The organism is Streptomyces sp. YIM 121038 (assembly GCF_006088715.1).
Lineage (GTDB): Bacteria > Actinomycetota > Actinomycetes > Streptomycetales > Streptomycetaceae > Streptomyces.
In genome coordinates, this window is sequence record NZ_CP030771.1 from 6,880,001 (window position 1) to 6,937,671 (window position 57,671).

At 71.6% G+C, this 57,671-nt stretch carries 45 protein-coding genes, 1 tRNA gene and 2 rRNA genes (2 of these 48 running past the window's edge); 31 read left to right on the forward strand and 17 right to left on the reverse strand.

Going from position 1 to position 57,671, the window contains the following annotated elements:
• From C9F11_RS29730 to C9F11_RS29745, 4 genes are all read left to right on the forward strand, one after another.
• Positions 1-1,751, forward strand: a 23S ribosomal RNA gene (locus tag C9F11_RS29730) (it extends 1,373 nt beyond the left edge of the window).
• Positions 1,752-1,837: 86 nt separating this feature from the next.
• Positions 1,838-1,954 (forward strand): 5S ribosomal RNA (gene rrf, locus C9F11_RS29735).
• 115 nt (positions 1,955-2,069) lie between these two features.
• Positions 2,070-2,732, forward strand: a complete 663-nt coding sequence (locus C9F11_RS29740) for a DegT/DnrJ/EryC1/StrS family aminotransferase (RefSeq protein WP_138967132.1) — start codon at positions 2,070-2,072, stop codon at positions 2,730-2,732.
• A gap of 87 nt (positions 2,733-2,819) precedes the next feature.
• Positions 2,820-2,895 (forward strand) — tRNA-Thr (locus C9F11_RS29745).
• A gap of 93 nt (positions 2,896-2,988) precedes the next feature.
• Here the strand turns inward: C9F11_RS29745 and C9F11_RS29750 are convergent.
• Complete coding sequence (locus C9F11_RS29750) at positions 2,989-5,649, reverse strand: SpoIIE family protein phosphatase (RefSeq protein WP_249401928.1); 2,661 nt, start codon at positions 5,647-5,649, stop codon at positions 2,989-2,991.
• A gap of 256 nt (positions 5,650-5,905) precedes the next feature.
• Here C9F11_RS29750 and C9F11_RS29760 point away from each other — a divergent pair, with 256 nt between their 5' ends.
• The 10 genes from C9F11_RS29760 (at position 5,906) to C9F11_RS48830 (ending at position 21,490) form a co-directional block, all read left to right on the forward strand.
• On the forward strand, positions 5,906-11,419 hold the full coding sequence (locus C9F11_RS29760) for a HAMP domain-containing protein (RefSeq protein ID WP_138962149.1): 5,514 nt from the start codon (positions 5,906-5,908) through the stop codon (positions 11,417-11,419).
• Between the two features lie 301 nt (positions 11,420-11,720).
• Positions 11,721-12,404, forward strand: a complete 684-nt coding sequence (locus C9F11_RS29765; protein ID WP_138962150.1) for a response regulator — start codon at positions 11,721-11,723, stop codon at positions 12,402-12,404.
• A 334-nt stretch (positions 12,405-12,738) separates the two neighbouring features.
• Positions 12,739-15,516 (forward strand): DNA translocase FtsK, encoded by a 2,778-nt coding sequence (locus C9F11_RS29770; protein ID WP_138962151.1) that lies wholly within the window; start codon positions 12,739-12,741, stop codon positions 15,514-15,516.
• Positions 15,517-15,808: 292 nt separating this feature from the next.
• Positions 15,809-16,705 (forward strand): helix-turn-helix domain-containing protein, encoded by an 897-nt coding sequence (locus tag C9F11_RS29775; protein ID WP_138962152.1) that lies wholly within the window; start codon positions 15,809-15,811, stop codon positions 16,703-16,705.
• A 94-nt stretch (positions 16,706-16,799) separates the two neighbouring features.
• The gene (gene rimO / locus C9F11_RS29780; RefSeq protein ID WP_138962153.1) at positions 16,800-18,299 is read left to right on the forward strand and encodes a 30S ribosomal protein S12 methylthiotransferase RimO; all 1,500 of its coding nucleotides are present in this window, start codon (positions 16,800-16,802) and stop codon (positions 18,297-18,299) included.
• Positions 18,296-19,114 (forward strand): CDP-diacylglycerol--glycerol-3-phosphate 3-phosphatidyltransferase, encoded by an 819-nt coding sequence (gene pgsA, locus C9F11_RS29785; protein ID WP_138962154.1) that lies wholly within the window; start codon positions 18,296-18,298, stop codon positions 19,112-19,114. Before rimO ends, pgsA begins: the two co-directional genes overlap by 4 nt.
• A 95-nt stretch (positions 19,115-19,209) precedes the next feature.
• Positions 19,210-19,776: a CinA family protein gene (locus C9F11_RS29790; protein ID WP_171075870.1), complete on the forward strand. Its 567-nt coding sequence runs from the start codon at positions 19,210-19,212 to the stop codon at positions 19,774-19,776.
• Between the two features lie 109 nt (positions 19,777-19,885).
• On the forward strand, positions 19,886-20,260 hold the full coding sequence (locus tag C9F11_RS29795) for a helix-turn-helix transcriptional regulator (RefSeq protein WP_030688912.1): 375 nt from the start codon (positions 19,886-19,888) through the stop codon (positions 20,258-20,260).
• Between the two features lie 267 nt (positions 20,261-20,527).
• Positions 20,528-20,998, forward strand: a complete 471-nt coding sequence (locus tag C9F11_RS29800) for a DNA starvation/stationary phase protection protein (protein ID WP_138962156.1) — start codon at positions 20,528-20,530, stop codon at positions 20,996-20,998.
• 135 nt (positions 20,999-21,133) lie between these two features.
• Positions 21,134-21,490, forward strand: a complete 357-nt coding sequence (locus C9F11_RS48830) for a hypothetical protein (protein WP_138962157.1) — start codon at positions 21,134-21,136, stop codon at positions 21,488-21,490.
• On the opposite strand, the gene C9F11_RS29810 is transcribed toward C9F11_RS48830, so the two are convergent.
• The 3 genes from C9F11_RS29810 to C9F11_RS29820 all read right to left on the reverse strand — a co-directional run bounded on the left by C9F11_RS29810 (position 21,438) and on the right by C9F11_RS29820 (position 28,076).
• On the reverse strand, positions 21,438-22,214 hold the full coding sequence (locus C9F11_RS29810; protein WP_138962158.1) for an SDR family NAD(P)-dependent oxidoreductase: 777 nt from the start codon (positions 22,212-22,214) through the stop codon (positions 21,438-21,440). The genes C9F11_RS48830 and C9F11_RS29810 overlap by 53 nt on opposite strands.
• A 31-nt stretch (positions 22,215-22,245) precedes the next feature.
• A complete protein-coding gene (locus C9F11_RS29815; protein ID WP_138962159.1) occupies positions 22,246-23,076 on the reverse strand; it encodes a DNA-formamidopyrimidine glycosylase family protein in 831 nt (276 codons plus the stop codon).
• Between the two features lie 320 nt (positions 23,077-23,396).
• Positions 23,397-28,076, reverse strand: a complete 4,680-nt coding sequence (locus C9F11_RS29820) for an ATP-dependent helicase (protein WP_138962160.1) — start codon at positions 28,074-28,076, stop codon at positions 23,397-23,399.
• 172 nt (positions 28,077-28,248) lie between these two features.
• Here C9F11_RS29820 and C9F11_RS29825 point away from each other — a divergent pair, with 172 nt between their 5' ends.
• Genes C9F11_RS29825 through C9F11_RS29835 form a run of 3 tightly spaced genes read left to right on the forward strand, consistent with a single transcriptional unit; the run spans position 28,249 to position 30,258 of the window.
• Complete coding sequence (locus C9F11_RS29825; RefSeq protein WP_138962161.1) at positions 28,249-29,157, forward strand: AraC family transcriptional regulator; 909 nt, start codon at positions 28,249-28,251, stop codon at positions 29,155-29,157.
• Positions 29,112-29,924, forward strand: coding sequence for an AzlC family ABC transporter permease (locus C9F11_RS29830; protein ID WP_171075871.1), 813 nt, complete (start codon positions 29,112-29,114; stop codon positions 29,922-29,924). The genes C9F11_RS29825 and C9F11_RS29830 overlap by 46 nt, the downstream gene beginning before the upstream one ends.
• Before the next feature lie 25 nt (positions 29,925-29,949).
• Positions 29,950-30,258 (forward strand): AzlD domain-containing protein, encoded by a 309-nt coding sequence (locus tag C9F11_RS29835; RefSeq protein ID WP_138962162.1) that lies wholly within the window; start codon positions 29,950-29,952, stop codon positions 30,256-30,258.
• Positions 30,259-30,286: 28 nt separating this feature from the next.
• On the opposite strand, the gene C9F11_RS29840 is transcribed toward C9F11_RS29835, so the two are convergent.
• Positions 30,287-31,243 carry a hypothetical protein gene (locus C9F11_RS29840; RefSeq protein WP_138962163.1) on the reverse strand — a complete coding sequence of 319 codons (957 nt, stop codon included), beginning with the start codon at positions 31,241-31,243 and terminating at the stop codon, positions 30,287-30,289.
• Between the two features lie 79 nt (positions 31,244-31,322).
• Between C9F11_RS29840 and C9F11_RS29845 the strand changes: the two genes are divergently transcribed.
• The 6 genes from C9F11_RS29845 to C9F11_RS29870 all read left to right on the forward strand — a co-directional run bounded on the left by C9F11_RS29845 (position 31,323) and on the right by C9F11_RS29870 (position 38,646).
• Positions 31,323-31,517 (forward strand): DUF3046 domain-containing protein, encoded by a 195-nt coding sequence (locus tag C9F11_RS29845; RefSeq protein ID WP_138962164.1) that lies wholly within the window; start codon positions 31,323-31,325, stop codon positions 31,515-31,517.
• Positions 31,518-31,800: 283 nt separating this feature from the next.
• Positions 31,801-32,922, forward strand: a complete 1,122-nt coding sequence (locus tag C9F11_RS29850; RefSeq protein ID WP_249402238.1) for an AI-2E family transporter — start codon at positions 31,801-31,803, stop codon at positions 32,920-32,922.
• A 306-nt stretch (positions 32,923-33,228) separates the two neighbouring features.
• On the forward strand, positions 33,229-34,353 hold the full coding sequence (gene recA / locus C9F11_RS29855) for a recombinase RecA (RefSeq protein ID WP_138962166.1): 1,125 nt from the start codon (positions 33,229-33,231) through the stop codon (positions 34,351-34,353).
• A gap of 3 nt (positions 34,354-34,356) precedes the next feature.
• The gene (gene recX, locus C9F11_RS29860) at positions 34,357-35,076 is read left to right on the forward strand and encodes a recombination regulator RecX (protein WP_138962167.1); all 720 of its coding nucleotides are present in this window, start codon (positions 34,357-34,359) and stop codon (positions 35,074-35,076) included.
• Between the two features lie 229 nt (positions 35,077-35,305).
• The gene (locus tag C9F11_RS29865) at positions 35,306-36,103 is read left to right on the forward strand and encodes a helix-turn-helix domain-containing protein (protein WP_138962168.1); all 798 of its coding nucleotides are present in this window, start codon (positions 35,306-35,308) and stop codon (positions 36,101-36,103) included.
• Positions 36,100-38,646, forward strand: coding sequence for an FtsX-like permease family protein (locus C9F11_RS29870; protein ID WP_138962169.1), 2,547 nt, complete (start codon positions 36,100-36,102; stop codon positions 38,644-38,646). The genes C9F11_RS29865 and C9F11_RS29870 overlap by 4 nt, the downstream gene beginning before the upstream one ends.
• A 144-nt stretch (positions 38,647-38,790) precedes the next feature.
• Here the strand turns inward: C9F11_RS29870 and C9F11_RS29875 are convergent, their stop codons facing one another.
• From C9F11_RS29875 to C9F11_RS29905, 7 genes are all read right to left on the reverse strand, one after another.
• Positions 38,791-39,216: a rhodanese-like domain-containing protein gene (locus C9F11_RS29875; RefSeq protein WP_138967136.1), complete on the reverse strand. Its 426-nt coding sequence runs from the start codon at positions 39,214-39,216 to the stop codon at positions 38,791-38,793.
• Between the two features lie 23 nt (positions 39,217-39,239).
• Positions 39,240-39,791 (reverse strand): cysteine dioxygenase, encoded by a 552-nt coding sequence (locus C9F11_RS29880; RefSeq protein WP_138962170.1) that lies wholly within the window; start codon positions 39,789-39,791, stop codon positions 39,240-39,242.
• A gap of 298 nt (positions 39,792-40,089) precedes the next feature.
• Complete coding sequence (locus tag C9F11_RS29885; RefSeq protein WP_138962171.1) at positions 40,090-41,874, reverse strand: FAD-dependent monooxygenase; 1,785 nt, start codon at positions 41,872-41,874, stop codon at positions 40,090-40,092.
• Positions 41,875-42,095: 221 nt separating this feature from the next.
• Complete coding sequence (locus tag C9F11_RS29890) at positions 42,096-43,007, reverse strand: amino acid ABC transporter permease (protein WP_138962172.1); 912 nt, start codon at positions 43,005-43,007, stop codon at positions 42,096-42,098.
• Complete coding sequence (locus C9F11_RS29895) at positions 43,004-43,669, reverse strand: ABC transporter permease subunit (protein WP_138962173.1); 666 nt, start codon at positions 43,667-43,669, stop codon at positions 43,004-43,006. Before C9F11_RS29895 ends, C9F11_RS29890 begins: the two co-directional genes overlap by 4 nt.
• Positions 43,670-43,761: 92 nt before the next feature.
• A complete protein-coding gene (locus tag C9F11_RS29900; RefSeq protein ID WP_138962174.1) occupies positions 43,762-44,601 on the reverse strand; it encodes a glutamate ABC transporter substrate-binding protein in 840 nt (279 codons plus the stop codon).
• A gap of 96 nt (positions 44,602-44,697) precedes the next feature.
• The gene (locus C9F11_RS29905; protein WP_030680539.1) at positions 44,698-45,474 is read right to left on the reverse strand and encodes an amino acid ABC transporter ATP-binding protein; all 777 of its coding nucleotides are present in this window, start codon (positions 45,472-45,474) and stop codon (positions 44,698-44,700) included.
• A gap of 382 nt (positions 45,475-45,856) precedes the next feature.
• On the opposite strand from C9F11_RS29905, the gene C9F11_RS29910 reads away from it, so the two are divergent.
• A complete protein-coding gene (locus C9F11_RS29910) occupies positions 45,857-46,549 on the forward strand; it encodes a response regulator transcription factor (RefSeq protein WP_138962175.1) in 693 nt (230 codons plus the stop codon).
• Between the two features lie 9 nt (positions 46,550-46,558).
• Positions 46,559-47,989, forward strand: a complete 1,431-nt coding sequence (locus C9F11_RS29915) for a HAMP domain-containing sensor histidine kinase (protein WP_138962176.1) — start codon at positions 46,559-46,561, stop codon at positions 47,987-47,989.
• Here the strand turns inward: C9F11_RS29915 and C9F11_RS29920 are convergent.
• Together C9F11_RS29920 and C9F11_RS29925 are read right to left on the reverse strand one after the other, a co-directional pair.
• Positions 47,979-48,974 (reverse strand): TAXI family TRAP transporter solute-binding subunit, encoded by a 996-nt coding sequence (locus tag C9F11_RS29920; protein WP_138962177.1) that lies wholly within the window; start codon positions 48,972-48,974, stop codon positions 47,979-47,981. The genes C9F11_RS29915 and C9F11_RS29920 overlap by 11 nt on opposite strands.
• An 85-nt stretch (positions 48,975-49,059) precedes the next feature.
• Complete coding sequence (locus C9F11_RS29925; RefSeq protein ID WP_138962178.1) at positions 49,060-49,557, reverse strand: MarR family transcriptional regulator; 498 nt, start codon at positions 49,555-49,557, stop codon at positions 49,060-49,062.
• A 128-nt stretch (positions 49,558-49,685) separates the two neighbouring features.
• Here C9F11_RS29925 and C9F11_RS29930 point away from each other — a divergent pair, with 128 nt between their 5' ends.
• Positions 49,686-50,624 (forward strand): MBL fold metallo-hydrolase, encoded by a 939-nt coding sequence (locus C9F11_RS29930; RefSeq protein WP_138962179.1) that lies wholly within the window; start codon positions 49,686-49,688, stop codon positions 50,622-50,624.
• 31 nt (positions 50,625-50,655) lie between these two features.
• Here the strand turns inward: C9F11_RS29930 and C9F11_RS29935 are convergent, their stop codons facing one another.
• Positions 50,656-51,441, reverse strand: a complete 786-nt coding sequence (locus tag C9F11_RS29935) for an SAM-dependent methyltransferase (RefSeq protein WP_138967138.1) — start codon at positions 51,439-51,441, stop codon at positions 50,656-50,658.
• Positions 51,442-51,760: 319 nt separating this feature from the next.
• Here C9F11_RS29935 and miaB point away from each other — a divergent pair, with 319 nt between their 5' ends.
• Positions 51,761-53,254, forward strand: a complete 1,494-nt coding sequence (miaB, locus tag C9F11_RS29940; RefSeq protein WP_138967140.1) for a tRNA (N6-isopentenyl adenosine(37)-C2)-methylthiotransferase MiaB — start codon at positions 51,761-51,763, stop codon at positions 53,252-53,254.
• Positions 53,255-53,445: 191 nt separating this feature from the next.
• Entirely contained in the window at positions 53,446-54,171 is a 726-nt protein-coding gene (locus C9F11_RS29945; RefSeq protein ID WP_138962180.1) for a class III extradiol dioxygenase subunit B-like domain-containing protein, read from the forward strand.
• Positions 54,172-54,640: 469 nt separating this feature from the next.
• On the opposite strand, the gene C9F11_RS29950 is transcribed toward C9F11_RS29945, so the two are convergent.
• Both C9F11_RS29950 and C9F11_RS29955 read right to left on the reverse strand, forming a co-directional pair.
• The gene (locus C9F11_RS29950) at positions 54,641-54,916 is read right to left on the reverse strand and encodes an antitoxin (RefSeq protein WP_138962181.1); all 276 of its coding nucleotides are present in this window, start codon (positions 54,914-54,916) and stop codon (positions 54,641-54,643) included.
• 24 nt (positions 54,917-54,940) lie between these two features.
• The gene (locus C9F11_RS29955) at positions 54,941-55,252 is read right to left on the reverse strand and encodes a hypothetical protein (RefSeq protein WP_138962182.1); all 312 of its coding nucleotides are present in this window, start codon (positions 55,250-55,252) and stop codon (positions 54,941-54,943) included.
• Positions 55,253-55,434: 182 nt separating this feature from the next.
• Between C9F11_RS29955 and miaA the strand changes: the two genes are divergently transcribed.
• The 3 genes from miaA to dapF all read left to right on the forward strand — a co-directional run.
• Positions 55,435-56,373, forward strand: coding sequence for a tRNA (adenosine(37)-N6)-dimethylallyltransferase MiaA (gene miaA, locus C9F11_RS29960; protein ID WP_138962183.1), 939 nt, complete (start codon positions 55,435-55,437; stop codon positions 56,371-56,373).
• A 107-nt stretch (positions 56,374-56,480) separates the two neighbouring features.
• Complete coding sequence (locus C9F11_RS29965; protein ID WP_138967142.1) at positions 56,481-56,972, forward strand: hypothetical protein; 492 nt, start codon at positions 56,481-56,483, stop codon at positions 56,970-56,972.
• An 82-nt stretch (positions 56,973-57,054) separates the two neighbouring features.
• Positions 57,055-57,671, forward strand: partial view of a diaminopimelate epimerase gene (gene dapF / locus C9F11_RS29970; RefSeq protein ID WP_138962184.1) — the 5' portion only. Its footprint extends 280 nt past the window's final position; 617 of the gene's 897 nt are visible here — the first part of the coding sequence; its start codon is at positions 57,055-57,057; its stop codon lies off the right edge, out of view.

The window sequence follows — 57,671 nt, forward strand, 5'->3', positions numbered from 1 at the left end:
GCAGGCATGAGTAGCGATACATACGTGAGAAACGTGTGCGCCGATTGACTAAGGGTTCCTGGGTCAAGCTGATCTGCCCAGGGTAAGTCGGGACCTAAGGCGAGGCCGACAGGCGTAGTCGATGGATAACCGGTTGATATTCCGGTACCCGCTTTGAAACGCCCAATATCGAGCCCATTAATGCTAAGGCCGTGAAGCCGCCCTGGAGCCTTCGGGCAAAGGGGAGTGGTGGAGCCGCCGATCCAAGGTGGTAGTAGGTAAGCGATGGGGTGACGCAGGAAGGTAGTCCAGCCCGGGCGGTGGTTGTCCCGGGGTAAGGGTGTAGGCCGTGTGATAGGCAAATCCGTCACACATTAAGGCTGAGACCTGATGCCGAGCCGATTGTGGTGAAGTGGATGATCCTATGCTGTCGAGAAAAGCCTCTAGCGAGTTTCATGGCGGCCCGTACCCTAAACCGACTCAGGTGGTCAGGTAGAGAATACCGAGGCGTTCGGGTGAACTATGGTTAAGGAACTCGGCAAAATGCCCCCGTAACTTCGGGAGAAGGGGGGCCACGCCTGGTGATGGGTTTTACATCCTGAGCTGGGGGTGGCCGCAGAGACCAGCGAGAAGCGACTGTTTACTAAAAACACAGGTCCGTGCGAAGCCGTAAGGCGATGTATACGGACTGACGCCTGCCCGGTGCTGGAACGTTAAGGGGACCGGTTAGTCACTCTTCGGGGTGGCGAAGCTGAGAACTTAAGCGCCAGTAAACGGCGGTGGTAACTATAACCATCCTAAGGTAGCGAAATTCCTTGTCGGGTAAGTTCCGACCTGCACGAATGGCGTAACGACTTCTCGACTGTCTCAACCATAGGCCCGGTGAAATTGCACTACGAGTAAAGATGCTCGTTTCGCGCAGCAGGACGGAAAGACCCCGGGACCTTTACTACAGTTTGATATTGGTGTTCGGTTCGGCTTGTGTAGGATAGGTGGGAGACTGTGAACCCGGTACGCCAGTATCGGGGGAGTCGCCGTTGAAATACCACTCTGGTCGTGCTGGATGTCTAACCTGGGTCCGTGATCCGGATCAGGGACAGTGTCTGATGGGTAGTTTAACTGGGGCGGTTGCCTCCCAAAGGGTAACGGAGGCGCCCAAAGGTTCCCTCAGCCTGGTTGGTAATCAGGTGTTGAGTGTAAGTGCACAAGGGAGCTTGACTGTGAGACTGACGGGTCGAGCAGGGACGAAAGTCGGGACTAGTGATCCGGCGGTGGCTTGTGGAAGCGCCGTCGCTCAACGGATAAAAGGTACCCCGGGGATAACAGGCTGATCTTCCCCAAGAGTCCATATCGACGGGATGGTTTGGCACCTCGATGTCGGCTCGTCGCATCCTGGGGCTGGAGTCGGTCCCAAGGGTTGGGCTGTTCGCCCATTAAAGCGGTACGCGAGCTGGGTTTAGAACGTCGTGAGACAGTTCGGTCCCTATCCGCTGTGCGCGTAGGAATATTGAGAAGGGCTGTCCCTAGTACGAGAGGACCGGGACGGACGAACCTCTGGTGTGCCAGTTGTTCTGCCAAGGGCATGGCTGGTTGGCTACGTTCGGGAGGGATAACCGCTGAAAGCATCTAAGCGGGAAGCCTGCTTCGAGATGAGTATTCCCACCTCCTTGAGAGGGTAAGGCTCCCAGTAGACGACTGGGTTGATAGGCCAGATATGGAAGCCTGGTAACGGGTGGAGTTGACTGGTACTAATAGGCCGAGGGCTTGTCCTCAGTTGCTCGCGTTCACTGTGTTGGTTCTGAAACCACGAACAACCCCATACTTCGGTGTGGTGCGGTAGTTCACAGTTTCATAGTGTTTCGGTGGTCATAGCGTGAGGGAAACGCCCGGTTACATTCCGAACCCGGAAGCTAAGCCTTACAGCGCCGATGGTACTGCAGGGGGGACCCTGTGGGAGAGTAGGACGCCGCCGAACAAAATTTGATAAGAGCTGGTCCCTGAACTTCGGTTCAGGGACCAGCTCTTTTTTGTTTTGCGTTACTTCCCGTTCACGTTGCGCGATCAGCATCCGTCACATGGGGACAGAAGCGTTGCTCAGAGCGGCAGGCGTAGGCAGCGGCGACGAGGTCGTCGTACCCGCGTACGGGAGTTCCTCGGTCGCCGAAGCCGTGATCTCCGCGGGAGCCATGCCGGTGTTCGCGGACATCGAACCGGCCACGTACTGCCTCGACGCCGACGCGGTCGACGCCGTCCGCACCGAGCGCACGGCGGCCGTCGTCGTCGTACGGCGCTTCGGGGGCCGGGCCGACATGCCGCGGATGCACGCGCTCGGACAGCGGCACGGGATGCTGGTGCTCGAAGAAGGTGAGCAGGGCGCGACGTACGACGACGTCGCACGGCGACGGACGCACGCCGCGTACCTCACCGCCCGCCTCAAGGGCGTGCACACCCCCGCCGGCGGCGAGAGCCACAGCTACCAGCAGTACGTCGTCCGCGTGCCCGGCAACGGGCGGCCGGACCGGGACGCCTTCGCGCGGGTGCTGCGGGCCAAGGGAGTCGACTGCCGGGTGCCCGTGAAGACGCCGCTGCACCGGACGCCGCAGTTCTGGCGGGACGTGGAGCTGCCGCAGACGGAGCGGGCCGCGGACGAGACGCTGGCGCTGCCCGTCGACGCCTGGCTGTCCCGGCGCGACCTCCAGCGGATCGTATCGGCGTGCAACGCGCTCGGGGGATTGCTCCAGCCGGCGTTTTAGCCACCGGAGCAGGGTGGTTCGAGACCACCGGATGTTCGGGTATGATTTATTTCGTTGCCGCGCGGAAAACCGCGAAAGGCGCAACTGGCCCCTATAGCTCAGTCGGTAGAGCGTCTCCATGGTAAGGAGAAGGTCAGCGGTTCGATTCCGCTTGGGGGCTCCATTCGAAAAGGCCACCGCCTCACAGGCGGTGGCCTTCTTCGTTTCCCGGGCCGGCCTCCGTGCCCTTTCACGGCACGGCGACCAGCCTGTGAGTTCAGCTGTGGAGTTCCGGGACGCGCATCGCCAGGATCGCCATGTCGTCCGACGGCGCGTCCGTGGCGAAGCGCTCCACCGCGCGCATGATGCGCGCCGCCACCGCGCCCGCCGTGAGCCCCGTGCAGGTCGTGAGGACGTCCGCGAGACCGTCGTCGCCCAGCATGCGGGTGCCCTCGCGGCGCTCGGTGACGCCGTCGGTGACGCAGAGCAGGACGTCGCCCGGGTCGAGCGTCATCGTCTGCTCGTACAGATCGAGGTCCTCCATGACGCCGAGGAGCGGCTGCGGCTCCGCGTACGGCTCGACCGTGCCGTCCTGGCGCAGGCGCAGCGGCAGTGGATGGCCCGCACAGACGATCTTCAGGACCGCGGAGCCGTCCTCCTGGGGCCGCAACTCGCCGTACAGGAGGGTGAGGAAGCGGCTGCGGGCGCCCTCGTCGAGGATCGCCGCGTTCAGGCGCTCCAGGACCGCGGGGCCGCCGAAGCCCTCGCGGGCGAGGAGGCGCAGCGCGTGCCGGGCCAGGCCCGTCACGGCGGCCGCCTCGGGGCCGGTGCCGCACACGTCGCCGATGGCGAAGCCGTAGGCGCCGTCGCTGATGGGGAACAGGTCGTAGAAGTCGCCGCCGACCTCGTTGCCCTCGCCCGCCGCGCGGTAGATGACGTCGACCTCCACGCCGGGGACCTGGGGCAGGCCGGGCGGGAGCAGGCTGCGCTGGAGGGACTGGCTGATGGCCGTGCGCTCCGAGTACAGGCGGGCGTTGTCCAGGGCCAGGGCGGCCCGGCGGGACAGGTCCTCGGCGAGTTCCAGGATCTCCTGGCGGAAGTGCTCGTCGGCGGGCTTGCCGAGCGTGAGCATGCCGATGACGCGGTTGCGGGCGACCAGGGGCAGGACGACCGTCTCGCCGCCCACCGCGGACGCCGTGGACAGCGAGGTGCCGATGCCGCCCATGGTGGACACGGGCTCGCCGAGGCCGAGGTTGCGCATGGAGTTGCGCAGCGCCGACTGGTGGGCGGCCTCGGACGGGGCCTTCCAGATGCGGGCGCCCGGGGTGGGCACCGGTTCCGGCGGGTCGACCTTCTTGAGGAGCGCTTTCAAGCCGTCGATGCGCTCCTCGTCCTCGTGCAGGACGTACGAGAGGTACGGCTCCGAGGCCTGGTCGGCGATCGTGTAGACGGCGCACCAGGTGGCGAGCGTGGGGACCGTCATCTGTGCCATGAGCGCGAGGGTCTGGTCCCGGTCGAGCGTACCCGCGAGCAGGTCGGAGGCCTCGACGAGGAAGGAGAGGGAGCCGCGGCGCAGCCGCTGCAGATCGCCGAGCCGGGCCGACTCGATGCCGAGGGCGATGCGGTCGGCGGCGAACTGCAGGCGCAGGGCCTCCTCGTTCGAGTACCGGTTCGGCGCCTCGGCGGCGACGCCGAGGGAGCCCGTGAGGCGGCCCTCGACCTTCAGGGGGACCGTGACGACCGAGCGCATGCCCGTGCTCTTCAGGAGGGGCACCGCGTCCGGGACGACCGTGAGGTCCTCGTGGACGGCGGGCATGCGGGCGGAGCCGTAGCGTCCGGTGCCCGCCTCCACGGGGACGCGGGCGAAGCGCTGGCGGGCGGAGGGCAGGCCGGTGGAGGCGCGTACTTCCAGTTCCGTCTCGTCGTCCGTGGCCAGGAGCAGGAAGGCCGCGTCGCCGTCGAGCATGTCGCGGGCGCGCTCGACGGTGCGCTGGAGCAGGCCGTCCAGGTCCTCGGGCGTGGGGGTGCCGATGAAGACCTCGAAGGGGTCGGCGGCGTGCGGCTCGCTCAGGGCGCCGGACTCCGGCGACGGGCCGCGCAGCGGGGTCTGCAGGACGGCGCGCTCGTCGTCGCGTACGAGCAGACAGACCGTGGATGGCTCGCCGTCCGTATCGCGGACGCGCAGGTGGGAGGCGTAGACGGGGGTGACGCGGCCGTCGGCGTCGCGGATGCCGTAGCTGCCCTCCCAGCGCGAGAGCTGGAGGGCGTCGGCGATGCCGGTGCTGGTGCCCGGGGTGTGCGGCCAGGCGGCGAAGTCCGTGAGGGGCTTGCCCGTGACCTGCTCGGCGACGTACCCGAAGAGTTCCTCCGCGTCCTCGTTCCAGGCGGAGATGGCGCCCGCGCGGTCGATCTGGACGACGGCGACGCGGACCCGGCCGTCGGTGATCGGGAGCAGGTCGGGCGGCAGCGTGGGGCCGGCGGCGCGGGTGCCCACGGGGCGGTCGGGCAGGTCGAGTTGGAACCAGACCTGCTTGTGCGTGGGGGTGTAGTCAACGCCCCAGCGGGTGGCGAGCGCGGCGCAGAGCTGGAGGCCGCGGCCGCCCTCGCGGTCGGGGCTGCCCATGGTCGCGGGGGAGTTCTGGAGGGGGATCTCGCGCTCGGGATAGCGGTCGGAGACCTCGATGCGGACGGTGTCGTCGGTGCGCAGGCACTGGACGTCGGCGGCGGTGCCCGCGTGGACGACGGCGTTCGTGACCAGCTCGCTGGTCAGCACGACCGCGTCGTCGACGATGTCCGAAAACCCCCACCCCTGAAGGGTGTCCCTGACGAACGAGCGGGCCGTCGCGACGGAACGCCCGACGGGTTCGAAAGTCGCAGCCGCGCGCGCGGTGATCACAGAGCTCCTCGTCCGTTGTCCCCCGGGAATCTGCAGTCCCATGGTGCGGCCGCCCCTCCGATGCCCGCTGAATATGTGTGCCACCGCCCTGGCCGGGCAGGACCGGGGTGGTTGGACAGCCGGATGCCAGGTTACTTACCTTCGCCGTCCATGCTGATGCCGGTCGCCAGTGTTTCCGCCCGGAGGGTGTGCGGACGGTGTGCGAAGCTGCCGAACTGTTATGGCCTGGTTCGGCCGTGGTGAAACACTGGGCAGGCTTGAGACGAGCAGTACGGTCGACCCTTGCGGGAGGGACACAGTGGAGTCTGGCGCTGCGACGCGGGGCAGTAAGACGCGCGCGAAAGACGGACGGTCCCTGAACGGTCAGCGCAAGCCGCGGAACGGGACGACGGTCACGGTGGAGGCGGCGGCCCTGAACAGGCTGCTGACCGCGCTCGTGGCCATGCGGGACGGGAATTTCCGCAAACGGCTCACGGTCACGGGCGACGACGCGATGTCGGAGATCGCCGCCGTTTTCAATGAGGTCGCGGACCGTAATCTGCACCTCACCGGAGAGCTGTCGCGGGTGCGGCGCACGGTGGGCCGTGAGGGCAAGCTCACAGAGCGGCTCGAGGCCGGGGCGATGGAGGGCTCCTGGGCGTCCGCGATCGACGCGGCGAACGACCTGGTCGACGATCTCGTACGACCGGTCTCCGAGGTCGGCCGGGTGCTCTCCGCGGTCGCCGACGGCGATCTGGAGCAGCGCATGGAGCTGCGCGCGCACGTGGCGGACGGCAACGGCCATCCGCTGCGCGGCGAGTTCCTGAAGGTCGGGCGCACGGTCAACAACCTGGTGGACCAGCTGTCCACGTTCACCGACGAGGTCACGCGCGTGGCCAGCGAGGTGGGCACGGAGGGCAAGCTGGGCGGGCAGGCCCGGGTGCGCGGCATGTCCGGTTCGTGGAAGGACCTCACGGACTCGGTCAACACGATGGCGTACCGCCTGACGGCGCAGGTGCGGGACATCGCGCTGGTGACGACCGCCGTGGCGAAGGGGGATCTGTCCCGGAAGGTCACGGTTCACGTGGCCGGCGAGATGCTGGAGCTGAAGAACACCGTCAACACGATGGTGGACCAGCTGTCCTCGTTCTCCTCGGAGGTCACGCGCGTCGCGCGCGAGGTCGGTACGGAGGGCGAGCTCGGCGGGCAGGCGCAGGTGCCGGGCGTCGCGGGCGTGTGGAAGGACCTCACGGATTCGGTCAATCTGATGGCCGGGAACCTGACGGCGCAGGTGCGCGGCATCGCCCAGGTCACGACGGCGGTCGCCAACGGCGATCTGTCGCAGAAGGTACGGGTGAGCGCGCGCGGCGAGGTGGCGCAGCTCGCCGGGACCATCAACCAGATGACCGAGACGCTGCGGACGTTCGCCGACGAGGTCACACGCGTGGCCAACGAGGTCGGCGCGGAGGGACAGCTCGGCGGTCAGGCCAACGTGCCGGGCGCGGCCGGCACCTGGAAGGACCTCACCGACTCCGTCAACACGGTCTTCCGGAATCTGACGACGCAGGTCCGTGACATCGCCACGGTGACGACGGCGGTGGCGAACGGCGACCTGTCGCAGAAGGTCACGGTCGACGTCGCGGGCGAGATGCTCGAACTCAAGAACACCGTGAACACGATGGTGGACCAGCTGTCGTCCTTCGGCGACGAGGTGACCCGGGTGGCGCGCGAGGTCGGCGCCGAGGGCCAGCTCGGCGGCCAGGCGCAGGTGCCGGGCGCCGCGGGCACCTGGAAGGACCTCACCGACTCGGTGAACACCGCCTTCCGCAACCTCACGGGCCAGGTCCGCAATATCGCGCAGGTGACGACGGCGGTGGCCAACGGCGACCTGTCGCAGAAGGTCACCGTGGACGTCTCCGGCGAGATGCTCCAGCTGAAGAACACCGTGAACACGATGGTGGACCAGCTGTCCTCGATGGCCGACCAGGTCACGCGGATGGCCCGGGACGTGGGCACCGAGGGCCGGCTGGGCGGTCAGGCGCGCGTGGACGGCGTGAGCGGCACCTGGAAGGAGCTGACGGACTCCGTCAACTTCATGGCGGGCAATCTGACCTCCCAGGTCCGCCAGATCGCCCAGGTGACGACGGCGGTGGCGCGCGGCGACCTCTCCCAGAAGATCGACGTGGATGCCCGCGGCGAGATCCTGGAGCTCAAGAACACCATCAACACCATGGTCGACCAGCTCTCCGCCTTCGCCGACCAGGTGACGCGTGTCGCCCGCGAAGTGGGCACGGAGGGCAGGCTCGGCGGCCAGGCGCAGGTCCCCGGCGTCGCGGGCGTGTGGCGCGACCTCACGGACTCCGTGAACGGCATGGCGGGCAACCTCACCGCGCAGGTCCGCAACATCGCGCAGGTCGCCACGGCGGTGGCGCGCGGCGACCTGTCGCAGAAGATCGACGTGGACGCGCGCGGCGAGATCCAGGAGCTGAAGAACACCCTCAACACGATGGTGGACCAGCTCTCGGCCTTCGCGGAGCAGGTGACGCGCGTCGCCCGCGAGGTGGGTACGGACGGCATCCTGGGCGGTCAGGCCGAGGTGCAGGGCGTGTCGGGCACCTGGAAGGACCTGACACAGTCCGTGAACGGCATGGCCAACAACCTGACGCTCCAGGTCCGCAACATCGCGGAGGTCACGACCGCCGTCGCCCGCGGCGATCTGTCCAAGAAGATCACCGTCGACGCCAAGGGCGAGATCCTCGAACTCGTCACGACCGTGAACACGATGGTGGACCAGCTGTCGTCGTTCGCCGAGCAGGTCACGCGGGTCGCCCGCGAGGTGGGCACCGAGGGCAAGCTGGGCGGCCAGTCCCGCGTCCCGGGCGTCACCGGCATCTGGAAGGACCTCAGCGACAACGTCAACCTGATGGCCAACAACCTGACCATGCAGGTGCGCAACATCTCCCAGGTCGCCGCGGCCGTCGCCAACGGCGATCTGACGAAGACGGTGACGATCGAGGCGCGCGGCGAGGTCGCGCAGCTCGCCGACACCTTCAACACCATGGTGAAGACGCTGAGTTCGTTCGCCGACCAGGTCACCAAGGTGGCGCGCGAGGTGGGCACGGACGGCATCCTCGGCGGCCAGGCCCGCGTCCCGGGCGTCTCGGGCACGTGGAAGGACCTCACCGAGTCCGTCAACGGCATGGCGTCCAACCTGACCGGCCAGGTGCGCAACATCGCGATGGTCACGACGGCCATCGCCAAGGGCGACCTCACCAAGAAGATCGACATCGACGCGCGCGGTGAGATCCTGGAGCTCAAGACGACCATCAACACGATGGTCGACCAGCTGTCGTCCTTCGCCGAGGAGGTCACCCGCGTCGCCCGCGAGGTGGGCACGGAAGGCCAGCTCGGCGGCCAGGCGCGCGTACGGGACATCGACGGCACCTGGCGCGACCTCACGGAGTCCGTGAACGAGATGGCCGGGAACCTCACCCGGCAGGTGCGCGCGATCGCGGCCGTGGCCACCGCGGTGACCCGCGGCGATCTCAATCTGAAGATCGACGTGGACGCGGCGGGCGAGATCCAGGTCCTCCAGGACAACATCAACACGATGATCGCGAACCTCCGCGACACCACGCTCGCCAACAAGGAGCAGGACTGGCTCAAGGGCAACCTGGCCCGCATCTCCGGTCTGATGCAGGGCCGCCGTGACCTGGAGGACGTCGCCTCGCTGATCATGAGCGAGCTGACGCCGGTGGTCTCGGCGCAGCACGGCGCGTTCTTCCTGGCGATGGCCACCGACGACGCGAACGACCCGGGGCGCGACGAGGACGCGTACGAACTGCGGATGCTGGGCAGCTACGGCTACTCGATGGGGTCGATGCCCACGTCGTTCCGGCCCGGTGAGACGCTGATCGGCACGGCCGCCAAGGAGCGCCGCACGATCCTCGTGGAGAACACGCCCTCGGGCTATCTGCGCATCGCCTCCGGACTCGGCGAGGCGCCCCCGGCGCAGGTCATCGTGTTGCCGGTGCTCTTCGAGGGCAAGGTGCTCGGGGTGATCGAGCTGGCGTCGTTCCAGCCGTTCACGCAGATCCAGAAGGACTTCCTGAGCCAGATCGCCGAGATGATCGCAACGAGCGTCAACACCATCAGCGTCAATACGAAGACGGAGATGCTGCTCAAGCAGTCGCAGGAGCTCACCGAGCAACTGCGCGACCGCTCCGAGGAGTTGGAGAACCGGCAGAAGGCGCTCCAGGACTCCAACGCCGAGCTGGAGGAGAAGGCCGCGCTGCTCGCCCAGCAGAACCGCGACATCGAGGTGAAGAACACCGAGATCGAGGAGGCCCGGCAGGTCCTCGAGGAGCGTGCCGAGCAGCTCGCGGTGTCGATGCGCTACAAGTCCGAGTTCCTGGCGAACATGTCGCACGAGCTGCGGACGCCGCTCAACTCGCTGCTGATCCTCGCCAAGCTGCTCGCGGACAACGCCGACGCGAACCTCACCCCCAAGCAGGTGGAGTTCGCCGAAACGATCCACGGGGCGGGTTCGGACCTGCTCCAGCTGATCAACGACATCCTGGACCTGTCGAAGGTCGAGGCGGGCAAGATGGACGTCAGCCCGACGCGCATCGCGCTCGTCCAACTCGTGGACTACGTAGAGGCCACTTTCCGTCCACTGACCGCCGAGAAGGGGCTCGACTTCTCCGTACGCGTATCGCCGGAGCTGCCCGCGACGCTGCACACGGACGAACAACGTCTCCTTCAGGTACTGCGCAACCTGCTGGCCAACGCGGTCAAGTTCACCGACACCGGTGCGGTGGAGCTCGTCATCCGGCTTGCCAGCAACGACGTGCCGAACGCGATCCGGGAGCAGCTCCTTGAGGCCGGTTCGCTGCGCGACCCGGACGCCGATCTGATCGCCTTCTCCGTGGCGGACACCGGCATCGGCATCGCGGCCAGCAAGATGCGGGTGATCTTCGAGGCGTTCAAGCAGGCGGACGGGACGACCAGCCGCAAGTACGGCGGCACTGGTCTGGGCCTGTCCATCAGCCGGGAGATCGCCCGGCTGCTCGGCGGCGAGATCCACGCGGCCAGCGAACCGGGCCGAGGTTCCACCTTCACGCTGTATTTGCCCCTGCACCCGAGCGAACTGCCGCCGCAGGGGTACGCCCAGCTCGCGTCGCCCGCCGCCCCCGCGCTGCCCGCCCTGGAGAGCCTGACCGAGGCCGCGGGGAACGCGGCCGAGGACACCACGGCTCCCGGGACGGCGCGCTCGGAGGTCGTGGAGCGACACGCAGGGCCCGCCGCCCTGTTCCGGCGCCGCCGCCGGGCCGCGCTGCCCGCGGAGCCCGCCGGCGGGGTTCCGCAGCCCGGCCCCAGGGCCGGCGGGGGAGCCCAGGAGCAGTGGCAGGAGGGCGCCGCGCAGGACGAGACAGCCACGCGCGCGGGGTTCCAGTTCGACGGCGAGAAGGTCCTCATCGTCGACGACGACATCCGTAACGTGTTCGCGCTCACCAGTGTCCTGGAGCAGCACGGCCTGTCCGTGCTGTACGCCGAGAACGGCCGCGAGGGCATCGAGGTCCTGGAGCAGCACGACGACGTGACGGTCGTTCTGATGGACATCATGATGCCGGAGATGGACGGCTACGCGACGACGACGGCGATCCGCAGGATGCCTCAGTTCGCCGGGCTGCCGATCATCGCGCTCACCGCGAAGGCGATGAAGGGCGACCGGGAGAAGGCCATCGACTCCGGAGCCTCCGACTACGTGACGAAGCCGGTCGATCCCGATCACCTGTTGTCGGTGATGGAGCAGTGGATGCGGACGGAGTGACGGAGCGTGGCCGCCGCCCCGTCCGCGGCCGCTCCCGTGGACCATCGGTGAGGCGTCCGGAGGAGCCGCACCGCTACGCGGAGTTGCTGACAGAGTGTGGCCGACGCCGTGTAGAACCGCGGTATTCGGGGAACCTTCTGGTCCGCCACTGCGTTTCTGCTACGTGCACAGTGACATCGCGGTGACAGGGTGTGGCGACGGGCGGGGTGCGGCTACCATGACCGGCACAAGGACGGACGACGCAAGAAAGTCGTCCTCTGGGGCGGCGCCCGGTGTACCGCCGGGGCGAGGAGGGCGGGCCATGGTGCAGAAGGCCAAGATCCTCCTGGTCGATGACCGGCCGGAGAATCTGCTGGCGCTGGAGGCCATCCTCTCTGCGCTCGATCAGACGCTGGTGCGGGCATCGTCCGGGGAGGAAGCGCTCAAAGCGCTGCTGACGGACGACTTCGCGGTCATTCTCCTGGACGTCCAGATGCCAGGCATGGACGGCTTCGAGACCGCGGCGCACATCAAGCGGCGGGAGCGGACCCGGGACATCCCGATCATCTTCCTCACGGCGATCAACCACGGCCCGCACCACACGTTCCGGGGGTACGCGGCCGGCGCCGTGGACTACATCTCCAAGCCCTTCGACCCGTGGGTCCTGCGCGCGAAGGTCTCGGTGTTCGTCGAGCTGTACATGAAGAACTGCCAACTGCGCGAGCAGGCGGCCCTGCTGCGCCTCCAGCTGGAGGGCGGTGGCAAGGCGGCGGCCGAGGACGCCAAGGAGCCCGCCAACCTCCTGGCCGAACTGTCCGCGCGGCTCGCCGCCGTTGAGGAGCAGGCCGAGGCCCTGTCCAAACAGCTCGACGACGACTCCGCCGACGCGGCGGCCGTCGCCACGGCAGCCCATCTCGAACGCAAACTCACCGGTTTGCGCAGGGCTCTTGACGCCCTGGAACCGGGCACCGGCAGCGGCGCGCCGTCGGTGCCCTCACAGAACTGACGGCGGCCCTTGGGCGGCCGTCCGCGTGGTGCCCACGGCGGCCCGCGCGGGGCCCACGGCCGCCTGCGCGATGCCCATGGCTGTCGCGTCACGGTGACCGCGACTGTCGCGTCCCGGTGCCCGGCGTCGCCGCACCACCGTGCTGGGCACTGCCGCACAGGCGACGGAAGCGATGGTTCCGTACGATGCGTCGGTGGCTCCCGGCATCTGCCGTGAGCCTTCGTCAGCCGTCCTGTGAAGCCTCGTCAGTTCGCCGCCCGTGCCAGGGCGACACAAACGGGTGAAGCAGTAGGCACACGTGTCCACCGTCGCCTCCCCCGGTAATCTCACACCCATGGCCTCACGTCAGCCCGCAGCCAAGAAGACGCCCGCGAAGAAGGCGGCCGCGCCGACCAAGGCTCCGGCGAAGAAGGCCGCCGCCAAGAAGCCGCCGGCCAAGAAGGCCGCGGCGAAGAAGGCGCCCGCCAAGAAGGCCGCGGCGCCCAAGAAGCCCGCCCCGAAGCCGACGCCGGGCCCCACCAACGGCCTCTACCGCCTGGTTCGCGCCATCTGGCTCGGCATCGCGCACGCCGTGGGCGCGATGTTCCGCGGCGTGGGCCGCGGCGCCAGAGGACTGGACCCCGCGCACCGCAAGGACGGCCTCGCGCTGCTCCTCCTCGGCATCGCCCTGATCGTCGCGGCGGGCACCTGGTCCAATTTGCGCGGCCCCGTCGGCGACCTCGTCGAGATACTGGTGACCGGCGCCTTCGGACGGCTCGACCTGCTCGTGCCGCTCCTTGTCGCGGGCATGGCCATGCGCCTCATCCGCCACCCCGAGAAGGTCGACGCCAACGGCCGCATCGTCATCGGCCTGTCCGCGCTGGTCCTCGGCGTGCTCGGGCAGGTGCACATCGCCTGTGGCTCGCCCGCGCGCGGGGACGGCATGCAGGCCATAAGGGACGCGGGCGGCCTCGTCGGCTGGGGCGCGTCGACGCCCCTGACCAAGGCCATGGGCGAGGTCCTCGCCGTGCCGATGCTGGTCCTGCTGACGATCTTCGGCCTGCTGGTCGTCACCGCGACCCCGGTCAACGCCATCCCGCAGCGCCTGCGTGCGCTCGGCGTGCGCCTCGGCGTCATCGAGGAGCCCGCCACGTCGGAGGAGTACACGGAGTACGCCGAGTACAGCGAGGACGACGAGCGGTACGACGACCAGTGGCGCGAGGCGCTGCCCGCGCGCCCCCGCTCCCGGGGCCGCAGGCGGCCCGCTGACGGCCTCCAGGAGCCCTCCCCGGACCAGGCCGAGGAAGAGGCCCTCTCCAAGCGCCGCAGGCCCCGCCGGGCCTCCGTGCAGCCCCCCGCGGACCGCCCCATGGACGCGGTGGACGTGGCCGCCGCCGCGGCCGCCGCGCTCGACGGGGCCGTGATGCACGGCATGCCGCCGTCGCCGCTGGTCGCGGACCTCACGCAGGGCGTCTCCGTGGAGCGCGCCCCGCAGGACCCGTCCGGGCCCGTGCCTCCCGCGCGGGGGGCGGACGTCGTGCCGGGCCGCAAGACCGGGGCCGAGGAGCCCGCGCGCACCGGCGTCCCCGACCTGACCAAGGCCGCGCCGGACGAGCCGCGCGACCTGCCCCCGCGCGCGGAGCAGCTCCAGCTCTCCGGGGACATCACGTACTCGCTGCCGTCGCTCGACCTCCTGGAGCGCGGCGGCCCCGGCAAGTCCCGCAGCGCCGCCAACGACGCGGTCGTGGACTCGCTGTCGAACGTCTTCACGGAGTTCAAGGTCGACGCCGTCGTCACGGGCTTCACGCGCGGCCCGACGGTCACGCGCTACGAGATCGAGCTCGGCCCCGCCGTGAAGGTCGAGAAGATCACGGCGCTCGCCAAGAACATCGCGTACGCCGTCGCGTCGCCGGACGTCCGGATCATCTCGCCGATCCCCGGCAAGTCCGCGGTCGGCATCGAGATCCCGAACACCGACCGCGAGATGGTCAACGTCGGCGACGTGCTGCGCCTCGCGGACGCGGCCGAGGACGACCACCCCATGCTCGTCGCGCTCGGCAAGGACGTCGAGGGCGGCTACGTCATGGCCAACATGGCGAAGATGCCGCACATCCTGGTGGCCGGAGCCACCGGTTCCGGCAAGTCGTCCTGCATCAACTGCCTGATCACTTCGATCATGATAAGAGCGACGCCCGAGGACGTCCGGATGGTCCTCGTCGACCCCAAGCGGGTCGAGCTCACCGCGTACGAGGGCATCCCGCACCTGATCACGCCGATCATCACCAACCCCAAGCGGGCCGCCGAGGCGCTCCAGTGGGTCGTGCGCGAGATGGACCTGCGCTACGACGACCTCGCGGCGTTCGGCTACCGCCACATCGACGACTTCAACCAGGCCATCCGCGAGGGCAAGCTCAAGACGCCCGAGGGCAGCGAGCGCGAGCTGAAGACCTATCCGTACCTGCTGGTGATCGTCGACGAGCTCGCCGACCTGATGATGGTCGCGCCGCGCGACGTCGAGGACTCGATCGTGCGCATCACCCAGCTCGCGCGCGCGGCCGGCATCCACCTGGTGCTCGCCACCCAGCGGCCCTCCGTGGACGTCGTGACCGGTCTGATCAAGGCGAACGTGCCCTCCCGGCTCGCCTTCGCCACCTCCTCGCTCGCCGACAGCCGCGTCATCCTCGACCAGCCCGGCGCGGAGAAGCTCATCGGCAAGGGTGACGGGCTCTTCCTGCCGATGGGGGCGAACAAGCCGGTCCGCATGCAGGGCGCCTTCGTGACCGAGGACGAGGTCGCGGCGGTCGTACAGCACTGCAAGGACCAGATGGCGCCGGTCTTCCGCGACGACGTCACGGTGGGCACCAAGCAGAAGAAGGAGATCGACGAGGACATCGGCGACGACCTCGACCTGCTGTGCCAGGCGGCGGAGCTGGTCGTCTCCACCCAGTTCGGGTCCACGTCGATGCTCCAGCGCAAACTGCGCGTCGGCTTCGCCAAGGCCGGCCGCCTCATGGACCTCATGGAGTCGCGCAACATCGTGGGTCCGAGCGAGGGGTCGAAGGCTCGTGATGTTCTCGTGAAACCTGATGAGCTGGATGGAGTGCTCGCCGTACTCCGCGGGGAGGCTTCTTAGAGGTCCGGAAACACCGCACAAGCACAGGGTCTGACCTCGTACGACGGCCGGGAGCGCCGGGTACGGGGGCCGTCTGGCCCGTACGGGGGCCGAGCTCACCCGTACGGGAACGCAGGCAACCGTTTCCCCTCGGCGTACGTCAAGTTGAGGGAAGCGCAAGACCGTGTCCCCCCGTCAGGATGTCCGGCCATTCTGATGGCGTACAAAGTCCGTCCGCCCGGTTGCCCCACCCTTTCTCAGCCCCCCTAGACTGAATGTCCGGCAGGTGGCTACACGCTCGAAAGGCGCACCCGTGTCCATCGGCAACTCCCCTGAAGACGACCGCCCTTCAGACGACCGCCCCGCAGACGACCGCGCCGTCGCGGACGGGCCCGCGGAAAGCCCTGCCCAGGAGCGTCCCGCGGAGGACCGTCCCCCGATCGGCCGTGTGCTCCGGCAGGCGCGCATCGACGCGGGCCTGACCGTCGACGAGGTCAGTACGACCACCCGGGTGCGCATCCCGATCGTGCACGCGATCGAACAGGACGACTTCTCCCGCTGCGGCGGCGACGTCTACGCGCGCGGGCACATCCGTACGCTCGCCCGCGCCGTCCGCATCGACCCCGCCCCGCTGCTCGCCCAGTACGACGAGGGGCGCGGCGGACGGCCCCCGGCGCCGACCCCGGCCGCGCCGCTGTTCGAGGCCGAGCGGATCCGCTCCGAGCCGCGCCGGCCGAACTGGACGGCGGCCATGGTCGCCGCCATCGTCGCCGTGATCGGCTTCGTCGCGTACACCGCGTTCAGCGGCGGGGACGACGACGGCTCGTCGCAGCAGGTCGCCGAGGGCTCCACGCCCACCAGCAGCAAGCCCGCCGAGAAGCCGAGCCCCTCCAAGCCCGCCGACCCCAAGCCGGACCCCTCGGACAGCGCCATCGCCGGTGTGCCCCGGGACAAGGTGACCGTCAAGGTCGACGCCTCCGACGGGCGCAGCTGGATCTCGGCCAAGGACCACAACGGCCGGCTGCTCTTCGACGGCCTGCTCAAGCAGGGCGAGTCCAAGACCTTCCAGGACAAGCAGAAGATCCACCTCGTGCTCGGCGACGCCGGTGCGATCAGCCTCTTCGTGAACGGCAAGCAGGTCGAGAACGAGTTCGAGCCGGGCCAGGTGGAGCGCCTCACGTACACGAAGGGCGACCCGGAGGTCGGCTGACCAGCGGCGTCCCAGGACCCTTGACCAGCGCCCGTCGCGAGCCCAGGAACCCTGGCGGCGGGCGCCGACGCATGGACGAAGTAGTCTTGAGACCATGCCCGAACGCCGCACTGTCGCCCTTGTCACGCTCGGCTGCGCCCGTAACGAGGTGGACTCGGAGGAGCTCGCAGGCCGCTTGGAGGCGGACGGCTGGGCCCTCGTGGAGGACGCCGAGGAAGCGGATGTCGCCGTCGTCAACACCTGCGGCTTCGTCGAAGCCGCCAAGAAGGACTCCGTCGACGCCCTGCTCGAAGCCAATGACCTGAAGGGCCACGGCCGCACCCAGGCCGTCGTGGCCGTCGGCTGCATGGCCGAGCGCTACGGCAAGGAGCTGGCCGAAGCGCTGCCCGAAGCCGACGGCGTCCTCGGCTTCGACGACTACGCCGACATCTCCAACCGCCTCCAGGTCATCCTCGGCGGCGGCAGTGTCGAGGCGCACACTCCGCGTGACCGCCGCAAGCTCCTGCCGATCAGCCCGGCCGAGCGCCAGGAGGCCGGCGCGGAGGTCGCCCTGCCCGGGCACGCCCCGGTCGACCTGCCGGACGGCCTCGCGCCCGCGTCCGGGCCGCGCGCGCCGCTGCGCCGCCGCCTCGGCACGAGCCCCGTGGCCTCCGTGAAGCTGGCCTCCGGCTGCGACCGCAGATGCTCGTTCTGCGCCATCCCGTCCTTCCGCGGCTCGTTCATCTCGCGCCGCCCCTCGGACGTGCTCGGCGAGACGCGCTGGCTCGCCGAGCAGGGCGTGAAGGAGATCATGCTGGTCTCCGAGAACAACACCTCGTACGGCAAGGACCTCGGCGACATCCGCCTCCTGGAGACGCTGCTGCCCGAGCTCGCGGCCGTCGACGGCATCGAGCGGGTGCGGGTGAGCTACCTCCAACCCGCCGAGATGCGCCCCGGCCTGATCGACGTCCTGACGTCGACGGAGAAGGTCGTGCCGTACTTCGACCTGTCCTTCCAGCACTCCGCGCCCGGCGTCCTGCGGGCCATGCGGCGCTTCGGCGACACCGACCGCTTCCTGGAGCTGCTCGACACGATCCGGAGCAAGGCGCCGCAGGCCGGTGTGCGCTCCAACTTCATCGTGGGTTTCCCCGGCGAGTCCGAGGCCGACGTGGCGGAGCTCGAGCGCTTCCTCACCGGCGCCCGCCTGGACGCCATCGGCGTCTTCGGCTACTCCGACGAGGAGGGCACCGAGGCGGCGACCTACGAGCACAAGCTCGACCAGGACGTCGTCGACGAGCGGCTCGCGCGCGTGGCGCGCCTCGCCGAGGAGCTGACGTCCCAGCGCGCGGAGGAGCGCGTCGGCGAGCGCGTCGAGGTCCTCATCGAGGCCGTCGACGACGAGGAGGGCGCCATCGGCCGGGCCGCGCACCAGGCCCCCGAGACCGACGGACAGATCCGTTTCGTGGACTCCGCCCCTGGGGACGGCCTGGAGATCGGCCGTATGGTCGTGGCAAAGGTCGTCGGCACGGAGGGCGTGGATCTGTTGGCTGAGCGGTGCGAGGTCCTGGAGGCTTCCGACCGACCCCATGGAGCCGGTGAAGGGACGGGCAGATGACCCAGGTCCCGGCATCCGCGGCGGGCGGCTCCGGCGCGCCCGGCGCGAAGCCGGTGCGCGGCGGGAAGCTCGGCGCCGCCGCGATGGACCAGGCCAGTCTGTGGAACGTCGCGAACCTGCTGACCATGATCCGGCTGCTGCTCGTGCCCGGATTCGTGATGCTGCTGCTCGCCAACGGCGGATACGACCCGGCGTGGCGCTCCTTCGCCTGGGCCGCCTTCGCCATCGCCATGATCACGGACCTGTTCGACGGGCATCTGGCGCGTACGTACAACCTGGTCACGGACTTCGGCAAGATCGCCGACCCCATCGCGGACAAGGCGATCATGGGCGCCGCCCTGATCTGTCTGTCCTGGCTCGGGGACCTGCCGTGGTGGGTGACCCTCGTGATCCTCGGACGCGAGCTGGGGATCACGCTGCTGCGGTTCTGGGTGATCCGCTACGGCGTCATTCCGGCCAGCCGCGGCGGCAAGATGAAGACGCTGGCCCAGGGCACGGCCGTCGGGATGTACGTCCTGGCGCTGACCGGGCCGCTGGCCACGCTGCGGTTCTGGGTGATGGCGGTGGCCGTCGTGCTGACCGTGGTGACCGGGCTCGACTATGTGAAACAGGCCGTGGTGCTGCGGCGGCGGGGCATGGCCGAGGCTGCTGTCGCGCCTGGGACTGCTGGGACGTCTGAGGCTGTTGTGGCAGCTGAGGCTTACGAGGTCTCCGAGGTCGCTGCGGCCCCCCAGGGCGCCGCGGCCCCTCAGGGCTCCGACGGCTCTGATGTCGCCGAGACCTCCGAGGCAGGGGAGCCGGGGGCGGCCAAGTGACGTCCCCGGGGCCCTCTGGAAAGGCGGCGGCCGTGGCGGCTGCCGGGCCGGGAGACGCTGCCGTCGCGGAGGCGGCGGCAGGGGCCGCGGCCGAGGTGCTGCGGCTGCTCGGCGAGCGGGGTGAGACCCTGGGTGTCGCCGAGTCGCTGACCGGGGGCCTCGTGGCCGCCGAGGTGACGGCCGTACCGGGGGCCTCACGGGTCTTCCGGGGGTCCGTGACCGCGTACGCGACGGAGCTCAAGCGGGAGGTCCTCGGGGTCGACGGCGACCTGCTCGCCGCCCGCGGGGCCGTGGACGCCGAGGTCGCCCTCCAGATGGCGGCCGGGGTGCGGCGGCTCCTCGGGACGGACTGGGGGATCGCGACGACGGGCGTCGCCGGGCCCGAGGCACAGGACGGGCAGCCGGTGGGGACGGTTCACGTGGCGGTTTCCGCAGGTGCGGGAGGCGCGGCCGGTTCTGCCGAGGTCGTTCCCGGCGTTGCGGATGCTGGTTCCCCGCTTCGCTCTGAGGGGAAAGTAGCGACTCTGCGGTTGAACGGAAACCGTACGGAAATCCGTATGGAGAGCGTCCGCGGCGTGCTATGCCTGCTCCTAGAGCAGCTCTCCGGCGAACGCGCCGGGAACGAGCGCGCACAGGATACGGAACAGAACGGGGGGACTTGATGTTTGCAGCCCTGAGTGAACACGACATCGCTCCCCGCACGGCCGCCGCGCGAGGCGGTACGGTGGGGCGTGAAGGATGCGGCTACGCGGTCCGAGGAGGGAGCCACCGATGATTCTGCTCCGTCGCCTGCTGGGTGACGTGCTGCGTCGGCAGCGCCAGCGCCAGGGCCGTACTCTGCGCGAAGTCTCCTCGTCCGCCCGAGTCTCACTCGGCTATCTCTCCGAGGTGGAGCGGGGGCAGAAGGAGGCTTCCTCCGAGCTGCTTTCCGCGATCTGCGACGCGCTTGACGTACGGATGTCCGAGCTCATGCGAGAAGTGAGCGACGAGCTCTCGCTCGCCGAGCTGGCCGAGTCGGCAGCGGCCACGGAACCGGTGCGGGCACCGGTCCGCCCGATGCTCAATTCCGTCTCGGTGACCGGCGTGCCACCGGAACGGGTCACGATCAAGGCACCCGCGGAGGCGGTCGACGTCGTCGCGGCGTGACCTGCGGGTGACCAGACGTGCTGAAGGCCCTGGCCGGGTGTTCCGGCCGGGGCCTTCGCTGTCCCCGCGACGGTACGCGGCGCCCTGAGCGGGCGGCGGTACGCGGCGCCCCGGGCGCCGGTGCCCATGGCGGGGGCACACGAGCGCCTGCTTTCCGAAGTGGCCGTAGTAGTGCCGGTGCGCGATGGTTGATGGGTGTTCGGCCCGGATGCGGGTAACCGCGTGGTCGAACACGCCTGGATGACCCCGTGTAGCCGGAGGTGACCGATGTACGTCGTCAAGAGTCCGCTGCCCGACGCAGATCTGAAGACGGTGTCCGAGGCCCTGCAGGGCGCGCTCGTCGACCTCGTCGACCTGTCCCTGATCGCCAAGCAGATCCACTGGAACGTGGTGGGGCCGCGCTTCCGCTCCATCCACCTCCAGCTCGACGAGGTCGTCGACACCGCACGGCTGCACTCCGACACGGTCGCGGAGCGGGCCTCGACGCTCGGCGTCTCGCCCGACGGCCGCGCGGCCACCGTGGCGGGCAGCAGCGGCATCGGCGCCGTCCCCGAAGGCTGGGTCAAGGACACGGACGCGGTGGGCACGCTCGTGGCCGCCCTCGGCGCGGTGATCACGCGGATGCGCGAGCGGGTGAACGCCACCGGCGACGCCGACCCGGTGAGCCAGGACATCTTCATCGGCATCACGGCCGACCTGGAGAAGCACCACTGGATGTTCCAGGCCGAGAACGGATAGCGGCTCCGCACCGGTGGGGCGCCCGTCCGTGGGGACGGGCCGGTCGACGGCGCTCGCGCACCCTCGGTGCGCCCGGTGCGCCCTGCCGCCGGGGGACGGGCCGGGTCTAGCGTCGTCTGGCGGGAGGTGACAGCCGTGGCGGGGCGCGTCCTGCGGTGGACCTCGGCTCTCGGGCTCGCCGCGCTGTGGTGGTGGGCGGTGCTGCGGCTCGCGGTGACGCCCGACGCGGGGGCCCTGGAGGGCACGATCGCCGCCGGGGGCTGGGGGCTGAGCCTGCTGCCCGTGCACTGTGTGCCCAAGGAGCGGGCGCTGGGGGTGGCGCGGCCGCGTCGGCGCGGGACCGGGTCACGGCGCGAGGTGGTGGGGACGGAGCATGCTGGGGCGCGGGGGCGCGCGACTGCCCGGGCGTGGGGGCGTGACCGGCCGGGGCGCGGCTCCGCTACCAAGGCATCGCCACGCCGCCGTTGGGGCGGAGGATCTGGCCGGTCGTGAACGCCGCCGCGTCCGAGGCCAGGTACAGCACGGCATGGGCGACGTCCTCCGGCTCGCCGACGCGGCCGAGCGGCGACCTCCGGGCCATGAGGCCCTCGGTGTGGGCCCGCGCCGCGGCGTCGTGGCGGTCGGTCATCGGCGTACGGATCCAGCCCGGTGCCACGGCGTTGACGCGGATGCCGTGCGGTCCGACCTCGGTGGCCAGCGTCTTCGTCAGCTGCACCACCGCGGCCTTCGAAGCGCCGTAGCAGAGCAGGCCGGGGCCTCCCGTGTCCACGGCGCCCGACGCCATCGTGACGATGCTGCCGCCCGAGCCCGCCTCGATCATCACGCGGGCCGCCGCCCGGCAGGCGTACAGGACTCCCTTGAAGTTCACGCCCAGGACCCGGTCGAGGTCCTCCTCGCGGGTCGCCAGGACCGTACTGCTGTGCATGATCCCGGCGATGGCGGCCAGGACGTCGACGCGGCCCGTCGCCGCGGCCGCGTCCGCCACGGCCTGCGCCACCTGCGCCCGGTCGGTGACGTCCAGGAGGCGCGGGTGGGCGGTGCCGCCGGTCTCCTTGATGAGGGCGGCCGTCTCGTGCAGGCCCGGCGCGTCCCGGTCGGCGCAGTGCACCGCGGCTCCCGCCCGCGCGAGCAGGACGGCACTGGCGCGGCCGATGCCGCTCGCCGCGCCGGTGACGAACGCGGTGCGGCCGGTGAGGTCGTACGCCGTGAGGGGCATGACGGGACCGTAGGAGAGAGCTGACGGACCGTCAATTGGTGGGGGTGGGGCGGTTTCCGGGCCGGGGCGCCGGTCCTCGCTGGCAGGTCGGGCACCAGTACGTCGGGCGCTGGCGGGAGCCGTCGCCCTGGTCCGCCGTCCGTACGGGGGTGCCGCAGCGCAGACAGGGGCGCGGTGCCCGGCCGTACACGTACAGCCGTCGGCCGGGGCGGGGGACGCCCGTGGTCGTGCGGTCGGGGCGGTCGCGATTGGCTTCCAGCAGCTTCTTGGCGAGGGCGGGCAGCCGGTCCGCCGTGTCGGCGGGGAGTTCGCCGATCGGCAGCCAGGGGGTGACGCCGAGCAGGAAGCACAGCTCGCTCTTGTAGATGTTGCCGATGCCCGCGAGGTTGCGCTGGTCGAGCAGGGCCTCGCCGAGGGCGCGCTCGGGGGCCGTGAGGAGGTTGCGCAGGGCCTGGCCGGGGTCCCAGTCGGGGCCGAGGAGGTCGGGGCCCAGGTGGCCGACGGCGCGCTGTTCGTCGGCGGTGCGGAGCAGTTCGAGGACGGGCAGGCGGTAGCCGACGGCCGTGCGGTCGGCGGTGGCGAGGATGGCCCGGATCTGGTGGGCGGGTCCGCCGCGCCAGCGTTCGTCCGGGGCGTAGACCTTCCACGAGCCGTCCATGCGCAGGTGCGAGTGGAGGGTGAGGCCGCCCTCCACGCGGGTGAGCAGGTGCTTGCCGCGAGGGGTGACGTCCAGGACGGTGCGGCCGGTCAGGTCGGCCGTGGCCAGCTTGGGAACGCGGAGGTCGGAGCGCGTGAGGGTGTGACCGGCCAGGGCCCGGTGGAGGCGGCGGGCCGTCTGGTGGACTGTGTCTCCTTCGGGCATGGGGACAGGGTGTCACTTGGGGGTGGAGACAGGGTGCCACTTGGGGGTGGGGTGGGGGGTTGGTCCGGTGCTGGACCACGGCCTTCCTGGTGATGGGCTGGTAGGCCGCCATGGGCCGCCACGGGCCAGCACCGTCTAGCACCGGCCGGATCGACGGCTGCCGCGGGCCGCCACCGGCTAGCACCGGCAGGATCGGACGGGCGCTGCGGGCCTCGGGCTGGCAGGTCGCTCCAGGGCCCTGGGCGCAAGGCCGCCCCGGACCCGGGCCGCAAGGTCGCCCCAGGGCCGGGCCGGGACCGCCGCCCCGGTGTCCACCGGGGTCAGGCGCGCACGCGGAGGCCTCTCGGGGTGGCGTGGAAGCCGGTGTGCTCCAGGAGGGGGGCCAGGGGGGAGGTCAGGGCGGGGGCGCCGTTGATGCGCTCCACGGTGACCGTGCCGAGCGCGCCCGCCTTGGCGGCCGAGGCCAGCGATGTCGCGGCCGCGAGGAGCCTGGGGTCCTGGTCGGCCTCGGACGACGCCCAGGCCAGGACGGTCTTGCCGCCGCGCTCCACGTACAGCGTCAGCTCGCCGTCGACCAGGACGACCAGGGAGCCCGCCTTGCGGCCCGGCTTGTGACCGGCTTCGGCCGGGGGGTCGGGCCAGGGCAGCGCGGCCCCGTACGCGTTCGCCGGGTCGGCGGCCGCCAGGACGACCGCCTGGGGGTCGGTGGTGTGCCCGGCGCCCGCGCGCTCCCGCGCGGTGGCCGTGGCGCGCAGCCGGTCCACGGCGCCGTCCATGGCGAACTGGGCCGCGCCGAGCCCCTCCACCACGTACCCGCGACGGGCCTGGCCGTTGTCCTCGAAGGCCGACAGGATCCGGTACGTCGCCGAGAAGCCGCCCTCGACGCCCTCGGCGGCGACCGCGCCCCGGGTCACCACGCCGTGCCGGTCGAGCAGCGTGCGGGCCAGGGCGTGGGCGCGCAGGGTCGGGTCGGGCTCACGGGCGGGCAGCAGCGACCAGCGGCCCGCGACGGTCGGCGGGCCCGTGCGGGAGGCGGGGCGGGCGGCGGCGGTCAGGCTGCCGTAGCGCCCGCGCGGGACGGCGCGTTTCGCACGGTGGGCCGTGGACCCCGCCGTACGGCCCGAGCCCAGGAGGGAGCGCATGGGGGCGAGCGTGTCGTTCGTGAGCCGGCCCGACCAGGCCAGGTCCCACACCACGTCGGCCAGCTGGGGGTCGGTGGCCTCGGGGTGCGTGGTGGCGCGGACCTGGTCGGCGATCTGCCGGAAGAACAGGCCGTACCCCCCGGAGAGCGCGTCCAGGACGGATTGGTGGAGCGCGGTGAGCTCCAGGGGGTGCGCGGGCGGCAGGAGGAGGGGAGCGGCGTCGGCCAGATAGAGCGAGACCCAGCCGTCCTTGCCCGGAAGGGACCCCGCTCCGGCCCACAGCACCTCTCCGGCGGCGGTGAGTTCGTCGAGCAGCGCCGGGGCGTATCCCGCCACTCGGGAGGGCAGGACGAGCTTCTCCAGGGCCGAAGCGGGCACGGACGCGCCCTGGAGCTGCTCGATCGCGCGGACGAGGCCGTCGACGCCCCGCAGGCCGTGGCTGCTCAGGTGCTGCCACTGCGGCAGGAACTGGGCGAGCGCGGCCGGAGGCACCGGCTCCAGCTCCTGGCGGAGCGCGGCGAGGGAGCGGCGGCGCAGCCGGCGCAGCACGGCCGCGTCGCACCACTCCTGGCCGATGCCCGCCGGGTGGAACTCGCCCTGGACGACGCGGCCGTTCGCCGCGAGGCGGTGCAGCGCGCCCTCCGTGACGGCGGCGCCGAGGCCGAAGCGAGCGGCGGCCCCGGCGGAGGTGAACGGGCCGTGGGTGCGGGCATAGCGCCCGAGGAGGTCGCCGAGGGGGTCCTTCACGGGCTCGGTGAAAGCCTCGGGGACGCCGACCGGCAAGGCCGTGCCCAGGGCGTCGCGCAGGCGGCCCGCGTCCTCGATGGCCGCCCAGTGGTCGGCCCCGGCGATCCGGACCCGGATGGCGCGGCGGGCCGCAGCGAGGTCCTCCGCCCAGGCGGGCTCCGCACCCCGCTCGGCCAGCTCGGCGTCCGTGAGCGGGCCGAGCAGGCGCAGCAGGTCGGCGACGCCCTCGGCGTCCTTGACGCGGCGGTCCTCCGTGCGCCACTGGAGCTCGCGCTCCAGCTCGGTGAGCACGTCCGCGTCGAGCAGTTCGCGCAGCTCGGCCTGGCCCAGGAGCTCGGCGAGGAGACGGGAGTCGAGGGACAGGGCGGCCGCGCGGCGCTCGGCGAGGGGCGAGTCGCCCTCGTACAGGAACTGGGCGACGTACCCGAACAGCAGGGAGCGGGCGAACGGGGACGGCTCCGGGGTGGTGACCTCCACGAGCCGGACGCGGCGGGACTCGATGTCGCCCATCAGCTCCGTGAGGCCCGGGACGTCGAAGACGTCCTGGAGGCACTCCCTGACGGCCTCCAGGATGATCGGGAAGGAGCCGAACTCGCTGGTGACCTCCAGGAGCTGGGCGGCGCGCTGCCGCTGCTGCCACAGGGGGGTGCGCTTGCCGGGGTTGCGGCGCGGCAGCAGCAGCGCGCGGGCGGCGCACTCGCGGAAGCGCGCCGCGAACAGCGCCGAGCCGCCCACCTGATCGGTGACGACCTGGCTGACCTCGCCCTTGTCGAAGGTGACGTCCGCCGCGCCGACCGGGGCCTGCTCGGGGTCGAACGTCGAGTCCACGGTGACGTCCACCGGCTCCTGGTCGAGCAGGTCGAGGCCCATCAGATCGGCGTCCGGCAGGCGCAGCACGATGCCGTCGTCGGCGTGCATCACCTGGGCGTCCATGCCGTACCGCTCGGTGAGGCGGGCACCGAGCGCGAGGGCCCAGGGCGCGTGCACCTGCGCGCCGAACGGCGAGTGCACGACGACCCGCCAGTCGCCCAGCTCGTCGCGGAACCGCTCGACCACGATCGTGCGGTCGTCCGGGACGTGCCCGCAGGCCTCGCGCTGCTCGGCGAGGTACGCCAGTACGTTGTCCGCGGCCCAGGTGTCGAGGCCCGCCGCCCGGAGGCGCTCGCGCGCGTCGTCCTGCGGCAGCGAGCCGATCTCGCGCAGGAACGCGCCCAGGGCGCGCCCCAGTTCGAGCGGGCGGCCCAGCTGGTCGCCCTTCCAGAACGGCAGCCGGCCGGGGACGCCGGGCGCGGGGGACACCAGGACGCGGTCGCGCGTGATGTCCTCGATGCGCCAGGAGCTGGTGCCCAGCGTGAAGACGTCGCCCACGCGCGATTCGTAGACCATCTCCTCGTCGAGCTCGCCCACGCGGCCGCCGCCCTTCTTCGGGTCGGCGCCCGCGAGGAAGACCCCGAAGAGGCCCCGGTCGGGAATCGTGCCCCCGGAGGTCACCGCGAGGCGCTGTGCCCCGGGGCGGCCGGTGACCGTGCCCGCGACCCGGTCCCACACCACGCGCGGGCGCAGCTCCGCGAACGCGTCGGAGGGATACCGCCCGGCGAGCATGTCCAGGACCGAGATGAACGCCGACTCGGGCAGCGCGCTGAACGGCGCGGCACGGCGGACCAGGGCCAGGAGGTCGTCCGCCTGCCAGGCGTCCAGGGCCACCATCGCGACCAGCTGTTGGGCCAGCACGTCCAGCGGGTTCGCCGGGACGCGCAGGGACTCGATGGCGCCCTGGCGCATCCGCTCCGTGACGACGGCGGCCTGGACCAGGTCACCCCGGTACTTCGGGAAGACGACTCCGGTGGAGACCGCGCCCACCTGGTGTCCCGCGCGGCCCACGCGCTGGAGCCCGGAGGCCACGGACGGCGGCGACTCGACCTGCACCACCAGGTCGACGGCGCCCATGTCGATGCCCAGCTCCAGGCTGGAGGTGGCGACCACGGCGGGGAGGCGGCCCGCCTTCAGGTCCTCCTCGACCTGGGCGCGCTGCTCCTTGGAGACCGAGCCGTGGTGGGCGCGGGCGAGGACGGGGGGCGCGCCCTTGGCGGCGCCCGACTCCGCCATCAGCTCCGCCGGGGAGTGGTCCTCGGGGAGGGGCTCGCCCGTGGCCCGCTCGTACGCGATCTCGTTGAGGCGGTTGCACAGGCGCTCGGCCAGGCGGCGGGAGTTGGCGAAGACGATCGTCGAGCGGTGGGCCTGGACGAGGTCGGTGATGCGCTCCTCGACGTGCGGCCAGATGGACGGGCGCTCCGCTCCCTGGTCGGATCCCTGGTCGGAGTCCGCCGCCGGGGAGCCGCCCAGCTCGCCCAGGTCCTCGACCGGGACGACGACCGACAGGTCGAACTCCTTGCCCGACTCGGGCTGGACGACCTCCACCCTGCGCTGCGGCGAGAGATAGCGCGCCACCTCGTCCACCGGGCGGACCGTGGCGGACAGGCCGATCCGGCGGGCGGGGCGCTTCAGGAGCGCGTCGAGCCGCTCCAGGGTCAGCGCGAGATGCGCGCCGCGCTTGGTGCCCGCGACCGCGTGCACCTCGTCGAGGATCACCGTCTCGATGCCCGTCAGCGCGTCCCGCGTGGCGGACGTGAGCATCAGGAACAGCGACTCCGGGGTCGTGATCAGGATGTCCGGCGGCCGGGTGGCCAGGGCGCGGCGCTCGGCCGCCGGGGTGTCACCGGAGCGGATGCCCACCCGCACCTCGGGCTCGGGCAGGCCCAGGCGCACGGACTCCTGCCGGATGCCGGTGAGCGGGCTGCGCAGATTGCGCTCCACGTCGACCGCGAGGGCCTTGAGCGGCGACACGTACAGCACCCGGCAGCGCTTCTTCGGGTCCGCGGGGGGCGGGGACGAGGCGAGCTGGTCCAGCGCGGCGAGGAACGCGGCCAGGGTCTTGCCGGAGCCGGTCGGGGCGACCACGAGCACGTCCGAGCCCTCCGCGATCGCCCGCCAGGCTCCCGCCTGGGCGGACGTGGGCGCGGAGAAGGCCCCCGCGAACCAGCCGCGGGTCGCGGGGGAGAATCCGTCGAGGGCGCCGGGGGCGCCGGGGGCGCTGTGCGCGGACCGAGCCATGGACCCATCGTGCACCCCGCCACTGACAATGGCCCTGACCTGTGTGAACGGCATTCCCTCAGCGGCGCGGACGGCGTTTGTCGTCCGGCCGTGCCCCGTGCGCCGGGGCACGGCCGCCGAGCCGGTGCCGCGGGCCGGGAAATGGTTTGCGCCACTGGCGCAGAATGGCGGCATGACAGGTTCGGCTGAGCGGGCGCGGCACTGGACCTACGCCGAGCTGCCCGGCGTCGACCTGCTGCGGGCCCGCTACGTCCGCAAGACCTTCGTGCGGCACACCCACGAGCACTTCGTCCTTGCCGCGGTCACCGAAGGCGTCGACGTCTTCCACCACACCGGCGCCGACCGGCACGCGGGCCCCGGGATGCTCGCCCTGATCAACCCCGACACCTCGCACACCGGGCGGGGCGGAGGGCCCGAGGGCTGGCGGTACGGAGCGGTGTACCCGGCGCCGGAGCTGGTCGCGGCGATCGCCGCGGAGACGACGGCCATCCGCGGTACGCCCGGCTTCGTCCAGCCCGTGTTCGAGGACGCGCACGCGGTGACCCTCGTCCACCAGGTGCTGCGCGCCGCCGAGGAAGGCAACGCCCTGGCCGCCGACACGTTCCTGCGGATCACCGTGACCCGGATGCTGCGGCTCAACGGCGGCGCCCTGCCGGAGCGGACCGTGCGGTCGGCGGGCCACCGCGTCGCCGCACGCGCGCGTGCCGTCCTCGAAGCGCGCCTCACCGACCCGCCGAGCCTGGACCGGCTGGCCGCCGACCTCGGCGTCGGGTCCTTCGCCCTGCTGCGCGCCTTCCGCGACGCGTACGGCATGCCGCCGCACGCCTGGCTCACCGACGTGCGCGTGCGCCGCGCCCGCCACCTCCTGGACACCGGTACGACGCCCGCCGACGCGGCCGTGGCCGTCGGCTTCACCGACCAGCCGCACCTCAACCGCCACTTCACCCGCATCGTGGGCGTGCCCCCGGGCGCGTACCAGCGGGAGCGCAAGAACGTACAAGACCGTCCGGGCGGGCTCCTCGTAGCGTCCTCGACGTGGCAGAACGAACATCACCCGCAGACATCAACAGCGCGGACATAACCAGCCGCGTCGACCCGCTCGACGCCTCCCCGGACGGGGCGGCGGCCTCCGCGGCCGATGCGGAGGCCGTCTCGGACCGTCCGGACTCCGCCGTCGTCCGTGACGCTCTCGGCGTCGGCATCGCCGTCGGCCTCTCCGGATTCGCTTTCGGCGTGACCTCGGCGGGCAGCGGCCTCACCGTGCTGCAGACCTGTGCGCTGAGCCTCCTGGTGTTCACGGGGGCCTCACAGTTCGCCCTGGTGGGTGCGCTCGCCGGGGGCGGGAACCCGTTCACCGCGGCGGCGGGCGCGTTCTTCCTGGGCGTGCGCAACGCGTTCTACGGGCTGAGGCTCTCCCAATTGCTGGCCCTCCCGCGCGCGGTGCGGCCGTTCGCGGCCCACTGGGTGATCGACGAGACCGCGGCCGTGTCGCTAGCGCAGCGCGGACGGCGGGGCGCCCGCATCGGCTTCACCGTGACGGGGCTCAGCCTCTACGCGCTGTGGAACCTGACCACCCTCGCGGGCGCGGTCGGCGCCGAGGCGATCGGGGACACCGACGCCTGGGGCCTCGACGCCGCGGGCCCCGCGGTCTTCCTCGCACTCCTCGCGCCGATGGTCAGGGCCACCCGGGAGCGCACGGTCGCCGCCGTCGCGGTCCTCCTGGGACTCGGACTGCTGCCCGTGCTGCCCGCGGGCGTACCGGTCCTGGTGGCCGCGCTCGCCGTGCCGATCGTCCTCTACGGAGAGGGCCTCCGCGCACAGCGCGCGACCCCAAGGGGCGACCGTTGAACATCGCGACCCAAAGGGGCAACCGTTGAACATCTGGACGGCCATCGCCGTGACCGCCGTCAGCTGCTACGCGGTCAAGCTCGCGGGACTCCTGGTGCCCGCCGGAGCCCTGGAGCGGCCTCTCGTGAAGCGCATGGCCGCCCTGCTGCCGGTCGCGCTGCTCGCCGCCCTCACCGCCCAGCAGGCCTTCGCCGACGGCCGGACCCTGGTGCTCGACGCCAAGGCCGCGGGGCTCGCGGCGGCCGTCGTGGCGCTGCTGCTGCGCGCGCCGTTCCTGGTCGTCATCGCCGCAGCCGTCGCCGTCACGGCGGGCGTGCGGGCACTCACGGGGTGACGGCCGGGCCGCCACCCCGGGGGCCGGCTCAGCCGATCGGCCGCCCGTGCGCGGCGAGCGTGCGCAGGGCCTCGATCGTCACGATCGGCCGCCACTCCAGAGCGGTGCCCGGAGCCCACTGCCGCCACCGGATCGGCCAACCGCCGTCTTCTTGCTGGTCGTTCACGAGGAAGTCCAGGGAGCGCGCCATCTCCTCGTCCGTGAACCAGGAGCGGGCGAGCGAGTCGGGGGACTTCGCGAAGTCGTGGGCGAAGTGGTGCTCACCCGGCGCGTACCCCTCGGGCACCGGATACGCGGCGGCCCGCTCCGGCTCCAGGGCCATGAGGCGCTGCTCGCGCACCAGACGGCCGAGCCGGTCGGCCGCCGCCTCCGCGCGCGGGCGGTCCGGTGCGCCGTCCAGGAAGGCGACCGCCGCCTGGACCTCGTACGGATGCGACTTCTCCAGGGACTCCACGGCCTGCCAGCAGAAGTCGGTGGCCCGGAACAGCCAGGCGTGCCAGACCTCGTTGCGGTGCAACAGGCCCACCACGGGCCCGGTGGCGAGCAGCTCGCTCGGCGGGTCGTCCACCACGGGCACGAACGGCGCCAGGGGGTAGCCGCGCTGGCTCGGATGGATCGCCGGCAGGGCACCGTCGGCCGTCGACACCGAGGTCAGATAGCGGCACACGCGCTCCACCCGCAGCCCGCCGCAGCGGCCGATGGAGTCCAGGACCCGCAGCGCGTGACCGGTGTGCAGCGGCTGGCTGACGGGTCCGCGCAGATCGGGTTCGAGCGCGTGGCCGTACCCGCCGTCCGCGTTGCCGTACGCGGCGAGGGCCGTTTCCACCGTGTCGGCGCCGTCGCCGCTGTCCGTGCCGTCCGTGCCGTGCAGGAAGTGGTACGCGAAGCGTCGCTGTTCGAGGACGCGCGCGGTGAGCCAGACGAACTGTTCGGCGCGCGCGAGCGGGGAGGACGCGGCGTGCGGGGACGCTCCGTTTTCGGCCATGTTCCGACGGTAGGGCGGAATGCGCCGCCGACAAGCCCTCCGGGCTCGGCTGCACTCTCAGGGGCGCGATACTGGACGCATGCGGTTGACGGTCTTCTGGCAGCGAATGGCAGCCCACTTCGGCGCGGGGTACGCGGACTCCTTCGCGCGCGACCACGTGATGTCCGAGCTGGGCGGACGGACGGTGCACGAAGCACTGGACGCGGGCTGGGAGGCGAAGGAGGTCTGGCGGGCGGTGTGCAAGGCCGTGGACGTACCGGCCGAAAAACGCTGATCCACGGAGGCGACGAGATGGCCCTCCGGGGGCCGAGAGGTGTCCCCGGGGCGAGCACGCGGAGCCCCGCGCGGGCGCGCGGAGACCGCGGCGCCGCGTGCGGGATGTGAGGAGCGCCGCGAACAGGCGGGGGCGACGGCCGATCGCCGCCCCCGTGGGCGAGACTGGCACGGTGGCACCCACAGACGACACCGCGCAGATCACCTCCGAGGCCATGACGCCGCCCGGCACCACGCCGCCCGCCCAGCCCCCCGCCGGGGCCGGGGAGGGACGTGGCCCGGGCATGCCGCGCTGGCTGCCGCGTGCCATGGTGCTCGCGCTCGCCCTGGTCGCCTGTTTCCAGCTCGGCAGCTGGGCCTTCCACCAGCTGACCGGACTGCTGATCAACATCCTGATCGCGTTCTTCCTGGCGCTCGCCGTCGAGCCCGCCGTGAGCTGGATGGCGGCGCGCGGGCTGCGCCGGGGCCTGGCCACGGGCATCGTCTTCCTCGGCGTGATCATCGCCACCGCGGGCTTCATCACGATGATGGGCTCGATGCTCGCGGGCCAGATCGTCGACATGGTCGAGGACTTCCCGGACTACCTGGACAAGGTCATCCGCTGGATCAACCAGACCTTCGACACGGACCTGTCCCGCGTCGAGGTCCAGGACAGCCTGGTCCACTCCGACTGGCTGCGGAAGTACGTACAGAACAGCGCCAGCGGCGTCCTGGACGTCTCCGCGCAGGTGCTCGGGGGCCTCTTCCAGCTCCTGACGATCCTGCTGTTCTCGTTCTACTTCGCCGCCGACGGGCCCCGGCTGCGGCGCGCGCTGTGCTCCGTGCTCCCGCCCGCCAAGCAGGCCGAGGTGCTGCGCGCCTGGGAGATCGCGGTCAACAAGACCGGCGGCTACCTCTACTCGCGCGGCCTGATGGCACTGATCTCCGGGATCGCGCACTACATCCTGCTGCAGATCCTCGAAGTGCCCTACGCCCCCGCCCTCGCGGTGTGGGTGGGCCTGGTGTCGCAGTTCATCCCGACGATCGGCACGTACCTGGCGGGCGCCCTGCCGATGCTGATCGCCTTCACCGTCGACCCCTGGTACGCGGTGTGGGTGCTGGGCTTCGTGGTCATCTACCAGCAGTTCGAGAACTACGTCCTGCAGCCCAAGCTCACCGCCAAGAGCGTGGACATCCACCCGGCGGTCGCCTTCGGGTCGGTCATCGCGGGCACGGCGCTGCTCGGCGCGGTCGGCGCCCTGATCGCCATCCCGGCGGTGGCGACGCTGCAGGCGTTCCTCGGGGCGTACGTGAAGCGGTACGACGTCATGGACGACCCGCGGGTGCACGGACACCGCCGCCGCGGCGGCACGCCCCTGCTCGACCGGCTGCGGCGCGCGCTGACGCCTCCGGGGCGCGAGGGCTGAGGGCTCCGCGGGGCCGCGTTCCGCCGGACCCCGACGGCTGAAGCGCGGGTTCCGCTCATGGGTCGACCCGTCGGGCGCGCCTGGCGTGGTGCGCTTGACAGCAAAATCGAACATCCATTCTTATGGGGGCTCCGGCGGCGTCGTACCGGGGGTTCGCGGGGGGATTCCCGGGTGCGCCGGTGGGTTGCGGCGGGCCGAGGGGCCTGAGTTATCCACAGGCCGGACGGGCGTCGGGGCGCATTGTCAGTGGCAGGCGTTAGCGTCTTTGACGTGAAGCGATCGACTCAAGCAAACCGGGTGGAACCCATGGCAGGAACCGACCGCGAGAAGGCGCTCGACGCCGCGCTCGCACAGATTGAACGGCAATTCGGCAAGGGCGCGGTCATGCGCATGGGCGAGCGGTCCCAGGAGCCCATCGAGGTCATCCCGACCGGCTCGACCGCGCTCGACGTCGCGCTCGGCGTCGGCGGCATCCCGCGCGGCCGTGTGGTGGAGATCTACGGCCCGGAGTCCTCCGGTAAGACGACCCTCACGCTGCACGCCGTGGCCAACGCGCAGCGGGCTGGCGGCGCCGTCGCCTTCGTGGACGCGGAGCACGCCCTCGACCCGGAGTACGCGAAGAAGCTCGGCGTCGACATCGACAACCTCATCCTGTCCCAGCCGGACAACGGCGAGCAGGCCCTCGAGATCGTCGACATGCTGGTCCGCTCCGGCGCGCTCGACCTGATCGTCATCGACTCGGTGGCGGCCCTGGTGCCCCGCGCCGAGATCGAGGGCGAGATGGGCGACTCGCACGTGGGTCTGCAGGCCCGGCTGATGAGCCAGGCCCTGCGGAAGATCACCAGCGCGCTCAACCAGTCGAAGACCACCGCGATCTTCATCAACCAGCTGCGCGAGAAGATCGGCGTGATGTTCGGCTCCCCGGAGACCACGACCGGTGGCCGGGCGCTGAAGTTCTACGCCTCGGTGCGCATGGACATCCGCCGCATCGAGACCCTGAAGGACGGCACGGACGCGGTCGGCAACCGCACCCGCGTCAAGGTCGTCAAGAACAAGGTCGCGCCCCCCTTCAAGCAGGCCGAGTTCGACATCCTCTACGGCCAGGGCATCTCCCGCGAGGGCGGCCTGATCGACATGGGCGTGGAGCACGGCTTCGTCCGCAAGGCCGGTGCCTGGTACACGTACGAGGGCGACCAGCTCGGCCAGGGCAAGGAGAACGCCCGTAACTTCCTGAAGGACAACCCCGACCTCGCCAACGAGATCGAGAAGAAGATCAAGCTGAAGCTGGGCGTCGGCGTCCGGCCGGAGAGCACCGAGAGCGAGCCCGCCGCGGACCCGGCGGGCGAGGCACCGGCGGCCGACGCCGCCAAGACGGTGCCCGCTCCGGCGGCGAAGGCCACGAAGTCCAAGACCGCGGCGGCCAAGAGCTAGGCCGTGACGCGACGTACCGACTGGGCGGAGCACACGGACCCCCCGGGAGGCGGCCACTGGAGTGGCGGCGGACCGGAGGGGGCGGGTGCCGAAGCCGACGGCCCGTGGAGCGGCGACCAGGAGGGCCGGGGCGGCCGCCGTCGGCGGCGCGGCGGCTTCGGCAGCCACCAGGACAGCGGTTCCCCGTCCTCGTCGAGGGCCGAGAACGGGGAACCGCCCTCGGGGGATCCCGCTGAGCGGGCGCGAGGCATCTGTTTGCGCCTGCTCACCGGGACGCCCCGCACGCGCAAACAGCTGGCCGACGCCCTGCGCAAGCGGGACATCCCCGACGACGTGGCGGACGAGGTGCTGTCCCGCTTCGAAGAGGTCGGCCTGATCAACGACGAGGCCTTCGCGGACGCCTGGGTCGAGTCCCGGCACCACGGCCGGGGCCTCGCCCGCCGGGCCCTGGCCCGCGAGCTGCGGACCAAGGGCGTGGACGCGACCCTGATCGACGAGGCCGTCGGCCAGCTCGACGCGGAGCAGGAGGAGGCCACCGCCCGCGAGCTCGTGGCCCGCAAGCTGCGCTCCACCCGCGGCCTCGACCGCGACAAGCGGCTGCGCCGCCTCGCGGGCATGCTCGCCCGCAAGGGCTATCCGGAGGGCATGGCGCTGCGCGTGGTCCGCGAGGCGCTGGAGCAAGAGGGAGAGGACACGGAGGACCTCGGGTACGAGAGCCTCTGAGCGGACACCGGACCCACCGGGGCCGTCGCCCGCCGGACCCACCGGGGCGTCGCCTCGGGAGGACCTCCGGCGGTGAGGTCCGACGGGCCTCCGGGTGCGGCCCCGGCCCGAGGCGCCCGAGGTCCCGGGTGATCCCCGAAGCGAGATCCCTGTAGGGGGGTTAACCCCCCGTACAAGACGCCTGGTTGCCACCGTGCACAGGAACCTGTGCACAGGCGACTGTGTACGCATGGTTCACCACCAGGGCAGAAGCGAGGGGCGCGCCCCCAGCGGGGCCGCGAAAGATGGTCCGGTCGCGAAGTCCGGTCCCCCCGTCGGGTCCGGCCGCGCCGGGGCCGACGAGACCGGTCGCGCCGACGGCGCCGTGCCCGCTCCCGAAGAGCTGAGTGACCTGAAGGTCCTCAAGGCGCTGGCGCAGCCCCGGCGGCAGCAGATGCTCCAGCACCTCACCGTGCACGGGCCCGCCACGTCCGCGACCCTGGCCCGGGCCCTTGGCCTCAACACCGGGGCGACGAGCTACCACCTGCGCGAGCTCGCCCGGTACGGCTTCGTCGAGGAGACGGACGGCGCCGGGCACGGGCGCGAGCGCTGGTGGCGTGCGGTGCCCGGGGACCGGCGCTTCCCGCCGCGCAGTCGGCAGAACGCCGAGACGCGGCTCGTCATGGACGAGCTGAACCACCTGTCGTACGCCGCCGACCTGGAGCTCTTCGAGCAGCTCCAGCGCGAGAGCGGCGGCGCCGAGGCCGACGAATGGGCCGACGCCTTCCCGTACTCGCGCGGCACGATGCGGCTGACGGTGGCCGAGCTGCGCGACTTCTTCGAGGAGTACATCGCCCTCCTCAACCGCTACAAGCGCTCCGACGGAGACACCCCGCCCGGGGCCCGCACCGTCCTCACCCGCCTCCTGGCCTTCCCCGCACCGACGGACGCACCGGTCGCCGGGCCGGCCGCCGCACCGTCGGACGCCGGGGCGGCCGTCCCTCCGGGCACCCCCGACGACAACAGAAGAGAGACCGAGACCTCATGATGCTGCGCTACGCACTACAGACGATCCGCGACCGGAAGGGCGGGTTCCTGGGTGCCTTCGTCGCGTTGATGTGCGCCGCCGCGCTCATCACGGCCTGCGGCACGCTCCTGGAGACGGGCCTGCGCGGCACCATCCGCCCCGAGCGCTACGCCGCCGCCCCCGTGCTCGTCTCCGCCGATCAGAACGTGCACCAGACCACCGTCAAGCACAAGAAGGGCAAGACGAAGGTCAAGCACAAGGCGAAGCCGATCGCCGAACGGGCCTGGCTGCCGCGCGAGGTCACCGAGCGGCTCGAGGGCGTGCCGGGCGTCGGCACGGTCGTACCCGAACTGACCTTCCTGGCGCAGCCGTTGACGCCCGCGGCCAGTGACCCGGACCGTCCCGCGTACGGGCATGCCTGGTCGTCGGCCTCCCTCGCGCCCTTCCGGATCGTCGACGGACGCGCCCCGCGCGCCGCGGCGGACCTGGTCGTCGACCGCGGCCTCGCCGAGCGCGCCCGGCTCAAGCCCGGTGACCGGCTCACCGTCCAGTCGACGCGGGCTCCGCGTACGTACCGTGTCTCGGGCATCGCCGCCCCGGACGGCGGCGGGGCTGCCCTCGCGCACCAGACCGCACTGTTCTTCTCCGACCGCGAGGCCGAGCGGCTCGCCGACCACCCCGGCCGGGTCACCGCCCTCGGTGTCCTGCCGGCCGACGGCACGTCCGCGCAGGCGCTCAAGGGGGCGGTCAAGGAGGCCCTCGACGGTACGACCGCGCAGGTCAGCAGTGGTGACGGCCGTGGCTCCGTCGAGTTCCTCGACGCGGCGGGCGCACGGGTGAAGCTCGTCAGCATGGGCGGCGCGATGGGCGGGACGTCCCTGCTCGTCGCCGTGCTCGTGGTCGTCGGCACCTTCGCCCTGTCCATCCAGCAGCGTTACCGCGAACTGGCTCTGCTGCGGGCCATCGCCGCCAGCCCGAAGCAGCTCCGCAAGCTCCTCGGCCGTGAGGCGCTCCTCGTCGGGGCGGCCGCCGGCGTCCTCGGCTCGCTGGCGGGCATCCCGCTCGGAGGGCTGCTGTACGGGAAGTTCATCGACGAGGGAGTGGTTCCGGCGACGCTCGACCGGGTCGTCAGCTTCTTCCCGCCGCTCGTGGCCGTCGCCGCGACGCTGTTCGGCGCCTGGGCGGCCGCGCGCGTCTCCGCCCGACGCATCGCCCGCATCCGCCCCGGGGAGGCCCTGGCCGAGGCGAGTGTGGAGCGTACGCGGCTCTCCTGGGTGCGCATCGCCGCCGGTCTGCTCCTCCTCGCGGGCGGTGTCGTCCTCGTGCTCGTCCTCAGCGTGCTGCGGACCGAGCCCGCGTCGACTCCCGTCACGTTCCTGGCCGTTGTGGTGCTCGCTTCGGCCGTCGCTCTGCTCGGCCCGCTCGTCGTCCGGGCGTCGGCCGCCGTGCTCGGCCGGGTGCTGCGGCTCACCGGCCCGGTCGGGCGGCTCGCGCACGCCAACCTCCGGGGGAACGCCGCCCGCATGGCCGCCGCCGTCACCCCGCTGGTGCTGCTCATCGGCATGACGTGCACGGTCCTCTTCACGCAGCCCACCCTCACGGCCGCCGCCCGTGCCGAGGCGCGCGACGGTGTCCGGGCGGACTGGTCGCTCGCCGCGCAGGGCCCCGGCGTACCGGCGGCGGCCGCGCGGCGGCTGCGGGCGGCCGAAGGCGTCGAGGCCGTCACCGAGGTCGTCCGCACCACGGTGCGCGTCGGGCTCGACAAGTACCCGGCGCAGGGCGTGACTCCGGCGGGCCTCACCCGCACCTGGGACCCGGACGTCACCGCGGGCTCGCTGGCGTCCTTCGGCGCGGGTGACGTCGCCGTCAGCGAACTGGCCGCCGACCGACTCGGCCTGAAGCCGGGCAGCAGCCTTAAGCTCACCCTCGGCGACGGCACACCGGCCACCCTGAAGGTCGGCGCCGTCTACGCGCGCGGGCTCGGCTTCGGCGATCTGACCCTGGCGCACGACCTGGTCGCCCGCCACGTCGACAACCCGCTCGCCGCCACGGCCCTCGTCAGGAGTGACCGTACGAAGAATCAACTCGCGGCGACCCTGCGGGAGTTCCCGAACGTGCGGGTGGATTCCCCCGACGCCGTCGACCGTCTCCAGGCCGAGCGCGGCCAGTCGAGCGCCGACGTGAACCTCCTCGCCATGGGGCTCGTGCTGGCCTTCACCGCGATCGCCGTCGTCAACACGCTCGCGATGTCGGTCTCGGAGCGGGTCCGGGAGTTCGCGCTGCTGCGCCTCGCGGGCGCCACGGGCCGCCAGGTCCGGGGGATGCTGCGTACCGAGGCGCTGTCGGTCCTGCTCATCGCGACCGCCCTGGGCAGCGGGATCGCCCTCGCCGTCCTGACCGCGTTCAGCGTCGGCATGACCGGTTCCGCCGCCCCCGTGGTCCTGCCGCTGCTGTACGTCGCCGTGGTCGCCGTGGCGGGGCTGCTCGCCCTGATGGCGACGGCGCTGCCCGGCCGCGCCGCTCTGAAGCCGCTGCCGGTCACGGTCGCGTCGGCCAAGGAGTAAGGGGCGGTAAGCAAGGGCGGGCGCCCCTTACTCACGCTCCTACGGGAGCGCGGTACGGGGCGCCCACGCGTGCCCGGGAACCCGTACGCGGCCCGGGAACGCGTGGGCGGCCCCGGGAACGCGTACGCGGAGGGAAGAGGGCAGTCATTCGGTGACGGGGAACCCGGCCGCCTTCCAGGCCTGGAAGCCACCGACGAGGTCGGTCGCGTGCCGCAGCCCGAGCTGGCGCAGGGAGTGGGCCGCGAGGCTCGACGCGTAGCCCTCGTTGCAGACGATGACGATCTCCAGGTCGTGGCTGACGGCCTGGGGGGCACGGTGGCTGCCCTGGGGGTCGAGGCGCCACTCCAGTTCGTTGCGTTCGACGACCAGCGCCCCCGGGATCAGGCCGTCGCGCTCGCGCAGTGCCGCGTACCGGATGTCGACAAGGAGGCCACCGGACCGGTCGATCTCGTGCGCCTGGCGGGGCGTGACCCGGTCGAGGTCGCGCCGTACGCGCTCCAGGAACTCTTCTATGCCCACGGGTGCGAGCGGCTCGTCGGCGGTCGCCGAGGCCGCCGGTACACCCGGGATTCCGTTCAACTCAAGGCCCGCACTCACTGCCAGTCCTCCGGACGCTCGACGTGCTCAAGGCGTAGCACGTCACCGGTGCGGCTGTAGCGGCGGATCCGTGGAAGTGGCGGATAGTACGCGTGCACGGAGACGGCGTGCTCCGTAGGGGACTCGTTGAGCACCTCGTGCACGTGGTTGCGGCCGAACGCCCGTCCCTGTCCGGCGGGCAGTTGCCGCTCGCGGTCGATGCCTTCGGTGAGTTCCAGGGTCTTCCAGCCGTCGGTGGGCAGCCGGGCGGCGAGGGAGTTCTCCTTGAGGGCGCCCGACGCGGTGGTGAAGGCGCCGACCGACTCGGCGTGGTCGTGCCAGCCGGTACCGGTGCCGGGCGGCCACCCGATGAGCCAGGCCTCGCTGCCGCCGGGCCCGTCCAGGCGCACCCAGGTGCGGCCCTCGGGGTCGAGGGGGAGCGAGGCGACGAGATCGGTGTCCGCGGCGGCGCGGCGCACGAAGTGGAGGAGGTCGGCCGAGGTGGGCGGGGCCACCCGGGAACCGGCGGGGGAGGGCAAGGGGGCAGGGCTGGAGACAGACGCTGACATGGGACCGTCCTGGGAGTTCGCGGAACGGCGCGCCGACGACGGGCGCGCGAGAAGGGTGGTGATGGCGAATTCAGCAGGACGGCTGACACACACAGCCCGCATAGCGGACGAGGTCCATGTGGACCCTCCGCCACAAGCGGACAGCGGTGTCGGTCATGGTCCGGAGTAGACCATGACCGTGGGAAGTGGTCAACTCGCTCTCAGCATGCGGTCGGACGGTCGTTTCTGGTTCAACAGCAGCTGTCTACGGGGCCTCGGACAGCCGTTTGACCCGGCCGGGAGGCCTTGGCTCGGCGGCCTACGGGGAGGGCTTCTTCGGCTCGTTCGATGGCCCGGTGGCGGGTTTCCCCCCGGCTGCTCGGCCACCCTTCGCATCGGAACCGGGCGTCTCGTGGGCTGTCCGGTCGGCTGCACGGGCGTCGTCGGGCTCGCTGCCCGGCTTCCCGGGGGCGGCCCCGGCGTCCTTCGGGCCGCCGTCCTCCTTCGGCGCGCCCTTCGCCCGCCCCTTCTCCGGCGTTTCCCGCACCGCCTTGCCCAGGGCCGCCTCGGCGGCCGCGTAGAGCTCCGCGGGGCGTACGCCGTTCAGCGCGGTGACCAGACGGCCGTCCGGGCGTACGAGCAGGACCGTGTGCGCCGCGGCGCCCGGGTAGCTCTCCGCGACGAGGAGCTCGGCGGGGGCCGGCAGCGCGGTCACCGCGGCGGCGAGACGGGGCATGATCCCGGCCTTCATCCAGTGCCGCCGGTCCCACACGACGGTTCCGGGCGCCACGAGCACCACGAGGAACTGGCTGAGGCCGAACCGGTCCCGCAGCCGTACGACGGAACCGTCGGGAGCCGTCACGGCGACGTCGATGACCGGGGCGCCCGACTCCGTGGCCACGAGCACCGTGGAGTCCGAGCTTCCGGGGGACAGGGGCGAGTCGGCGTACGCCCCCGGCGCGCCCAGCTGGCCGCGCCCCACATGGCCGTCCGTGAGCAGTGCGTCCTGACCGCGTGCGGCCCCGGGAACGTACGAACGCAGCCCACCGCCGCCGCGGAGCACGGGCAGCGACTGGTCGGCGGCGCGCAGGCGCGCGGCCACGGCGGCGCGCCGCTCGGTCTGGTAGCTGTCGAGGAGCGCGCCGCTCGCGCCGTGGTGCCAGGCGAGCGCCAGCTTCCAGGCGAGGTTGTCGGCATCCCGGAGGCCTTCGTCCAGGCCCTGGGTGCCGACGGCGCCCAGGAGATGGGCGGCGTCCCCGGCCAGGAAGCAGCGCCCGGACCGCCAGCGGCGGGCGAGCCGGTGGTGGACCGTGTGGACGCCGGTGTCGAGCAGGTCGTACGGCGGGGTGGCGCCGCACCAGCCCGAGAGGGTCTCCCGGACGCGGGAGACGAGGGCGTCGGGCGTCACCAGGTCGCCGCGCGGCGGCAGCAGCCAGTCGACCCGCCAGACGCCGCCCGGCAGTGGACGCGCCGTCACCTCGGGGCCCCCGCCGGGCCACGGCGGGCTCCGGTGCAGCAACGCTTCGCCGGGCCAGGGAAGTTCCGTCCGCAGGGCGGCGACGGCGTGCCGCTCGACCGCGGTGCGCCCCGGGAAGCGGATGTCGAGCAGTTTGCGGACCGTCGACCGGGGGCCGTCGCAGCCGACGAGATAGCTGCCGCGCCACCAGGTGTCCTTGGGCCCGCGGGTGTGGGCCGTGAGTCCCGAGGCGTCCTGCTCCAGGGTGTCCAGCTTGCTCTCCACCGCGACCTTCACGAGCCGCTCGTCGACGATGGCGTCCCGCAGCGCACCGGTCAGCACGTGCTGCGGCACGTGCAACGGCGAGGGCATCTCGTCACTGAACGTGAGCTGCCGCATCACCTGCTTGCGCCGCATCGACCGCCAGCCGCCCCAGCGCGCTCCCGTGTCCGGGCCCCCGAAGGACACCCCGCAGAGGCGCTCGACGAGTGCCGCCGTGTCCTCCCGCAGGACGACGGTCCGCGCGGGGCGCTGCTCGTCCTTGCCGGGCCCCTCGTCCAGGACCACGGTGGGAACCGAGTGGCGGGCGAGAGCCAGGGCGAGCGTGAGCCCCACGGGGCCCGCGCCGACGACGATCACCGGGTCCACGGCGCACGGCCTCCTGCCAGGACTGCCCGCGAGCGCTGGACGTACGTACAGGAAATGGCAGTTGAAACCCGGTGCACGATCACAGAACGTATGCAACCCACTGCTGGTTCCTGCGTCAAGCGACGAAGGCAGTGGCGTGATCGCCACTGCCTTCGTTCTTGCAGATCATCGGGTGAGCGTCCGGGAGGGCGGCTCGGGCCGTACGGGACACTGGGCGAGGGTCAGATGAATCCTCCGCCCGCACCGCCTGCGCCACCCGCGCCTGTCGCCGCCGTTCCCGCGATGGTCGCCGGATCCACCACCGCGCCGGTGGACTTCTTGCCCCGCCGCAGCCGCCGCTCCAGCCAGCTCGCGAACGTCGTCAGAATGAAGTTCAGCACGATGTAGATCACCGCGACGACCGTGAAGCTGGCGATGACATTGGCGCCGTAGTAGCCGCTCATCGTGCTGACGGTCGACAGGAGCTCGGGGAAGGTCAGCATCGCGCCGCCGAGCGCGGTGTCCTTCACGATGACCACGATCTGGCTGACGATCGCGGGCAGCATCGCCGTGACCGACTGCGGCAGGAGCACGGACCGCATGGTCTGGCCCTTGCGCAGACCGATGGCCTTGGCCGCCTCGGTCTGGCCCTTGGGCAGGGCCAGGATGCCCGCCCGTACGATCTCCGCGAGCACGGAGGCGTTGTACAGGACGAGACCGGTCACGACCGCGTACATGGGCCGGTCGTCGGAGGAGACGTCGCTGTACTCGGCGAAGGCCGCGTTGGCGAACAGCATCAGGATGAGGACCGGGATCGCGCGGAAGAACTCCACGATCGTGCCGGCCACGATGCGCACCCACAGGTGGTCCGAGAGACGCGCGATGCCCAGCACCGCACCCAGGGGCAGCGCGATGACCATGGAGTACGCGGCCGCCTTGAGCGTGTTCTCCAGGCCGGGCCAGATGTACGTCGTCCAGGACCTGCTGTCCGTGAAGAAGGGCTTCCACTTCTCCCAGTCGAGCTGGCCCTTGTCCGACAGGGCGTTGTAGACCCACCAGCCCACCAGGCCGACGGCGACCAGGAAGACCACCGAGTAGATGATGTTGCGCTGTTTGGCGCGGGGGCCCGGGACGTCGTAGAGGACGGAGTTCATCGCTTGACCGCCACCTTCTTGCTGACCCAGCCGAGGATCAGGCCGGTCGGAAGGGTGAGGCAGATGAAGCCGAACGCGAAGACGGCGGCGATCGCGATCGTCTGGGCCTCGTTCTCGATCATGCCCTTCATCAGCAGGGCCGCCTCGGCGACACCGATCGCGGCGGCCACGGTGGTGTTCTTCGTGAGCGCGATGAGGACGTTGGCGAGCGGAGCCACCACCGAGCGGAAGGCCTGCGGGAGCACGACCAGGGTGAGGACCTGCGTGAAGCTCAGGCCGATCGCGCGGGCGGCCTCGGCCTGGCCCATCGGCACGGTGTTGATGCCCGAGCGCAGCGCCTCACAGACGAAGGCGGCCGTGTAGGCGGTCAGACCGAGCACCGCCAGGCGGAAGTTGGTCGCGTCGATGGTCGACGCACCCAGGTCGATGAGCAGCGTCTGGTTCAGGCCGAGCGACGTGAACACGATGATGATGGTCAGCGGAATGTTCCGCACGACGTTGACGTAGACGGCTCCGAAGCCGCGCATGAGGGGAACGGGGCTGACGCGCATGCCCGCCAGCACGGTTCCCCATATCAGGGAGCCGACCGCTGAGAGTCCGGTGAGTTTCACCGTCTCCCAGAAGGCCCCCCACAGGTCATAGCCTTCAAGAAAGTCGAACACGTTCTCCCGCGCTTCCGCGTAGAGGGACAGCTTCCGCGTAGAGGGCGAAGGGGCGCGCCGCCATGGTGAGCGGCACGCCCCTCACGTCCTGCTTACTTGACGATGTCGCCGATCTTCGGGGCGGGCTCGTTCTTGTAGCTGGCCGGGCCGAAGTTGTCCTTCACGGCCTTCTCCCACGACCCGTCCTTGACCATCGCGGTCAGCGCGTCGTTGATCTTCTTCTTGAGGTCGGAGCCCTTCTTGACGCCGATCCCGTAGTTCTCGTTGGTCATCTTGAAGCCGCCGAGCTTGAACTTGCCCTGGAAGTTCTTCTGCGCGGCGTAACCGGCGAGGATCGAGTCGTCGGTGGTGAGCGCGTCGATCGCCTTGCTCTGCAGGCCGGTCAGGCACTGCGAGTACGCGCCGTAGTTCTGGAGCTGCGCCTTGGGCGCCAGCTTCTCCTTGACGTTCTGCGCCGAGGTCGAACCGGTCACCGAGCACAGCTTCTTGCTGTTCAGGTCCTTCGGCGACGTGATCGACTTGTCGTCGGCGCGGACCAGGACGTCCTGGTGGGCGAGCAGGTACGGGCCCGCGAAGTCGACCTTCTCCTCGCGCTCCGGAGTGATCGAGTAGGTCGCCGCGATGAAGTCCACGTCACCGCGCTGGAGCATCGTCTCGCGGTCGGCGCTCTTGGCTTCCTTCCACTCGATGTCGTCGGCCTTGTGGCCGAGCTTCTTCGCCACGTAGGTGGCGACATCGACGTCGAAGCCCTCGTACTTGCCGTCGGGCGTCTTCTGGCCGAGGCCGGGCTGGTCGAACTTGATCCCGATGGTGATCTTGTCGCCCCCGCCGGAGCCCTTGTCGTCCTTGTCGTCGTCACCGCCACACGCGGTGGCCGTGAGGGAGAGCGCGAGCAGAACGGAGGCTGCCGCGGTGACCTTGCGAACCTTCATGGTGAACATCCTTCGTTTCGGCGGAGGTTGGGGGAGACGCTGCCGAGCGTCATGCGTGCGATGAGGCGTCCCGCGCGCGGGAGCGCGTGCGGCGCGTCAGTGGTGCAGGATCTTCGACAGGAAGTCCTTGGCACGGTCGCTGCGCGGGTTGCTGAAGAACTGGTCCGGCGTGGCCTCTTCGACGATCCGGCCGTCCGCCATGAAGACGACCCGGTTGGCGGCCGAGCGGGCGAAGCCCATCTCGTGGGTGACGACGACCATGGTCATGCCGTCCCGGGCGAGCTGCTGCATCACCTCGAGGACCTCGTTGATCATCTCGGGGTCGAGCGCCGACGTGGGCTCGTCGAAGAGCATGACCTTGGGCCCCATGGCGAGCGCCCGGGCGATCGCCACACGCTGCTGCTGGCCGCCGGAGAGCTGTGCCGGGTACTTGTCGGCCTGGGTGCCGACGCCCACGCGGTCGAGCAGACCGCGTGCCTTCTCCTCCGCCTCCGCCTTGGCCGTCCTGCGCACTTTGACCTGGCCCAGCATCACGTTCTCGAGCACGGTCTTGTGCGCGAAGAGGTTGAAGGACTGGAAGACCATGCCCACGTCGGCGCGGAGCCTGGCGAGCTCCTTGCCCTCCTGGGGCAGCGGTTTGCCGTCGATCGTGATCGCGCCGGAGTCGATGGTCTCCAGGCGGTTGATCGTGCGGCACAGCGTCGACTTGCCGGACCCGGAGGGCCCGATCACGACGACGACTTCGCCGCGGGCGATGGTCAGGTCGATGTCCTGGAGGACGTGCAGTGCGCCGAAGTGCTTGTTGACGTTCTTCAGCACGACAAGGTCGTCCGCCGCGGGTATGGCGTCCTTGGTCACCGATACTTCGGTCACGGCTTGTTGCTCCATCCTCCTCGGGTTGGGAGGACAGTAGTAACCCGGTGCGACCAGCGTCATTACATCTGAGGGGAAATTGAGCATAACGATCCGGCCGCAACCGGACACTCCGTGTGAAGAGGGCGCCCCTCGCGCGTACCGGGTGCATAACGGAACGTGTCCGTGACCCGAAGGGCCTTGACGCGGTCCTTATCCATCGGCGTGGATGCCTTGGGGTGCGAGGAAGCGCCCGGCACACCGCTGGACCCGCGCGCACGCGCGCGTACGAGACGCCTACGACAAAGGGCGTACCCCGCACGCGAGCGGGAGCGGAACGATCAGTGAACTGACGGTACGACCGATGAACTACAGGGGAGCCTATGGGCTGGAGGAGGGCCGCATGAGACTGCTGCTCGTCGAGGACGACGACCACGTGGCCGCCGCCTTGTCCGCGGTCCTGGCCCGGCACGGCTTCGCCGTCACCCACGCGCGCAACGGCGAGGAGGCCCTCCAGGCCCTGCTGCCGGGCGACGCGGCGCCCTTCGGGGTGGTGCTCCTCGACCTCGGCCTGCCCGACCAGGACGGCTACGAGGTCTGCGGGAAGATCCGCAAGCGCACGCGGACCCCGGTCATCATGGTGACGGCCCGCGCCGACGTGCGTTCCCGCATCCACGGCCTGAACCTCGGAGCCGACGACTACGTGGTGAAGCCGTACGACACCGGGGAGCTCATCGCGCGCATCCACGCGGTCACCCGCCGCCCGTCCTCGGCCGAGGCCGCCGCGGCCCCCGCCGAGACGGAGCTGCGGCTCGGCAGCGTACGCATCGAACTGCCCACCCGTCAGGTCAGCGTGGACGGTGCCAAGGTGCAACTGACCCGCAAGGAGTTCGACTTGCTCGCGCTGCTCGCCCAGCGGCCCGGGGTGGTCTTCCGCCGGGAGCAGATCATCAGCGAGGTGTGGCGCACCAGTTGGGAGGGCACGGGCCGCACGCTGGAGGTGCACGTCGCGTCCCTGCGCGCCAAGCTGCACATGCCCGCCCTGATCGAGACCGTGCGCGGAGTCGGCTACCGGCTCGTCGCCCCGGCGTCGTAGCGGGTCCAGGTGCGCGCCCGTCTCCTGCCGCTGCTCATCGTCCTGATGGCGGGCGTCCTGCTGGCCCTGGGCTTCCCCCTCGCCGTGAGCGTGGCGTCGGCCCAGCAGCAGAAGGTCGTCGTCGACCGTATCGACGACACGGCGCGCTTCGCCTCGCTCGCGCAGTTCGTCACGAAGCGGCCCGCCGGTTCGCGCATGCGCGACAAGGACGAGCGGCGCGAGACCCTCCAGAAGGAACTCGACTACTACAACGAGGTCTACGGCATCAAGGCGGGCGTCTTCTTCCGCGACAGGTACCCCATGGCGCACGCCCCGGCCGCGTGGTTCCTGCCCGGCGCGGGCCACCCCGTGAGCGACGCCTTCGACGAGGCGCTGCGCTCCCGAGGGAGCCACGACCCGCCCCAGGTGTGGCCCTGGCAGGAGGGCGGGCGCATCGTCGTGGCGTCACCGGTGATCCGCGACGGAGACGTGGTCGCCGTGGTCGTCACCGACTCGCCCACCGGGCGCATGCGCGCGAAGACCCTGCACGGCTGGCTCCTGATCGTCGCGGGCGAGTCGGCGGCGATGCTCCTCGCGGTCGGCGCCGCGCTGCGCCTCACCCGCTGGATCCTGCGTCCGGTGGGCGTCCTGGACGCGACCACGCACGACATCGCGACCGGGCGCCTAGCCTCCCGGGTCGCGGCGGCCGGCGGGCCGCCGGAACTCCGGCGCCTGGCCCGTTCGTTCAACGAGATGGCCGACCACGTCGAGGACGTCCTGGAGCAGCAGCGCGCCTTCGTCGCCGACGCCTCCCACCAGCTGCGCAACCCCCTGTCCGCCCTCCTCCTGCGCATCGAGCTGCTCGCCCTGGAGCTGCCCGAGGGCAATGAGGAGATCGCCTCGGTCCGCACCGAGGGCAAGCGTCTCGCCCAGGTCCTCGACGACCTCCTGGACCTGGCGCTCGCCGAGCACGCCGCGGCGGACCTCCAGCTCACCGACATCGGCGAGCTGGCGGCCGAGCGCGTGGCGTCCTGGCGGCCGCTCGCCGAGGAGCGGGGCGTCCGCCTGGAGGGGCACTGCCCGGCGACCACCGGCTGGGCGGACCCGATCGCGCTGTCCAGCGCCCTGGACGCGGTGATCGACAACGCCCTGAAGTTCACGCCGGAGGGGGAGCGGGTCGAGGTGCGGGTCGCCTCGGCCGACGCGACGACGACGGTCGTCGTCACCGACGGCGGCCCGGGCCTCACCGACGACGAACTGGCCCGCATCGGCGACCGCTTCTGGCGCAGCAACCGCCATCAGAACGTCAAGGGCTCCGGCCTCGGCCTGTCGATCTCCCGGGCGCTGCTCGCCGCGGGCGGCGGCTCCCTGGTGTACGCGCGTCACGAGCCGCACGGCCTGAAGGCGACGGTCGGGGTGCCCCGGCAGGCTCCCGCGGGCCCGCCGACGGCTAGGGCTTGACCGAGCGGTAGTAGCGCCGCGCGCCCTCGTGCAGCGCCAAGGGGTGCGTGTACAGGGCCGTCCGCAGGTCGACCAGTTGCGCGGCGTGCACGCGCGCGCCGATGCGGTCGCGGCTGTCGATGACCGTACGGGTCAGGCCCTCGGTGAGCTTCGGGTCGGCGCGGTCGGTGGTCACCAGGAGGTTGGCCACGGCCAGGGTGCGCACGGACGCGTTCTGCTGGGCATCGGGGTAGGCGTCGGCGGGCATGACGGCGGCCCGGTAGTAGCGCGACTCGCGGCCTTGCCGGTGCAGGGCGTCGACGAGGTCGCCGAGCGGTACGAGACGGATGCTCAGGCGCTCGGAGAGCTTCTGCACGGACGTCGTGGGCAGTCCGCCGGACCAGAAGAAGGCGTCGATCTTGTTGCGCCGCAGCAGCTCGGGCGCGGTGTCTATGCCGGCGGGCAGCGCTGTGAGGTCCTTCCTCAGGTCGAGCCCGGCGGCCTGGAGAACGCGGTCGGCGATCAGATGCACCCCGGAGCGTGGCTGCCCGACGGCGACCTTCTTGCCGCGCAGGTCCCGCGCCGACGTGATGTCCGAGGAACGGCGCACGACGATGTGCACGTAGTCGTCGTAGAGGCGGGCACAGCCCCGCAGCCGGTCCGCTCCGGGGCCGCCGTCCAGTCGGTACTTCTCCACGGCGTCGGCCGCCGCGATGGTGAAGTCCGCCTTCCCGGTGGCCACCCGCTGCACGTTCTGCTGCGACCCCTGGCTGTTCAGGAGGTCGATGGTGACGTCCGGCATGTCCTTGGCGGCGGCGCTCCGCAGCAGGTTCCCGTACGTCTCGTAGACGGCGCCCTTGACGCCGGTGCTGAAGCTCATCCGCCCCTTGGGCGACGCGTCGCCCACCGGGAGCAGCCACCACAGGAGCAGCCCGAACACCACGAGACCCGCGGCCGAGCCCTGGAGGGCGCGCCGACGGGTGAGGTGGGGCAGGGCCGCGAACATGGGCGCGATCCTGCCATTTCCCTCGCCGCGGTGACCAGGGGCGGGGTCGGCCCAGCGGAAGGCCGTTCTCTTCGGGTGCCGCGTTCTAGCGCACCACGGCCCGGGTCAGCAGCTCGTGGAGCGTGTCCTGCTCCCGGTCCGACAGGGCGCTGAGGGGTGACTCCTTGGAGAGCGACGCCATCAGGCGCTCGCGCAGGGCGGTGCCCCGGGGGGTGAGGACGAGTTGCTTGGCGCGGCGGTCGCTGGGGTGGGGGCGGCGCTCGACGAGCCCCTGCTCCTCCAGGCGGTCGGAGACGAACGTGGCGTTGGACGGCTCGCAGCTCATCCGCTGTGCCAGCTCGCGCAGGGTCAGGGGCCCGGTCAGCTCCCGCAGCGCGACGGCCTGCGGGGCGGTCAGGCCGAGAGCGGTGGCGTGCTCGCGCACGTGCGTCTCGATCCGCCGGGCGAGGGCGTTCACGAGGCCGCAGACGCGCCAGTCGGCCGTCGGGAGGTCCTCGTCCGTCTCCGGGGCCGCCTCCGCGCTCGCGACCGCCGTACGGCCCGCCTGGCCGCCTTCCCGAGCGTTCCCGTGCGTGTTCGCCATGGCTCCCAGCCTACTCAGTCCATGCAACTCAAATGGTTGCAACTCAAATGGTTCTAGCTCTAACGTTTTCCTCGGCGCGGCGGCATGAGGGTCGCGCCGACGGCCGAACCGACTGCCCTGGAGGCTCCATGCCCACGCCCGAGAACACCGCTGACGCGCCGGTCGACGCTGTCGCACGCCCGCGTGCGGCAGACGCCGCCGAGCGGCTCCACAGGCCCGCCCGCACCCGCACGTTCCCCCTCGGTGAACTGCGCGTCAGCTATGTGGCGGACGGTGCCGTGGGCCTCAAACCCCGCGGCTGGCTGCCCGCCGCGACCGACCGCGACTGGGCGACGTACGCGGACCACCTGGACGAGCGCGGGCACCTCGTGGCGAGCGTCGGCGGGCTGCTCGTCGAGCACGGCGACCGCGCCCTGCTGATCGACGCCGGGTTCGGCCCGCAGGCCTTCCCGGACGCCCCGGACAACCCCCTGATAGGCGCCCTGCGCAGCGGCCGGCTCCTCGACAGCCTCGACGAGCTGGGCCGCGCCCCCGGCACGATCGAGGCGGTCGCCTTCACGCATCTGCACGGCGACCACCTCGGGTGGGCCTGGAACCCCGCCCCGGGCAGCACCGAGCCCGCCTTCACCCGGGCCGCCTACCTCTTCGCGAAGCCCGAGTGGGACCAGCGCCACCTGGCCGCGAGCCACGGCGCGACCGAGGAGGTCCTGGCCGTCCTCGCGCCCAAGGTGCGCACGCTCACCGACGGCGAGGAGGTCTTCCCCGGCGTACGCGCCCTCGTGCGGCCGGGCCACACGGTGGGGCACGTGACCTTCGAGATCACCTCGGGCGGGCAGCGGCTCCTGGCCTTCGGCGACGCCCTGCACTCGCCGGTCCAGGTCGCCCACCCGGAGTGGTCGGCGGCCGTCGACCACGACCCCGGCGTCGCGGCCGAGTACCGCCACTGGCTCGTGAACGAGCTGACCGAGCCCGGCACGCTGGGCTTCGGCGTGCACTTCGCCGACGTGGTCTTCGGCCGGGCGGAACGGGACTCCCGGGGGCGCACGGTCTGGGCCCCGCTGCCCTGACAGCCGCGCAGGGGTCCGTTGGGCGTGCGGCTCAGTCCTTGCGGGCCACGCCCGCGTACATGGCCACCTCGTCCGGCAGCGCCGCCGGATCGCCGCCGGTCCCTTCCGGGCGCCAGCGCGAGCACGAGACCACGCCGGGCTCCAGCAGGTCGAGGCCCTCGAAGAACCGGGCCACCTGGTCGGGCGTGCGCTGCGTCAGCTTCGGAGTGCCGTGCTCGTTCCAGAAGGCCACCGCCGCGTCCACGTCCGGCATCGCCGGGCTGGTGATCGTGTGCGAAAGGACCAGATGGCTCCCGGCGGGCAGGGCGTCCATGAGGCGGCGTACGAGACCGTAGGCCTCCTTGTCGTCGTCGATGAAAATCACGACCCCCAGGAGCATCAGTGCGACCGGCTCACTGAAGTCCAGGGTCCGCGCCGCGTGCTTCAGGACGCTCTCGACGTCCCTCATGTCGGCGTCCAGGTAGTCGGTGCGCCCCTCCGGGGAGCTGGTCAGCAGGGCACGCGCGTGCGTGAGGACCAGCGGATCGTTGTCTACGTAGACGATGCGTGACTCCGGGGCGATCCGCTGGGCCACCTCGTGCGTGTTGTCGGCCGTCGGCAGGCCGGTGCCGACGTCGAGGAACTGGCGCACCCCGAGGTCGGTCACCAGGTGGCGCACCGCACGGCCCAGGAACAGCCGGTCCGCGCGCGCGTAGTCACCGATCCCGGGGTGCAGCTCGCGGATGCGGTCGCCCGCCTCCCGGTCGACCGCGTAGTTGTCCTTGCCGCCGAGCCAGTAGTTCCAGATCCGCGCCGTGTGCGGCTGCGCGGTGTTGATCCGGCTCCGTACGGCGTCGGCGGCGTCCTTGGGGGACGGTTCCGGGGCGCTTGGCGGAACCTCGGGGGAAGGGTTCCCGGTCACGTGATCGCCTCCTGGCGCGAGGGGTGGGCCGGTGCGGTTGGCAACACGCAATCTAGCGGGGTGAGTTGGGTGCCCAGGACCGGACCGCCGCAAGGGAGTGCCCGGCCCGGCCGCTTGGGCACCGCTCCGAGGTGCCGGCTCCGCCGGGCCGGGGCCGCCGGGCCGCTCCGCACGGTGTACTGATCCAAGCCTTTACCCTGGACGGGTGAGCGGTGACGACGTGGCTGGTGGAGCAGTGGACGGATTGAAGACCTACGAGGTACGCACCTACGGGTGCCAGATGAACGTCCACGACTCCGAGCGCCTCTCCGGGCTCCTGGAGGGCGCGGGGTACGTGCGCGCCCCCGAAGGCTCCGACGGCGACGCCGACGTCGTGGTCTTCAACACGTGCGCGGTGCGTGAGAACGCCGACAACCGCCTGTACGGCAACCTCGGCCGCCTCGCCCCGAGGAAGGCCTCGCGCCCCGGCATGCAGATCGCCGTCGGCGGCTGCCTGGCGCAGAAGGACCGGGACACCATCGTCAAGAAGGCCCCCTGGGTCGACGTCGTCTTCGGGACGCACAACATCGGCAAGCTGCCGGTCCTCCTGGAGCGCGCCCGCGTCCAGGAAGAGGCGCAGATCGAGATCGCCGAGTCCCTGGAGGCGTTCCCCTCGACGCTGCCCACGCGCCGCGAGAGCGCGTACGCGGCCTGGGTGTCGATCTCCGTCGGCTGCAACAACACCTGCACCTTCTGCATCGTGCCCGCCCTGCGCGGCAAGGAGAAGGACCGCAGGACCGGCGACATCCTCGCCGAGATCGAGGCCCTCGTCGCCGAGGGCGTCTCCGAGATCACGCTCCTCGGCCAGAACGTCAACGCGTACGGCTCCGACATCGGCGACCGTGAGGCCTTCAGCAAGCTCCTGCGCGCCTGCGGCGCGATCGAGGGCCTGGAGCGGGTCCGCTTCACCTCGCCGCACCCGCGCGACTTCACGGACGACGTGATCGCCGCGATGGCCGAGACGCCGAACGTGATGCCCCAGCTGCACATGCCGCTGCAGTCCGGCTCGGACCCCGTCCTGAAGGCGATGCGCCGCTCCTACCGTCAGGAGCGCTACCTGGGCATCATCGAGAAGGTCCGCGCCGCCATCCCGCACGCGGCCATCACCACGGACATCATCGTGGGCTTCCCCGGGGAGACCGAGGAGGACTTCGAGCAGACCCTGCACGTGGTCCGCGAGGCCCGCTTCGCCCAGGCCTTCACCTTCCAGTACTCCAAGCGGCCCGGCACCCCCGCCGCCGAGATGGACGGCCAGATCCCCAAGGAGGTCGTGCAGGCGCGCTACGAGCGTCTGGTGGCCCTCCAGGAGGAGATCTCCTGGGAGGAGAACAAGAAGCAGGTCGGCCGCACCCTGGACCTCATGGTCGCCGAGGGCGAGGGCCGCAAGGACGGCGCCACGCACCGCCTGTCCGGCCGCGCCCCCGACAACCGCCTGGTCCACTTCACCAAGCCGGACACCGAGGTGCGCCCCGGCGACGTGGTGACCGTCGAGGTGACGTACGCGGCGCCGCATCACCTGCTCGCCGAGGGCCCCGTGCTCGACGTGCGCCGCACGCGCGCGGGCGACGCCTGGGAGAAGCGCAACACCGCCGAGGCCGCGAAGCCGGCCGGTGTCCTGCTCGGCCTCCCGAAGGTCGGCGTCCCGGAGCCCCTTCCGGTGGCCACGGGCGGCGGCTGCAGCCTCGACTGACCGTTCGCGGCCGGGTGCCCCGCACGGGCACCCGGCGCGTTCCGCGTCCCGCCCCGCCTCCATCGCCTGCCCCGTCTCCTTGCCGGGGCAGGGCGCCCTGTCGAGGGCGGCCCCTGTCGGCGGGTGCTGTGTCGGCCGCGCCCCGGCGGTCGCCCTCCCCGCTGTCCGCGGGGAGCGTTACGCTGCGGATCATGCTTGTCGCCGCCGCCGTCTGCCCCTGCCCGCCGCTGCTCGTGCCCGAGGTCGCCGCGGGCGCCGCGCCCGAGCTGGACGCCGCGCGCGCGGCCTGCTCGGACGCGATCGCCGTCCTCGCGGCCTCCCGGCCGGACCTCCTGGTGGTCGTCGGCCCCGCCGACCGGAGCGGCCGTGGCCCTCATGCGCAAGGCGCCCGTGGATCGTTCCGCGGCTTCGGTGTGGACCTCGACGTCACGCTGGGCGAAGCGTCCCCCGGGCAGGGCGCTGCGGCGCCGGAGCGAGAGCTCCCGACGTCCCTGGCCGTCGGCGCGTGGCTGCTCGGCCGCACGAAGTGGTCGGCCGCGCCCGTGGAGGGCCTCGGCGTGGGGGAACCGCTCGAGCCCGAGCGGTGCATCCAGAGCGGGGAGGGAATCGCCGCCCGCGCGGACCGGGTGGCGCTGCTGGTCATGGGCGACTCCAGCGCCTGCCGCACGCTGAAGGCGCCCGGCTATCTCGACGACCGGGCGGAGGGCTTCGACGCGCGCGTCGCCGAGGCCCTGGGCGCGGCGGACGTGGCGGCGCTCAAGTCCCTGGACGCCGAGCTGGCGTACGAGCTGAAGGCCGCCGGCCGCGCCCCCTGGCAGGTGCTCGCGGGCGCCGCCGAGGGCGCGGGCCTGCGCGGAGCCCTGCTCTTCGACGACGCGCCCTACGGGGTGGGCTATCTGGTGGCGGCCTGGTCCTAGGCGGGCCTGGCGGCGGCCTGACCATGAGCCGCGCCTGAGGGCGCGGCGCCCGTGGGCCGCCAGTGCCCTCAGCGGGCCGGTCAGCAGCCCTGGTGGGCCGTGAGCAGCCCTGGTGGGTTGCCGAGCAGCCCTGGGTGGGCCGTGAGGTCCCGGTCGGCCGCCGAGCAGCCCTGGCGGGCCCCGAGTGGCCTCGGTGGCCCGCCGACGGCTTCGGCGGGCTCACCTGGCTCTGGCGGACACCTGACGGCTTTGGTGAGCCCGTGCTGGCTCCGGCGGACACCTGACGGCTCCGGCGGACACCCGACCATGGCTCCGGCGGACACCCGACGGCTCCGGCGAGTCCGTGCTGGCCCCGCCGTACACCCGGCTTCGGTGAGCCCGCGATGGCCCCGCCGGACACTTCGAAGGCCCCCCGCGCACGCCGACGGCCGTGAAGCTGAGCGCGCTTCACGGCCGTCCGTCGGTGTGTTCAGGAGGCCGACGGGGGTGACGGCGACGACGGGGGAGTGGTGCCGTCCCCCGTGCCCTTGCCGTCGTGGCTCCCGGCGAGGCGATCCAGGGCGTCCTTCGCCTTGCCCGTCCCCGTCTGGATCTTGTCGCTGTACTTGCCCTTGGTCTTGCTGTCGACCATCTTCGCGGCCTTGTCCAGGCCCTGGTCGATCTTGTCCCCGTGCTGCTGCGCGAGGCCGGAGACCTTGTCCTTCGCGGGGGCGAGCTTGGCTTTCAGATTCTGCAGGAAGCCCATCGGTTCACCTTGCCTCACCGGGAGTCACTTGCGGGCGCCCTCACCGGCCTCGTTGTCGGCCGCTTCCTGGGCGGACTGCTGCTTGGGGATCTCCACGTTCTCCGAGGCGGCGGCCTCGGAGGCCTCCGCCTTGTCGCCCGTATCGTCCTTGCCGTCCTCGGCCTCGGCCTTCGCCTCGCTCGTGGCATCGTCCGCGGCGGCCGCCTCGGCCTCGGCGGTCTCCGTGTCATCGGAAGACTCAGCGGCGCCCTCCGGCTCCGCCGTGAGCGTCGCCGCCGCCGCCTCCTCAGTCGATGCCTCGGACTTCTTGCGACGGAACCGTGAAAAAACACCCATAACTACTCCATACGTTACTCGTGTGGGCGAAATCCCGCGCCGCCCGGTGCGTCCGATTGCGTCGCCCGGGTTACCCGGCCTCGAAACCGGCGGCCGGGACCTCGCAACAGGCAACGAACCCGCAGCCGTGCCGTCACGTAGCTCGTTCGGGCAGTCGCGGCGTGATTTGCGAGACTGGGGCGGTGAGTAGTGCAGCCCCCGCCCCGCGGGTCATCGCCGTCGTCGGGCCCACCGCGGCCGGAAAGTCCGATCTGGGAGTCTTCCTGGCGCAGCGCCTCGGCGGCGAAGTCGTCAACGCCGACTCGATGCAGCTGTACCGAGGGATGGACATCGGTACCGCCAAGCTGACGCCGGCCGAGCGCGCCGGCGTCCCGCATCACCTCCTGGACATCTGGGACGTCACCGAGGCCGCGAGCGTCGCCGAGTACCAGAAGCTGGCGCGCGCCGAGATCGACCGGCTGCTCGCCGAGGGCCGCTGGCCGATCCTCGTCGGCGGCTCGGGCCTGTACGTCAGGGGGGCCGTGGACCACCTGGACTTCCCCGGCACCGATCCCGCCGTGCGCGCCCGTCTGGAGGGCGAGCTGGAGCTGCACGGCCCCGGCGTGCTCCACGCCCGGCTCGCCGCCGCCGACCCCGGAGCCGCCCGAGCGATCCTGCCCGGCAACGGCCGCCGTATCGTCCGCGCCCTGGAGGTCATCGAGATCACGGGGAAGCCCTTCACCGCCAACCTGCCCAGCCACGAGTCCGTGTACGACACCGTCCAGATCGGCGTCGACGTGGGCCGCCCCGAGCTGGACGAACGCATCACCGTGCGCGTGGACCGCATGTGGGAGGAGGGGCTCGTCGACGAGGTGCGCGCGCTGGAGGCGCAGGGGCTCAGGGAGGGGCGCACGGCATCCCGCGCGCTCGGCTATCAGCAGATCCTCGCGGCGCTCGCGGGGGAGTGCACCGAGGAGGAGGCGCGCGCCGAAACCGTACGCGCTACCAAGCGTTTCGCGCGCCGTCAGGACTCGTGGTTCCGCCGTGACCCCCGGGTGCACTGGCTCAGCGGAGCCGCCGTCGACCGCGGGGAACTCCCCGGGCGAGCAGCGGCGTTGGTCGAACGAGCGGTCACAGCCTGATCACGTGATGGCATCGGGACGCTCCGCCGGTCATCGCGGCACCTGACGCCGTGCCATCATCGACCATCGATCGACCAGTGGAGTCCGAAGTGGGAGGGCGCGTGGCGATGGAGGCCGGCCCTCGTGACACCGCACATGACGGCGAGCGGCACACCGCTCCGGACGGAGCGCGGCTCAGCCCGGACGGCCCGGAGAGCCAGGACGTGACCGCGGGCGGCGTGACCGACGACGGACCCTCCGAGGCGGAGCTCGCCGCGGAGCCCGAGGTCGAGGTCGAACTGCGCCCCCAGCGCCGGCTGCGCATCTGGCAGCTCGCGCCGATCGTGATCCTCGCCGCCGTCGGCTCCCTGATGTTCGCCTTCCCGCTGGCCTTCGAGTTCGGCGACGGCGGTGCCGTGGTCGCGATGCTCGGGCTGCTCATCAGCTCCTGCGCGGCGGGCTGGGGCATGATGGCCGCCCGCCGCGTCGGCTACACCTGGCCGGGCCTGCCGGAGCGCGGCTCGGGGCGGCGCCCGGACTGGCGGGTGGTCGGCGCGTACACCCTGGTCGTCGCCACCGCCGCCGTCCTCGCGGTGTGGCGGGTGGCCCGGCTCCGCTGAGCCGGAAGGCCGCGCGGGGCCGCTCTTCCGGCGGTGTCGTACCCACCCCGTACGTGTCGTACCCACCCCGTACGATCGAGGAATGAGCACGCCGATCGCCTTCCTCAAGGGGCACGGGACCGAGAACGACTTCGTGATCGTCCCCGACGCCGACAACACCATCGAGCTGTCCCCGGCCGCCGTGGCGGCCCTGTGCGACCGGCGCGCGGGCATCGGTGGCGACGGCCTGTTGCACGTCGTGCGCTCCGCCGCGCACCCGGACGCGCGGCATCTGGCCGACGAGGCCGAATGGTTCATGGACTACCGCAACGCGGACGGCTCGATCGTCGAGATGTGCGGCAACGGCGTGCGCGTGTTCGCGCGCTACCTCCAGCGCGCGGGACTCGTCGCCGAGGGCGACCTGGCCGTGGCCACCCGCGGCGGCGTGAAGCGCGTGCACATCGCCAAGCCCGCCACCCCCGGTGGCCCGGACGGGGACGTCACCGTCGCCATGGGCAAGGCCGTCCTCCCCGAAGGCGACGTCACGGTGTCCGTGGCCGACCGCCACTGGCCCGCGCGCAACGTGAACATGGGCAACCCCCACGCCGTCGCCTTCGTCGCCGACCTGGCGCACGCGGGCAACCTCTACGAGCCGCCGCCGTTCACCCCGGCCACCGCATACCCGGACGGGGTGAACGTGGAGTTCGTGGCCGACCGCGC

Coding starts and splice junctions, on each gene's coding strand:
- C9F11_RS29750 (WP_249401928.1), bottom strand. CDS start 5,649: ATGGGACTGCAGATTCCCGGGGGACAACGGACGAGGAGCTCTGTGATC.
- C9F11_RS29765 (WP_138962150.1), top strand. CDS start 11,721: ATGGTGCAGAAGGCCAAGATCCTCCTGGTCGATGACCGGCCGGAGAAT.
- C9F11_RS29770 (WP_138962151.1), top strand. CDS start 12,739: ATGGCCTCACGTCAGCCCGCAGCCAAGAAGACGCCCGCGAAGAAGGCG.
- rimO (WP_138962153.1), top strand. CDS start 16,800: ATGCCCGAACGCCGCACTGTCGCCCTTGTCACGCTCGGCTGCGCCCGT.
- pgsA (WP_138962154.1), top strand. CDS start 18,296: ATGACCCAGGTCCCGGCATCCGCGGCGGGCGGCTCCGGCGCGCCCGGC.
- C9F11_RS29795 (WP_030688912.1), top strand. CDS start 19,886: ATGATTCTGCTCCGTCGCCTGCTGGGTGACGTGCTGCGTCGGCAGCGC.
- C9F11_RS29800 (WP_138962156.1), top strand. CDS start 20,528: ATGTACGTCGTCAAGAGTCCGCTGCCCGACGCAGATCTGAAGACGGTG.
- C9F11_RS29810 (WP_138962158.1), bottom strand. CDS start 22,214: ATGCCCCTCACGGCGTACGACCTCACCGGCCGCACCGCGTTCGTCACC.
- C9F11_RS29815 (WP_138962159.1), bottom strand. CDS start 23,076: ATGCCCGAAGGAGACACAGTCCACCAGACGGCCCGCCGCCTCCACCGG.
- C9F11_RS29820 (WP_138962160.1), bottom strand. CDS start 28,076: ATGGCTCGGTCCGCGCACAGCGCCCCCGGCGCCCCCGGCGCCCTCGAC.
- C9F11_RS29825 (WP_138962161.1), top strand. CDS start 28,249: ATGACAGGTTCGGCTGAGCGGGCGCGGCACTGGACCTACGCCGAGCTG.
- C9F11_RS29840 (WP_138962163.1), bottom strand. CDS start 31,243: ATGGCCGAAAACGGAGCGTCCCCGCACGCCGCGTCCTCCCCGCTCGCG.
- C9F11_RS29845 (WP_138962164.1), top strand. CDS start 31,323: ATGCGGTTGACGGTCTTCTGGCAGCGAATGGCAGCCCACTTCGGCGCG.
- C9F11_RS29850 (WP_249402238.1), top strand. CDS start 31,801: ATGCCGCGCTGGCTGCCGCGTGCCATGGTGCTCGCGCTCGCCCTGGTC.
- recA (WP_138962166.1), top strand. CDS start 33,229: ATGGCAGGAACCGACCGCGAGAAGGCGCTCGACGCCGCGCTCGCACAG.
- C9F11_RS29865 (WP_138962168.1), top strand. CDS start 35,306: ATGGTTCACCACCAGGGCAGAAGCGAGGGGCGCGCCCCCAGCGGGGCC.
- C9F11_RS29870 (WP_138962169.1), top strand. CDS start 36,100: ATGATGCTGCGCTACGCACTACAGACGATCCGCGACCGGAAGGGCGGG.
- C9F11_RS29880 (WP_138962170.1), bottom strand. CDS start 39,791: ATGTCAGCGTCTGTCTCCAGCCCTGCCCCCTTGCCCTCCCCCGCCGGT.
- C9F11_RS29890 (WP_138962172.1), bottom strand. CDS start 43,007: ATGAACTCCGTCCTCTACGACGTCCCGGGCCCCCGCGCCAAACAGCGC.
- C9F11_RS29900 (WP_138962174.1), bottom strand. CDS start 44,601: ATGAAGGTTCGCAAGGTCACCGCGGCAGCCTCCGTTCTGCTCGCGCTC.
- C9F11_RS29910 (WP_138962175.1), top strand. CDS start 45,857: ATGAGACTGCTGCTCGTCGAGGACGACGACCACGTGGCCGCCGCCTTG.
- C9F11_RS29920 (WP_138962177.1), bottom strand. CDS start 48,974: ATGTTCGCGGCCCTGCCCCACCTCACCCGTCGGCGCGCCCTCCAGGGC.
- C9F11_RS29925 (WP_138962178.1), bottom strand. CDS start 49,557: ATGGCGAACACGCACGGGAACGCTCGGGAAGGCGGCCAGGCGGGCCGT.
- C9F11_RS29930 (WP_138962179.1), top strand. CDS start 49,686: ATGCCCACGCCCGAGAACACCGCTGACGCGCCGGTCGACGCTGTCGCA.
- C9F11_RS29945 (WP_138962180.1), top strand. CDS start 53,446: ATGCTTGTCGCCGCCGCCGTCTGCCCCTGCCCGCCGCTGCTCGTGCCC.
- C9F11_RS29950 (WP_138962181.1), bottom strand. CDS start 54,916: ATGGGCTTCCTGCAGAATCTGAAAGCCAAGCTCGCCCCCGCGAAGGAC.
- C9F11_RS29955 (WP_138962182.1), bottom strand. CDS start 55,252: ATGGGTGTTTTTTCACGGTTCCGTCGCAAGAAGTCCGAGGCATCGACT.
- C9F11_RS29965 (WP_138967142.1), top strand. CDS start 56,481: ATGGAGGCCGGCCCTCGTGACACCGCACATGACGGCGAGCGGCACACC.